General features: G+C 70.8%; 52 protein-coding genes, 5 tRNA genes and 1 pseudogene (2 of these 58 cut by a window edge). 39 read left to right on the forward strand and 19 right to left on the reverse strand.

Annotation, left to right across the window (positions count from 1 at the left end; all coding sequences use genetic code 11):
• Positions 1-39: the start of a YceI family protein gene (locus ACFYM0_RS29480; protein ID WP_388506619.1), read on the reverse strand. It extends 579 nt beyond the left edge of the window; 39 of the gene's 618 nt are visible here — the first part of the coding sequence; its start codon is at positions 37-39; its stop codon lies beyond the left edge, outside the window.
• A 294-nt stretch (positions 40-333) separates the two neighbouring features.
• Here ACFYM0_RS29480 and ACFYM0_RS29485 point away from each other — a divergent pair, with 294 nt between their 5' ends.
• Both ACFYM0_RS29485 and ACFYM0_RS29490 read left to right on the forward strand, forming a co-directional pair.
• Positions 334-1,917 (forward strand): acyl-CoA carboxylase subunit beta, encoded by a 1,584-nt coding sequence (locus tag ACFYM0_RS29485; protein WP_388506621.1) that lies wholly within the window; start codon positions 334-336, stop codon positions 1,915-1,917.
• Between the two features lie 23 nt (positions 1,918-1,940).
• Positions 1,941-2,144 carry an acyl-CoA carboxylase subunit epsilon gene (locus ACFYM0_RS29490; protein ID WP_388497675.1) on the forward strand — a complete coding sequence of 68 codons (204 nt, stop codon included), beginning with the start codon at positions 1,941-1,943 and terminating at the stop codon, positions 2,142-2,144.
• Between the two features lie 72 nt (positions 2,145-2,216).
• Here the strand turns inward: ACFYM0_RS29490 and ACFYM0_RS29495 are convergent, their stop codons facing one another.
• The 8 genes from ACFYM0_RS29495 to ACFYM0_RS29530 all read right to left on the reverse strand — a co-directional run bounded on the left by ACFYM0_RS29495 (position 2,217) and on the right by ACFYM0_RS29530 (position 12,745).
• Positions 2,217-2,801, reverse strand: a complete 585-nt coding sequence (locus tag ACFYM0_RS29495; RefSeq protein ID WP_007266770.1) for an ATP/GTP-binding protein — start codon at positions 2,799-2,801, stop codon at positions 2,217-2,219.
• Positions 2,782-3,378 carry a DUF742 domain-containing protein gene (locus ACFYM0_RS29500; protein WP_388506623.1) on the reverse strand — a complete coding sequence of 199 codons (597 nt, stop codon included), beginning with the start codon at positions 3,376-3,378 and terminating at the stop codon, positions 2,782-2,784. The genes ACFYM0_RS29495 and ACFYM0_RS29500 overlap by 20 nt, the downstream gene beginning before the upstream one ends.
• 93 nt (positions 3,379-3,471) lie before the next feature.
• Positions 3,472-3,885, reverse strand: a complete 414-nt coding sequence (locus ACFYM0_RS29505; protein ID WP_243337850.1) for a roadblock/LC7 domain-containing protein — start codon at positions 3,883-3,885, stop codon at positions 3,472-3,474.
• A gap of 10 nt (positions 3,886-3,895) precedes the next feature.
• Positions 3,896-7,099, reverse strand: coding sequence for a nitrate- and nitrite sensing domain-containing protein (locus ACFYM0_RS29510; protein WP_388506625.1), 3,204 nt, complete (start codon positions 7,097-7,099; stop codon positions 3,896-3,898).
• A gap of 307 nt (positions 7,100-7,406) precedes the next feature.
• Positions 7,407-7,991 (reverse strand): ATP/GTP-binding protein, encoded by a 585-nt coding sequence (locus ACFYM0_RS29515; protein WP_243337754.1) that lies wholly within the window; start codon positions 7,989-7,991, stop codon positions 7,407-7,409.
• Positions 7,972-8,364, reverse strand: a complete 393-nt coding sequence (locus tag ACFYM0_RS29520; RefSeq protein WP_243337752.1) for a DUF742 domain-containing protein — start codon at positions 8,362-8,364, stop codon at positions 7,972-7,974. Before ACFYM0_RS29520 ends, ACFYM0_RS29515 begins: the two co-directional genes overlap by 20 nt.
• A gap of 151 nt (positions 8,365-8,515) precedes the next feature.
• Positions 8,516-8,929, reverse strand: a complete 414-nt coding sequence (locus ACFYM0_RS29525) for a roadblock/LC7 domain-containing protein (RefSeq protein ID WP_008739864.1) — start codon at positions 8,927-8,929, stop codon at positions 8,516-8,518.
• A gap of 9 nt (positions 8,930-8,938) precedes the next feature.
• Entirely contained in the window at positions 8,939-12,745 is a 3,807-nt protein-coding gene (locus ACFYM0_RS29530; protein ID WP_388506628.1) for a nitrate- and nitrite sensing domain-containing protein, read from the reverse strand.
• A gap of 603 nt (positions 12,746-13,348) precedes the next feature.
• On the opposite strand from ACFYM0_RS29530, the gene ACFYM0_RS29535 reads away from it, so the two are divergent.
• The 9 genes from ACFYM0_RS29535 (at position 13,349) to ACFYM0_RS29575 (ending at position 17,376) form a co-directional block, all read left to right on the forward strand.
• Positions 13,349-13,534 carry a hypothetical protein gene (locus ACFYM0_RS29535; RefSeq protein WP_388506630.1) on the forward strand — a complete coding sequence of 62 codons (186 nt, stop codon included), beginning with the start codon at positions 13,349-13,351 and terminating at the stop codon, positions 13,532-13,534.
• Positions 13,535-13,632: 98 nt separating this feature from the next.
• Positions 13,633-14,439 carry a fumarylacetoacetate hydrolase family protein gene (locus ACFYM0_RS29540; RefSeq protein WP_388506631.1) on the forward strand — a complete coding sequence of 269 codons (807 nt, stop codon included), beginning with the start codon at positions 13,633-13,635 and terminating at the stop codon, positions 14,437-14,439.
• Complete coding sequence (gltX, locus tag ACFYM0_RS29545) at positions 14,432-15,907, forward strand: glutamate--tRNA ligase (protein WP_388506633.1); 1,476 nt, start codon at positions 14,432-14,434, stop codon at positions 15,905-15,907. The genes ACFYM0_RS29540 and gltX overlap by 8 nt, the downstream gene beginning before the upstream one ends.
• Positions 15,908-16,065: 158 nt before the next feature.
• The gene (locus ACFYM0_RS29550) at positions 16,066-16,794 is read left to right on the forward strand and encodes an HAD family hydrolase (protein ID WP_388506635.1); all 729 of its coding nucleotides are present in this window, start codon (positions 16,066-16,068) and stop codon (positions 16,792-16,794) included.
• Positions 16,795-16,880: 86 nt separating this feature from the next.
• Positions 16,881-16,952, forward strand: a tRNA-Gln gene (locus ACFYM0_RS29555).
• Positions 16,953-16,978: 26 nt separating this feature from the next.
• A tRNA-Glu gene (locus ACFYM0_RS29560) sits at positions 16,979-17,051 on the forward strand.
• Positions 17,052-17,112: 61 nt separating this feature from the next.
• Positions 17,113-17,185: transfer RNA gene (locus ACFYM0_RS29565), tRNA-Glu, on the forward strand.
• Between the two features lie 24 nt (positions 17,186-17,209).
• Positions 17,210-17,281, forward strand: a tRNA-Gln gene (locus ACFYM0_RS29570).
• 22 nt (positions 17,282-17,303) lie between these two features.
• Positions 17,304-17,376, forward strand: a tRNA-Glu gene (locus ACFYM0_RS29575).
• 173 nt (positions 17,377-17,549) lie between these two features.
• On the opposite strand, the gene ndgR is transcribed toward ACFYM0_RS29575, so the two are convergent.
• Complete coding sequence (ndgR, locus tag ACFYM0_RS29580; protein ID WP_112450208.1) at positions 17,550-18,266, reverse strand: IclR family transcriptional regulator NdgR; 717 nt, start codon at positions 18,264-18,266, stop codon at positions 17,550-17,552.
• A gap of 184 nt (positions 18,267-18,450) precedes the next feature.
• On the opposite strand from ndgR, the gene leuC reads away from it, so the two are divergent.
• The 4 genes from leuC (at position 18,451) to ACFYM0_RS29600 (ending at position 21,674) form a co-directional block, all read left to right on the forward strand.
• On the forward strand, positions 18,451-19,884 hold the full coding sequence (leuC, locus tag ACFYM0_RS29585) for a 3-isopropylmalate dehydratase large subunit (RefSeq protein ID WP_388506637.1): 1,434 nt from the start codon (positions 18,451-18,453) through the stop codon (positions 19,882-19,884).
• A gap of 5 nt (positions 19,885-19,889) precedes the next feature.
• A complete protein-coding gene (leuD, locus tag ACFYM0_RS29590; RefSeq protein ID WP_388506639.1) occupies positions 19,890-20,483 on the forward strand; it encodes a 3-isopropylmalate dehydratase small subunit in 594 nt (197 codons plus the stop codon).
• A gap of 137 nt (positions 20,484-20,620) precedes the next feature.
• Positions 20,621-20,848, forward strand: a complete 228-nt coding sequence (locus ACFYM0_RS29595; RefSeq protein WP_243337737.1) for a hypothetical protein — start codon at positions 20,621-20,623, stop codon at positions 20,846-20,848.
• A gap of 145 nt (positions 20,849-20,993) precedes the next feature.
• On the forward strand, positions 20,994-21,674 hold the full coding sequence (locus ACFYM0_RS29600; RefSeq protein WP_266881319.1) for an HU family DNA-binding protein: 681 nt from the start codon (positions 20,994-20,996) through the stop codon (positions 21,672-21,674).
• A 284-nt stretch (positions 21,675-21,958) separates the two neighbouring features.
• Here ACFYM0_RS29600 and cofC read toward each other — a convergent pair.
• Positions 21,959-22,558: pseudogene (gene cofC, locus ACFYM0_RS29605) on the reverse strand (2-phospho-L-lactate guanylyltransferase); the annotation flags it as partial.
• 239 nt (positions 22,559-22,797) lie between these two features.
• Between cofC and ACFYM0_RS29610 the strand changes: the two are divergent.
• Genes ACFYM0_RS29610 through ACFYM0_RS29620 form a run of 3 tightly spaced genes read left to right on the forward strand, consistent with a single transcriptional unit; the run spans position 22,798 to position 25,754 of the window.
• Positions 22,798-23,550 carry a lysophospholipid acyltransferase family protein gene (locus tag ACFYM0_RS29610; protein ID WP_388506642.1) on the forward strand — a complete coding sequence of 251 codons (753 nt, stop codon included), beginning with the start codon at positions 22,798-22,800 and terminating at the stop codon, positions 23,548-23,550.
• Positions 23,547-24,557, forward strand: a complete 1,011-nt coding sequence (locus ACFYM0_RS29615) for an NAD(P)H-dependent glycerol-3-phosphate dehydrogenase (RefSeq protein WP_388506644.1) — start codon at positions 23,547-23,549, stop codon at positions 24,555-24,557. Before ACFYM0_RS29610 ends, ACFYM0_RS29615 begins: the two co-directional genes overlap by 4 nt.
• Positions 24,558-24,596: 39 nt before the next feature.
• Positions 24,597-25,754: a D-alanine--D-alanine ligase family protein gene (locus tag ACFYM0_RS29620; RefSeq protein ID WP_327255131.1), complete on the forward strand. Its 1,158-nt coding sequence runs from the start codon at positions 24,597-24,599 to the stop codon at positions 25,752-25,754.
• 121 nt (positions 25,755-25,875) lie between these two features.
• Here ACFYM0_RS29620 and ACFYM0_RS29625 read toward each other — a convergent pair whose 3' ends face one another.
• Together ACFYM0_RS29625 and ACFYM0_RS29630 are read right to left on the reverse strand one after the other, a co-directional pair.
• Entirely contained in the window at positions 25,876-26,373 is a 498-nt protein-coding gene (locus tag ACFYM0_RS29625; RefSeq protein ID WP_388506824.1) for a DUF3515 domain-containing protein, read from the reverse strand.
• A 23-nt stretch (positions 26,374-26,396) separates the two neighbouring features.
• Positions 26,397-26,630 (reverse strand): Lrp/AsnC ligand binding domain-containing protein, encoded by a 234-nt coding sequence (locus ACFYM0_RS29630; RefSeq protein WP_112450218.1) that lies wholly within the window; start codon positions 26,628-26,630, stop codon positions 26,397-26,399.
• A 245-nt stretch (positions 26,631-26,875) separates the two neighbouring features.
• On the opposite strand from ACFYM0_RS29630, the gene ACFYM0_RS29635 reads away from it, so the two are divergent.
• Positions 26,876-27,859 (forward strand): thiamine-phosphate kinase, encoded by a 984-nt coding sequence (locus tag ACFYM0_RS29635; protein WP_243337724.1) that lies wholly within the window; start codon positions 26,876-26,878, stop codon positions 27,857-27,859.
• The gene (gene thiD, locus ACFYM0_RS29640) at positions 27,856-28,674 is read left to right on the forward strand and encodes a bifunctional hydroxymethylpyrimidine kinase/phosphomethylpyrimidine kinase (protein ID WP_388506647.1); all 819 of its coding nucleotides are present in this window, start codon (positions 27,856-27,858) and stop codon (positions 28,672-28,674) included. Before ACFYM0_RS29635 ends, thiD begins: the two co-directional genes overlap by 4 nt.
• A 221-nt stretch (positions 28,675-28,895) precedes the next feature.
• On the opposite strand, the gene rpmB is transcribed toward thiD, so the two are convergent.
• Entirely contained in the window at positions 28,896-29,081 is a 186-nt protein-coding gene (gene rpmB, locus ACFYM0_RS29645) for a 50S ribosomal protein L28 (RefSeq protein ID WP_073911113.1), read from the reverse strand.
• 243 nt (positions 29,082-29,324) lie between these two features.
• Here rpmB and ACFYM0_RS29650 point away from each other — a divergent pair, with 243 nt between their 5' ends.
• The 9 genes from ACFYM0_RS29650 (at position 29,325) to mutM (ending at position 38,430) form a co-directional block, all read left to right on the forward strand.
• A complete protein-coding gene (locus tag ACFYM0_RS29650; protein WP_388506649.1) occupies positions 29,325-30,968 on the forward strand; it encodes a DAK2 domain-containing protein in 1,644 nt (547 codons plus the stop codon).
• Positions 30,969-30,994: 26 nt separating this feature from the next.
• Complete coding sequence (gene recG / locus ACFYM0_RS29655; protein ID WP_388506651.1) at positions 30,995-33,223, forward strand: ATP-dependent DNA helicase RecG; 2,229 nt, start codon at positions 30,995-30,997, stop codon at positions 33,221-33,223.
• A gap of 62 nt (positions 33,224-33,285) precedes the next feature.
• Positions 33,286-33,864: a 16S rRNA (guanine(966)-N(2))-methyltransferase RsmD gene (rsmD, locus tag ACFYM0_RS29660; RefSeq protein ID WP_388506653.1), complete on the forward strand. Its 579-nt coding sequence runs from the start codon at positions 33,286-33,288 to the stop codon at positions 33,862-33,864.
• Between the two features lie 29 nt (positions 33,865-33,893).
• Entirely contained in the window at positions 33,894-34,373 is a 480-nt protein-coding gene (coaD, locus tag ACFYM0_RS29665; RefSeq protein WP_243337845.1) for a pantetheine-phosphate adenylyltransferase, read from the forward strand.
• A gap of 117 nt (positions 34,374-34,490) precedes the next feature.
• Positions 34,491-35,525 (forward strand): cell division initiation protein, encoded by a 1,035-nt coding sequence (locus tag ACFYM0_RS29670; RefSeq protein ID WP_388506655.1) that lies wholly within the window; start codon positions 34,491-34,493, stop codon positions 35,523-35,525.
• A gap of 134 nt (positions 35,526-35,659) precedes the next feature.
• Positions 35,660-36,325 carry a DUF177 domain-containing protein gene (locus tag ACFYM0_RS29675; RefSeq protein WP_266904102.1) on the forward strand — a complete coding sequence of 222 codons (666 nt, stop codon included), beginning with the start codon at positions 35,660-35,662 and terminating at the stop codon, positions 36,323-36,325.
• Positions 36,326-36,327: 2 nt separating this feature from the next.
• Complete coding sequence (rpmF, locus tag ACFYM0_RS29680; RefSeq protein ID WP_003965982.1) at positions 36,328-36,501, forward strand: 50S ribosomal protein L32; 174 nt, start codon at positions 36,328-36,330, stop codon at positions 36,499-36,501.
• A gap of 19 nt (positions 36,502-36,520) precedes the next feature.
• Positions 36,521-37,360: a ribonuclease III gene (rnc, locus tag ACFYM0_RS29685; RefSeq protein ID WP_388506658.1), complete on the forward strand. Its 840-nt coding sequence runs from the start codon at positions 36,521-36,523 to the stop codon at positions 37,358-37,360.
• Positions 37,361-37,560: 200 nt separating this feature from the next.
• A complete protein-coding gene (gene mutM / locus ACFYM0_RS29690; RefSeq protein WP_327255138.1) occupies positions 37,561-38,430 on the forward strand; it encodes a bifunctional DNA-formamidopyrimidine glycosylase/DNA-(apurinic or apyrimidinic site) lyase in 870 nt (289 codons plus the stop codon).
• On the opposite strand, the gene ACFYM0_RS29695 is transcribed toward mutM, so the two are convergent.
• The gene (locus tag ACFYM0_RS29695; protein ID WP_388506660.1) at positions 38,385-38,825 is read right to left on the reverse strand and encodes a winged helix-turn-helix transcriptional regulator; all 441 of its coding nucleotides are present in this window, start codon (positions 38,823-38,825) and stop codon (positions 38,385-38,387) included. The two genes, mutM and ACFYM0_RS29695, sit on opposite strands and share 46 nt — an antisense overlap.
• 131 nt (positions 38,826-38,956) lie before the next feature.
• Between ACFYM0_RS29695 and ACFYM0_RS29700 the strand changes: the two genes are divergently transcribed.
• Positions 38,957-39,562, forward strand: a complete 606-nt coding sequence (locus ACFYM0_RS29700) for a flavodoxin family protein (RefSeq protein WP_388506662.1) — start codon at positions 38,957-38,959, stop codon at positions 39,560-39,562.
• A 150-nt stretch (positions 39,563-39,712) separates the two neighbouring features.
• Here ACFYM0_RS29700 and ACFYM0_RS29705 read toward each other — a convergent pair whose 3' ends face one another.
• Positions 39,713-40,570, reverse strand: coding sequence for a CAP domain-containing protein (locus ACFYM0_RS29705; RefSeq protein WP_388506664.1), 858 nt, complete (start codon positions 40,568-40,570; stop codon positions 39,713-39,715).
• A gap of 147 nt (positions 40,571-40,717) precedes the next feature.
• On the opposite strand from ACFYM0_RS29705, the gene ACFYM0_RS29710 reads away from it, so the two are divergent.
• The 4 genes from ACFYM0_RS29710 (at position 40,718) to ACFYM0_RS29725 (ending at position 47,566) form a co-directional block, all read left to right on the forward strand.
• Positions 40,718-40,999 (forward strand): acylphosphatase, encoded by a 282-nt coding sequence (locus ACFYM0_RS29710; RefSeq protein ID WP_388506666.1) that lies wholly within the window; start codon positions 40,718-40,720, stop codon positions 40,997-40,999.
• A 367-nt stretch (positions 41,000-41,366) separates the two neighbouring features.
• Positions 41,367-41,582 carry a hypothetical protein gene (locus tag ACFYM0_RS29715; RefSeq protein ID WP_214947849.1) on the forward strand — a complete coding sequence of 72 codons (216 nt, stop codon included), beginning with the start codon at positions 41,367-41,369 and terminating at the stop codon, positions 41,580-41,582.
• Between the two features lie 227 nt (positions 41,583-41,809).
• Entirely contained in the window at positions 41,810-45,772 is a 3,963-nt protein-coding gene (locus tag ACFYM0_RS29720) for an AAA family ATPase (RefSeq protein WP_388506668.1), read from the forward strand.
• A gap of 360 nt (positions 45,773-46,132) precedes the next feature.
• Positions 46,133-47,566 (forward strand): sugar porter family MFS transporter, encoded by a 1,434-nt coding sequence (locus tag ACFYM0_RS29725; RefSeq protein WP_388506670.1) that lies wholly within the window; start codon positions 46,133-46,135, stop codon positions 47,564-47,566.
• A gap of 46 nt (positions 47,567-47,612) precedes the next feature.
• Here the strand turns inward: ACFYM0_RS29725 and ACFYM0_RS29730 are convergent, their stop codons facing one another.
• A complete protein-coding gene (locus ACFYM0_RS29730) occupies positions 47,613-48,599 on the reverse strand; it encodes an LLM class flavin-dependent oxidoreductase (protein WP_388506672.1) in 987 nt (328 codons plus the stop codon).
• A gap of 63 nt (positions 48,600-48,662) precedes the next feature.
• Positions 48,663-50,096 (reverse strand): cytosine permease, encoded by a 1,434-nt coding sequence (locus ACFYM0_RS29735; protein WP_388506674.1) that lies wholly within the window; start codon positions 50,094-50,096, stop codon positions 48,663-48,665.
• 148 nt (positions 50,097-50,244) lie between these two features.
• Here ACFYM0_RS29735 and ftsY point away from each other — a divergent pair, with 148 nt between their 5' ends.
• Positions 50,245-51,468, forward strand: coding sequence for a signal recognition particle-docking protein FtsY (gene ftsY / locus ACFYM0_RS29740; RefSeq protein ID WP_388506676.1), 1,224 nt, complete (start codon positions 50,245-50,247; stop codon positions 51,466-51,468).
• A gap of 108 nt (positions 51,469-51,576) precedes the next feature.
• Here ftsY and ACFYM0_RS29745 read toward each other — a convergent pair whose 3' ends face one another.
• Positions 51,577-52,248, reverse strand: coding sequence for a bifunctional DNA primase/polymerase (locus ACFYM0_RS29745; protein ID WP_388506678.1), 672 nt, complete (start codon positions 52,246-52,248; stop codon positions 51,577-51,579).
• A 485-nt stretch (positions 52,249-52,733) separates the two neighbouring features.
• Here ACFYM0_RS29745 and ACFYM0_RS29750 point away from each other — a divergent pair, with 485 nt between their 5' ends.
• From ACFYM0_RS29750 to ACFYM0_RS29765, 4 genes are all read left to right on the forward strand, one after another.
• The gene (locus ACFYM0_RS29750) at positions 52,734-54,167 is read left to right on the forward strand and encodes a hypothetical protein (RefSeq protein ID WP_388506826.1); all 1,434 of its coding nucleotides are present in this window, start codon (positions 52,734-52,736) and stop codon (positions 54,165-54,167) included.
• Between the two features lie 336 nt (positions 54,168-54,503).
• Complete coding sequence (locus ACFYM0_RS29755; RefSeq protein ID WP_388506680.1) at positions 54,504-55,850, forward strand: ammonium transporter; 1,347 nt, start codon at positions 54,504-54,506, stop codon at positions 55,848-55,850.
• A complete protein-coding gene (locus ACFYM0_RS29760; RefSeq protein ID WP_112451060.1) occupies positions 55,847-56,185 on the forward strand; it encodes a P-II family nitrogen regulator in 339 nt (112 codons plus the stop codon). Before ACFYM0_RS29755 ends, ACFYM0_RS29760 begins: the two co-directional genes overlap by 4 nt.
• A gap of 17 nt (positions 56,186-56,202) precedes the next feature.
• On the forward strand, positions 56,203-56,276 hold the 5' portion of the coding sequence (locus tag ACFYM0_RS29765) for a [protein-PII] uridylyltransferase (RefSeq protein ID WP_388506683.1). Its footprint extends 2,356 nt past the window's final position; the window shows 74 of its 2,430 coding nt (coding positions 1-74); the start codon lies at positions 56,203-56,205; the stop codon falls past the right edge of the window.

Genomic DNA, 56,276 nt, shown 5'->3' on the forward strand with positions numbered 1-56,276 from the left:
GGTGGCGGTGTCCTGCGTGCGGCGGTTGAAGAGACCCATGACTGCTCCTTGGTGAGGGGTGCCGCTCGATGTCGGCACTCGTTGAACTTTCAACAAGAATGACGCTAGACCCATTCCGTTCAAATTTCAACCTCTGGGCTCCCGTGCGCGGCGCGGCGGCGCCCGCGGGTGACTTGGCGGGAGTTTTGTGAGAAACCAACAAAGGACCAAGGTCCTGCCTGGTGGGCTCGGCTGCACCCCCGGTGGTTCTGTCCGGGACGGACAGCGGAAGACACCCGACACTGTGTGGATTCGACGGAGGGTTTTTCCGGTCCGGCTTCGTAAGGTCATTACATGACCGTTGTGGACCAGATTCCGAGCGAGCCGACGGACGCTCGCGGCCGCGTGGCCGAGCTGCATGACTTGCGTGAGCAGGCGCGGCGTGGCCCGAGTGACCGGGCGACCGAGGCGCAGCATGCGAAGGGCAAGCTGACCGCTCGTGAGCGGATCGCGTTGCTGCTCGATGAGGGTTCCTTCAAGGAGGTCGAGCAGCTGCGTCGCCATCGTGCGACGGGGTTCGGTCTGGAGTCGAAGAAGCCTTACACCGATGGTGTGATCACGGGGTGGGGCACGGTCGAGGGCCGTACGGTCTTCGTGTACGCGCATGATTTCCGGATTTTCGGCGGGGCGCTGGGCGAGGCCCACGCGACGAAGATCCACAAGATCATGGACATGGCCATCGCGGCCGGTGCTCCGCTGGTCTCCCTCAACGACGGTGCGGGTGCCCGTATCCAGGAGGGTGTTTCGGCGCTGGCCGGCTACGGCGGGATCTTCCAGCGCAACACCAGGGCCTCGGGTGTGATCCCGCAGATCTCGGTGATGCTGGGCCCGTGTGCGGGCGGCGCCGCCTACTCCCCGGCTCTGACGGACTTCGTGTTCATGGTCCGGGAGACCTCGCAGATGTTCATCACCGGCCCGGACGTGGTCCGTGCGGTGACGGGTGAGGAGATCACCCAGAACGGCCTGGGCGGCGCGGACGTGCACGCCGAGACCTCGGGGGTGGCGCACTTCGCGTACGACGACGAGGAGACCTGCATCTCCGAGGTCCGTTACCTCATCTCGATGCTTCCCTCCAACAACCGGGAGAACCCGCCGGTCCACGAGACCGCCGACCCGGCCGACCGCCGCTCGGAGGTCCTGCTGGACCTGGTCCCCGCGGACGGGAACCGCCCGTACGACATGCTCAAGGTGATCGAGGAGCTCGTCGACGAGGGCGACGTCCTGGAGATCCACGAGCGCTGGGCCCGCAACATCATCTGCGCGCTCGCGCGGATGGACGGGCAGGTCGTGGGCATCGTCGCGAACCAGCCCGGTCACCTGGCCGGTGTCCTGGACATCCACGCCTCGGAGAAGGCGGCGCGGTTCGTCCAGCTCTGTGACGCCTTCAACATTCCGATCATCACCCTGCTGGACGTCCCCGGCTTCCTGCCGGGTGTCGACCAGGAGCACGGCGGGATCATCCGCCACGGCGCCAAGCTGCTGTACGCGTACTGCAATGCCACGGTGCCGAGGATCTCGCTGATCCTGCGCAAGGCCTACGGCGGTGCGTACATCGTCATGGATTCCCAGTCCATCGGCGCGGACCTCACTTATGCGTGGCCCACCAACGAGATCGCGGTGATGGGCGCCGAGGGCGCGGCCAACGTCATCTTCCGCAAGCAGATCGCGGACGCCGAAGACCCCGAGGCGATGCGTGCGCGCATGGTCAAGGAGTACAAGGCCGAGCTGATGCACCCGTACTACGCGGCCGAGCGGGGTCTGGTCGACGACGTCATCGATCCCGCCGAAACCCGCGAGGTCCTCGTCGCGGCCCTCGCGATGCTCCGCAACAAGCACGCGGACCTGCCCTCGCGCAAGCACGGCAACCCGCCCCAGTAGACCCCGAAGGAGAACCGCCACCGATGAGCAACGTCACCGCCACCCTGCTGAAGGTCGAGAAGGGCAACGCCGAGCCCGAGGAACTGGCCGCGATCACCGCGATCCTCCTCGCCCGCGCCGCGGCCACCCCCGACGACACCACCACCGCGACCGCCCGCTCCCAGGCCGGCTGGCGCCGCCTGGAACGCACCCCCGGCTTCCGCGGCCCCCGCAGCTGGCAGGGCTAGTACCCGGACCGCATGAGAAAGCCCCCCGCACTCCTCGGAGTGCGGGGGGCTTTCTCATGCGGTCCGGCACGGCTACCGCAGGCGGGCCATGAGGGCGTGCTCGACCAGGGTGATGAGCGCGCTCTTGGCGTCCGCGCGGTGGCGGGCGTCGGTGGTGATGATGGGGGCGTCCGGGCCGATCTGCAGGGCCTCGCGGACTTCCTCCGGGGTGTAGGGCTGGTGCCCGTCGAAGCCGTTGAGGGCGATGACGAAGGGCAGGCCGCTGTTCTCGAAGTAGTCGACGGCGGGGAAGCAGTCGGCGAGACGGCGGGTATCGACGAGCACCACGGCGCCGATGGCGCCGCGCACGAGGTCGTCCCACATGAACCAGAAGCGGTCCTGACCGGGGGTACCGAAGAGGTACAGGATCAGGTCCTGGTCCAGGGTGATGCGGCCGAAGTCCATGGCGACCGTGGTGGTCGTCTTGTCCCCGGTGTGGGTCAGGTCGTCGATGCCGGCGGAGGCGCTCGTCATGACGGCCTCGGTGCGCAGGGGGTTGATCTCGGAGACGGCGCCCACGAACGTGGTCTTGCCCACGCCGAAGCCACCCGCCACCACGATCTTCGCGGAGGTGGTGGAGCGAGGAGCCGCTCCGCCGTTAGAGCTTGCGAAGTCCACTGAGCACCCTTTCGAGCAGTGTCACATCTGGCTGGCCGCCGGCGGACTCGTCGCCGCCGGGCTGGTGGATGGCTACGAGGCCGGCCTCTGCCAGGTCGGCGACGAGGATCCGGGCTACGCCAAGAGGAATGGAGAGAAGTGCCGAGATCTCCGCGACGGATTTGATCTCCTGGCACAGGATGCAGATGCGCTGGTGCTCGGGCAACTGCCCTTGCAGACGCGCGGGATCGGCCGTGGTGCTGACCAGTGCCTCGATGGCGAGCTGGTAGCGCGGCCGGGTCCGGCCACCGGTCATCGCGTACGGGCGCACCAGCGGGTTGTGCGCCTGCGGAGCCTGCGGGCGCCCGCCGCGCGGAGGCTGCTGCGGGGACCGGTAGGGCTGGCCGGGCTGCTGCGGCCTGCCGTACTGCGGCGGCTGCTGCTGGTAGGGCTGCCGCTGGTACGGCTGCCCGGAGGCCGGGTTGTGCTCCGGCCCGGGCTGGTTGCTGGGAGCGGAGGGGAAGTTGAAGCGGTTCTGGTCGTGCCCACCCTGCGGCTGCTGCGCGCCGCCATAGGGATGTCCTCCGGGTGTTGTCACGTTTCCTCCTCCGACTCCAAGTACGCAGTACTCCCTGTGGAACCGCGCCACCGCACCCTATGGTGCAGTGGCGCGAAACGCACTGCCTGTCTGCTAGTTGAGAAGTCCGCCCTGCAGTTCCGCGCGCAGGTCCGGGGTGAGGACACTGCCGGCGCGGTCCACGAGGAGGGCCATCTCGTAACCCACCAGGCCGATGTCGCACTCGGGGTGTGCGAGCACCGCGAGCGAGGATCCGTCGGAGACGGACATGAGGAAGAGGAATCCCCGGTCCATCTCCACAACGGTCTGGTTGACGGCGCCGCCCTCGAAGATGCGCGAGGCACCCGCGGTGAGGGAGGTCAGCCCGGAGGCCACCGCGGCGAGCTGGTCGGCCCGGTCGCGGGGGAAGCCTTCGGACATAGCCAGAAGGAGGCCGTCGGCGGATACCACCACCGTGTGAGACACCCCTGGGGTGTTGTCCACGAAGTTGGTGATCAACCAGTTCAGGTTCTGCGCCGCCTGGCTCATCGCGCTCACACTAACGCTCCTGGTCATAGCTGTTACTTGACTGCTCGGATCCCGCGTTGCGGCCCTGCTCGACACCGCGTCGCAGGTTGCTCAACCTGCCACGGACGTCCTCCGGGGCCCGGGAGACCTGGGGGCCGCCCTGCGGAGTCGTCTCTGCGGCACCCTCGACCAGGTTGGCCTTGGGCACCCGCCGAGGGAGACCGGACGGAGTGACCCCGCCCGCCTTCGGCTCACGGAGTTTGGAGGCCTGCTGCCAGCGCTCGTCGTTGTTCGAGCGCCAGTCGGCGGGGCCTTCCGTTTCCCCGGTGGCCCGCTCCGGTGCCGCGGGCTGCTGCTGACGCTGCGGCCGCTGCTCGAAGAGGGATCCGGAGGACTCCGTTTCCTGCTGTCCCGGCCGCTGCTGCGGCTGGCTGCCGCGTCGCGGCAGGCCCGCCCCGGTCACCTGGTGGCCGGCGTCGGCAGTGGTGCCCGGACGGTCGAAGCCTACGCGCTCCTGGGCCGGTTCGGGAGCGGCCGGTGATTCCGATTCGGTCCCGTAATCCTGCTGGTAGGAGCCCGTGTAGGTGTTCTGCTGGGGCCACTCCGCCGCTGTGGAAGGGGAATCGTACCCGCCGTCATAGGCCGGGACTTCCTGTCGCTGATCCGTGTACTCCGGTTCCGGATACGCGTACTCCTGCTGGGTGTACGCGTCGTATCCCTGCCCGGCCTGAGCGGATTCGTAACCGAGGTCGTAGCCCTGCGCGGGCTGCTGCTCGTAGCCCTGGTACGGCTGGTACGCGTGCTCCGGCTGGGGTTCCGGATAGTCCGCCGCGGGCTCGTCGTACTGGGGCTGCGCCTGCGGGTAGCCGACCTGCGCCTCCAGCGCGGCCCGGCGGTCCTCACGGCCCAGGGAGCGGCCGACCGGGTCGGCGGCGGGCTCTTCGTAACCCGGCTGGTCGGCCCGGTGGACCTCGTAGCGGGAGTCGTCGAAGCCGAGCTCGGCGGCCGTGCGCAGCGCGGCCGGCTGCTGGGACTGCTGGCGCGGGATGATCTGGGAGACCGTGAAGTCGTCCGCCGGGATCTCCTCGCCACCGCCACCGTGGGTGATGGCGTCGGGGAGCATGACCAGCGAGGTGGTGCCGGCCGCTTCGCCCGAGGGGCGCAGCTGGACGCGGATGCCGTGCCGGTCGGCCAGCCGGCCGACCACGAACAGGCCCATGCGCTGCGAGATCGCGGCGTCCACGGTCGGCGGGTTGGCCAGCTTGTGGTTGATGTCCGCGAAGTCCTCGGCCGTCAGGCCGATTCCCTTGTCGTGGATCTCGACCATCACCCGGCCGTCGGGCAGACGCGTCGCGTTGACCCGGACCTTGGTCTGCGGGGAGGAGAAGGTGGTGGCGTTCTCCAGCAGCTCGGCGAGCAGGTGCACGAGGTCGGTCACGGCCTGGCCGTGGATCTCGGCCTCCGAGACGCCCGAGAGCTCCACGCGCTCGTACTGCTCGACCTCGGAGGAGGCGGCGCGCAGGACGTCGACGAGGGGGACCGGCTGGTCCCAGCGGCGGCCCGGCTCCTCGCCCGCGAGGATGAGGAGGTTCTCGCCGTTGCGGCGCATGCGGGTGGCCAGGTGGTCCAGGCGGAAGAGGTTCTCCAGCTGGTCCGGGTCGGCCTCGTTGTTCTCCAGCTCGGTGATCAGCGTCAGCTGGCCCTCGATCAGGGACTGGTTGCGCATGGAGAGGTTCGTGAAGATCGCGTTGACGTTGCCCCGCAGGAGGGCCTGCTCGGCGGCGAGCCGGACGGCCTCGCGGTGGATCTGGTCGAAGGCGCGGGCGACCTCGCCGATCTCGTCCTGGGAGTCGATCGGGATCGGCACCACGCGGGTGTCGACCTTGCCCGGGTCGGTGCGGGAGAGCTGGTCGACGAGCATCGGCAGGCGCTGCTCGGCGACGTCGAAGGCGCCGTTGCGCAGCCGGCGCATCGCGCGGCCCATCTGGCGGGCCATCATGCCGGCCAGGATGAAGGCGGCGAGCAGGGCCACGACCACGATGGCGCCGGTCAGGATGGCGTCGTTGCGGGCCTCGTCGGAGACGGCCACCGCGTCCTTGAGGGCCTTGTCGAGGAGTTCCTTCTCGAGCTGGTTGTAGCCGTCGAACTTGGCGGTCGCGGCGGCCTGCCAGGCTGCCGGGGTGGTGCCGCCGAGGGCGAGGGCGGACGGCTTCGCGCCGCTGGCTATCGCCTCGGTCATGCCGGTGAGCGCCGAGTTGTTGACCACCGGCGGGGCACGGAAGACGGTGCCCGCCTCCTCGGCCGCCTGCTTGGCGTCGACGAGCTTCCGGGCGCCCTCCGCGGACTTCGCGCCCATGATGTCCTTGAGGCGCGCGACGTCCTCGTCGGTACCGGCGGCGACGTACTCGCCGATGGCGATCTCTTCGAGGTAGGCGTACGAGGAGAAGGCGACGAGCTGGGCCTTGCGGACGTCGTCGTTCTCGCTGGGCCGTACCAGCAGGTGCGTGCCCACCGAGCGCTGGAGCGAGTTCGCGGCCTTGGACAGTTCGAGCGCGTAGACCATGCGGCCGTACGAGGTCACGTTGCCGGTGCCGAGGCCCAGCTCGTTGGAGAACTGCATGAGGTAGTGCTGGACCAGCACGTACCCCTCTTCGGTCGGGATCGGGCCCATCGCCCTGGGCAGGGCCTTCTTCGGCGTCTCCAGCTGCGACAGGTAGGCCGTCTTGCGGACCTGCTCCAGCTTCGGCTCCTCCTGCCGGAAGAGCTCCAGGCGGCGTTCCAGGCCCTGGCCCTCGGGCAGGCTCTTCGCGACCTGGGCGAACTTCGCCTTGGCCGCGTCGGTGGCGGAGTACGCCTTCAGGACGGGCTCGGAATCGCGCTGGCCCTTGAGCAGGGCCTCGGCCGTCAGGTCGCGCTCGTTCAGGAGCGCCTGGCCGTACTCGGCGGCGGCCTGGACGATGACGGCGGTCTTCTCGGCGTCCTTGGCCTCGTCCCAGGTGTCGATGGATCCCTTCACCTGGAAGCCGCCCATGACCAGTCCGACGAGGACCGGGACGAGCAGGATGGCGTTCAGACGGGTCGGCACACGCCAGTTGCGGGGCGAGAACCTGCTGGTGCTGCCGCTGCTCACGGATGGTTCCACGGGTACGTCAAAGGATGACGCGGCCGCGCGCGGCGGCGGGGTGAAGTTGCCGCGCGCGGGTTCATCCGCGGGGCTCGAGTTGCTTCGCCTCACTCGACCAACAACCTCTCGGCGGTGCTACTAGCTAGTTCGTTGAATTCCAGCACGGTTAACGGCCGTGTTCCAAACAGTTGAAATCGGCCATTCCTAGAGCCCTATGTCCCACATAAATCGGACATAAAGAGCGTCCTGCGGCAAAAATGGGGCCGGTTGTGAGCGCAGTGACACCGGTCGAACGCACCGTGTCGCCAACTACCGGCAATTCTCTCTCGAAACGTTATGAACGAAGGGGGCGGGCCGTGTCGCATGACACAGCCCGCCCCCCAAAACCAGCCGGTGAAGACCTCGTTGCGTGGAACTCCTACTTGAGCCGCGCCATGAGGGCGTGCTCGACGAGCGTGATGAGCGCGCTCTTGGCGTCCGCGCGGTGGCGGGCGTCGGTGGTGATGATGGGGGCGTCCGGGCCGATCTGCAGGGCCTCGCGGACTTCCTCCGGGGTGTAGGGCTGGTGCCCCTCGAAGCCGTTGAGCGCCACGACGAACGGCAGGCCGCTGTTCTCGAAGTAGTCGACGGCCGGGAAGCAGTCGGCCAGGCGCCGCGTGTCGACCAGGACGATCGCCCCGATCGCGCCGCGGACCAGGTCGTCCCACATGAACCAGAAGCGGTCCTGACCGGGGGTACCGAAGAGGTACAGGATCAGGTCCTGGTCCAGGGTGATGCGGCCGAAGTCCATGGCGACCGTGGTGGTCGTCTTGTCCCCGGTGTGGGTCAGGTCGTCGATGCCGGCGGAGGCGCTCGTCATGACGGCCTCGGTGCGCAGGGGGTTGATCTCGGAGACGGCGCCCACGAACGTGGTCTTGCCCACGCCGAAGCCACCCGCCACCACGATCTTCGCGGAGGTGGTGGAGCGAGGAGCCGCTCCGCCGTTAGAGCTTGCGAAGTCCACTGAGAACCCTCTCGAGCAGCGTTACATCCGGCGTTCCGCCGGCCTCTCCATTGCCCGGCTGGTGGATGGCCACCATGCCGGCCTCCGCCAGGTCGGCGACGAGGATCCGGGCTACGCCGAGCGGCATGTTCAGCAGCGCGGAGACCTCCGCGACCGACTTGACCTCACGGCACAGGGTGCAGATGCGCTGGTGCTCCGGGAGCAGCCCGGACAGGTGCATCGGATCGGCGGTGGTGCTGACCAGTGCCTCGATGGCGAGCTGGTAGCGCGGTCGGGTCCGGCCACCGGTCATCGCGTACGGACGAACCAGCGGCTGGTCGCCTTCCGAGTACGAGTCTCCGTACTGATCGGAATAGGCGGGGGGCGGGGTCATTGATCCTCCGGGCTGGACAGCAAAGGTCAGCGTGCCGTCTGACGGGGCGGCCGGTGGGGGGACGGTATGACGGCCTGGCGGTGGTACTGGGTTCCGGGGCCGCGGCCCCGGTCCCCCGGCCGGCAGTACCGTCCGGCCGGGAGAGCGGCAGTCAGATGAGCAGGCTTCCCTGCAGTTCCGCGCGCAGGTCCGGGGTGAGGACACTGCCGGCGCGGTCCACGAGGAGGGCCATCTCGTAACCCACCAGGCCGATGTCGCACTCGGGGTGCGCGAGTACGGCCAGCGAGGATCCGTCGGAGACGGACATGAGGAAGAGGAATCCGCGGTCCATTTCCACCACCGTCTGGTTGACGGCGCCGCCCTCGAAGATGCGGGACGCGCCCGCGGTGAGGGAGGTCAGCCCGGAGGCCACCGCGGCGAGCTGGTCGGCCCGGTCGCGGGGGAAGCCTTCGGACATAGCCAGAAGGAGGCCGTCGGCGGAGACCACCACGGTGTGGGACACCCCGGGGGTGTTGTCCACGAAGTTCGTGATCAACCAGTTCAGGTTCTGTGCCGCCTGGCTCATCGAACTCAACTATCGCTCCTGCTGGTAAGTGGGGTCGATGTGGTAGCTGCCGGTGGCCGGGCCGGTTGTGCCGGCCTGCCGACCCTGCTGGATACCGCGTCGGAGGTTGGTGAGACGCCCGCGGACGTCGTCCGGGGATCGCGAAACCTGGGGGCCGGCCTGTGCTTCGGCCTGCTGCTGCGCGGTGCCGGCCACGAGGTTCGCCCGCGGGACCCGGCGGGGCAGACCCGACGTGGTGATGCCGCCGGCGGCGGGCTGGCGCACGCGCTCGGCCTGCCGCATCAGCTCGTCGTTCGGCGAGGAGCGCCAGCTCACGGTCGGCACGGCGCCGGTGGCCGTCTGCGCGGACTCGGCCGGAGCCTGCTCCTGGCCGCGCTGCGGCAGCTGGGGCGGCTGCGGACGCTGCGGGGCGGCCGGAGCCGGAGCCGGAGCCGCCGGAGCCGCCGGAGCGGACTGCTGCGCCGGCTGCTGGGGTACGGCCGCCGGGGCCTGAGCGCCCTCTTGGCGGAACCAGTTCGACTCCAGCGTGTCGAAGATCGGGCTGCGGCCCTCGCCGGTGCCGGGACCGGCCGGGGGCAGAGCCTCCGGACGGGGCGCCTGCGGCAGCCGGGGAGCCTCGGCGCGCGCAGTCGGTACGGGTGCGTAGTTGCCCTGGGGCTGCGGGGCCTGGCCGGGCTGGGCGTAGCCGCCGACACCGGGGCCGCCGGGCCGCTGGGCCTGGAAGTCCTGGCGGGCGAACTGACCCGTGGAGGCCGGGTCCGCGAAGTCCGGACGGGCGAACTGGCCGGTGGAGGCCGGGTCACCCAGGTCGGGACGGGCGAACTGGCCCGTGGCGCTGTTGTCGTGGCCGGCCTGGCCGCCGTTGCCGCCGGCCTGCGGGGCCGGGGCGTTGAAGTCGGGGCGGGGGAACTCGGACGTGGAACCGGGGCCGGACAGCTCGTCGTGGCCGCGCGGTACGTCGTGCCCGCGCTGGCCGGCGCCCCAACTGGTGGTCTGGGGCATCGCGGCGGGTCCGCCGCCGGCGCCCGGGAGCTCCGGACGGGGTGCGCCACCGCGCGGCGGAAGCTGCGGCCGGGGGCCGCGGGCGGCCGGGCCACCGGTCTGCTGCTGACCCTGACCCTGCTGCTGCGGGGCCTGCGGCTGGGACTGGTACGGAGCCTGCTGCTGGGGCTGCTGGGGCTGCTGCGGGCGCTCGAAGCCGTTGCCCTGCGGGAAGCCGCCGGGACCGGACGCCGTGGGGGCGCCGACCGGACGGGCCTGCGGGCCGCCGAAGCCGCCAGGGCCTCCGGGACCGGAGACGGGACCGCGGCCGGGCAGCGGAGCACCCGAACCGAAGGCGCTCTGGGTCTGGCCGCCGGGGCCCTGCTGCTGCGGGGACCGTCCGCCCTGAGGGCCGGGGCCCTGGGGCTGACCGCCGGGGGCGCCGTCGCGGCCCGGCAGGGCCGCGCGCTGGCTGCCGGCGGAAACCTGGCCGCGCTGCGGGGCGGCGCCCACGGGGGGACGCGCGCCGGGAGCGGGTATGGAGCCCTGGGCCTGGCCGCCGGGACCGCCCTGACCGGGGGCGCCGGGGGAACCCTGACCACCCTGTCCGGGCATCGGGGCCGGCTTCTTGCCGCCCTGGGCGACATCCACCGGCAGCATGACGAGGGCCGTCGTACCGCCCGAGTCGGAGGGGCGGAGCTGGATGCGGATGCCGTGTCGCAGGGACAGGCGGCCGACCACGAACAGGCCCATGCGGCGGGAGACGGAGACGTCCACGGTCGGCGGCGAGGCGAGCCGCTCGTTGATCGCGGCGAGGTCCTCGGGGGAGAGGCCGATACCGGTGTCGTGGATCTCGACGAGCACGCGGCCGTCGGGCAGCGCGTGCCCGGTGACCTTGACCTTGGTCTGCGGGGAGGAGAACGAGGTGGCGTTCTCCAGCAGCTCGGCGAGCAGGTGCACGAGGTCGTTGACGACGCGGCCGGCCACGTCGGTGCCGGGCACCGACGAGAGTTCGATGCGCTCGTACTGCTCCACCTCGGACGCCGCGGCGCGGAGCACGTCGACGAGCGGCACGGGGCGGGTCCACCGGCGGCCCGGCTCCTCGCCCGCGAGGACGAGGAGGTTTTCGCCGTTACGGCGCATGCGGGTCGCGAGGTGGTCGAGCTTGAAGAGCGAGGAGAGCTGGTCCGGGTCGGCCTCGCGCGACTCCAGCTCGGAGATGAGCGAGAGCTGGCGCTGGATGAGGCCCTGCGAACGGCGCGAGAGGTTGGTGAACATCGCGTTGACGTTGCCTCGCAGGAGGGCCTGCTCGGCGGCGAGGCGGACGGCCTCGCGGTGCACGTCGTCGAAGGCCGCGGCCACCTGGCCGATCTCGTCGCGGGTGTGCAGACCGACGGACTCCACCGTCGTGTCCACGTCCTGCGGGTCGGACTCGGACAGCTGCTTGACGAGCTCGGGCAGCCGGTCCTGGGCGACGCGGGTCGCGGTGTCCTGGAGGCGGCGCAGGGAGCGGATCATCGAGCGGGCCATGACGAAGGCGCCGACGAGGGAGACACCGAGGACGAGGAGGATCAGCGCACCGTTGATGAGTGCGTCGCGCTGCGACTCGTTCTTGAGCTCGCGGGCCTTCTGTTCCATGTCTTCGAGCAGGGTGAGCTCGATGATCTTCATGGCCTGGAGCTTGACGTCGTCGCCGTCGTACCAGTCCATCCAGGACCGGTTCCGCTCCTTGGCGAACTGGTCCTTGTTTCCGAGGACGCGGCGCGCGTAGCCGTCGTTGTTGGTGATTTCCTGGTTGCCGTCGCCGAGCGAGGCGAGGAGTTCCTCGGGCTTGCCCTGGTAGGCGAGTTCGAAGGTCTTCTGCGCCTGCTCTTCGCTGTTCTGGGCGGAGCGGGCGTAGAGCCGGTCGTTCTCGCTGAGGCTGCCCTGCTTCGAGATGTCGGCGGGGAGCGCGGCGGCGATGATCGCGCGCTGGATGGAGGCGTACTCCTTGGCGGAGGAGAACGCGGCCAGGGCGCGGGTGCGCTTGATCATCTCGGGGTTCGAGGTGGCCTGCGCCATCTCCTGCGAGAGCGAGAGCAGCGAGACGACGAGCGAGTTGTACTCGGTGACGGTCTGCTGGGCGCCGTTCTGGTAGGCGTTCTTGCGAACCTCTTCGAGGTTGTTCAGTCCGTGTGCGATCTGCAGGATGCTGTTGCGGATCGACTTGAGCGTCTCGTCGTTGCCCTCGGCGACATCGACCTTGTCGGTCGCGGCGACGAAGGCGTCGATGGCGGTGTTGGTCTGCTCGCGGACGTTCTTGACGAGGGTGCTGTCCTTGCTCGACTTGTCGACGGACAGCGGACCGGCGGAGTTGTCACGCTCGGCCTGGAGCATGGCGGCCAGGTTGGTGGCCTGCCGGGTCATCGTCGTCAGCAGCTGCATGTGCTCCAGCTGCGCGATGTCGTTGAGCGAGTCGTTGATGCGGAAGCCACCGAGGGCGGTGGCGGCGACGACCGGCAGGGTCAGCAGCGACACCAGTCGCGTACTGATGCGCCAGTTCTGCATGGCGAGGCGGGAACCGGACCCACGGAGGGTCTGGGGTATCGCGACGTCGCGGCTGCCCGACTCCTCTTCGGCCTTGGCACCGCCCTTGGACTTGGCGCGGCCCTTGGGCTTCGCCGCGGCGGAGCCGTCGGGGCCTGCACTCTCGACAGCCGGCCCGCGGTTCTGGGCGTGCTGGGGCGAGGAGCCACGGTCGGTCCCGCCGCGCGGGTCCTGCTCCGGCGCGGCTTCCCCACGGCCCTGACGGGCCTGGGGAGACCCCTTGTCATCCCTCTTGAATCGTCCCTGCACTAGCGTCGCAACCTCTGGACCAGGCGTCCCGCCGGGCGACCGGTGGGACGGTGTCGAGTCGTGGGGCAATGCGCCCCATGGTGGTCGTCGGTGACCGGCGCGTCTCCCTCTCCGTTGCCGCCGCGCTCGGCGCTGTCTCGCGCCACCTGCGCGCCGGCTGATTCCCGCGGCGGTCCCGCGAATTCCAGCACAGAGGCGGATCTCCAACAAGGTGCGAGTCCCGGCCTGGGCGGTCGGTCACGTCTGGTGACGCGGGCACTACCCGTCGTGCGTGCCAATTCATACGCAATCGGACTTACGCCGCCCAAACCCAGCACCTGGCAAGCTGTCCCAGTCGCGATGATCGGGAGCGGAATGACGCATTCAGTGGCGCAATGTCCCGTTTTGCGGGACGGAGTTCGCTGACCGTTATGCCCGTAATGCCTGGCCACTGGTGAGCAAACTCACATAGCCGTGGCCATTACTTCCCGGTTCGGCGGGGGATTCAGATGTTTAGCCTTGAGCTTTACAGGGCTGCCGCGAGCGACAAGCGGCACTCCGAAGGCATCCCGGCGGCACCTGCCGCCCCCATCCGACCTAGTGAGCCGAGGGCTTCGCACTCCGATGAAGACGACGATGATGTTCCGCAACATAGCCAACCCGCGCCGCACCACCCTCGCGCACCTCAAGGACGCCGAGGAGCTGCAGGCCGTGCCGGTCCCGGAGCACACCGTCGAGCTGCCGGGCCAGACCGCGAACCCGCGCCGCACCATCCTCATGGAAGCACCGGTCGCCGCCGCCGCGCAGTAGTCCCCGGCAGAAAGCCGCGCGAAGCGTCGGCCCCCACCGCGTTAGCCTGGAGTCCGCAGACTCCAGCCAGCGGAAATACAGAGGGGCAGACGCAACACGTGCGCATCGCCAGGTTCTCGATCGACGGCAATGTCGCGTTCGGCGCGGTCGAGGGCAGCACTGCCCCCGGCGCCGAAGGTGAGCTCGTCCTCGACATCATCAAGGGCATCCCGTTCGCGGACTTCGAGCTCTCGGGCACGAAGGTCCCGCTGAACAAGGTCCGGCTGCTGCCGCCCGTGCTCCCGAACAAGGTCGTGGCCATCGGCCGCAACTACGCGGAGCACGCGGCCGAGCTGGGCAACGCCATCTTCGACAGCGAAGGCCGTCCGGAAGCCCCGATCACCTTCTTCAAGCCCTCCACCTCGGTGGTCGGCCCGGGCGACCCGATCGCGTACCCGTCCTTCTCCCAGGACCTCCACCACGAGGCGGAGCTCGCCGTGGTCATCGGCCGCATGTGCCGCGAGGTCCCGCGCGAGCGCGTCAAGGACGTCATCCTCGGGTACACCTGCGCCAACGACGTCACCGCGCGCGACGTCCAGCAGCGCGAGAAGCAGTGGGCCCGCGCCAAGGGCTTCGACAGCTCATGCCCCCTCGGCCCGTGGATCGAGACCGATCTGGACCCGAGCGACCTGACCATCCAGTGCACCGTCAACGGCGAACAGCGCCAGCTCGGCCGCACCAGCCAGATGGTCCGCTCCATCGAGGACCTGATCGTGCACATCACCGAGGCCATGACGCTGCTCCCGGGCGACGTCATCCTCACGGGGACCCCGGCCGGAGTCGGCCCCCTGAACGTCGGCGACGAGGTCGCCGTCACCATCGAAGGCATCGGCACTCTCACCAACAAGGTGATCAAGCGTGGCTAACGCGACCCCCCGCGTACGTTTCTGTCCGTCCCCGACCGGCAACCCCCACGTGGGTCTGGTCCGCACGGCCCTCTTCAACTGGGCGTTCGCCCGCCACCACGGCGGCACGTTCGTCTTCCGCATCGAGGACACCGACGCGGCCCGCGACTCCGAGGAGTCCTACGGCCAGCTGCTCGACTCGCTGCGCTGGCTCGGCTTCACCTGGGACGAGGGCCCCGAGGTCGGCGGCCCGCACGCCCCGTACCGCCAGTCCGAGCGCATGGACATCTACAAGGACGTCGCGCAGAAGCTCCAGGACGGCGGCTACGCCTACCACTGCTACTGCACCACCGAGGAGCTGGACGCCCGCCGCGACGCCGCCCGCGCCGCCGGCAAGCCCTCCGGGTACGACGGCCAGTGCCGCGACCTCTCCACGGAGCAGAAGGCCGCGTACGAGGCCGAGGGCCGCACCTCGATCGTCCGCTTCCGGATGCCCGACGGGCCGATCACCTTCACGGACCTGGTCCGCGGCGAGCTGACCTTCACCCCCGACAACGTGCCGGACTTCGGCATCGTCCGGGCCAACGGCGCACCCCTCTACACGCTCGTCAACCCGGTCGACGACGCGCTGATGGAGATCACCCACGTCCTGCGCGGCGAGGACCTGCTGTCCTCCACCCCGCGCCAGATCGCCCTCTACGGGGCCCTGATCGAGCTCGGCATCGCCAAGGCCGTGCCGGCCTTCGGCCACCTGCCGTACGTGATGGGCGAGGGCAACAAGAAGCTCTCCAAGCGCGACCCCGAGGCCTCGCTCAACCTGTACCGCGAGCGCGGCTTCCTCCCCGAGGGCCTGCTGAACTACCTCTCGCTGCTCGGCTGGTCCTTCTCCAAGGACCAGGACATCTTCTCGATCGAGGAGATGGTGGAGAAGTTCGACATCCCGGACGTCAACGCCAACCCGGCGCGCTTCGACCTCAAGAAGGCCGAGTCCATCAACGCGGACCACATCCGCCTGCTGGACCCGAAGGCCTTCGCGGACGCCTGCGCCCCGTGGCTGCAGGCCCCGCACGCCAACTGGGCGCCCGAGGACTTCGACGCCGCCGCCTGGGAGCGCATCGCGCCCCACGCCCAGACCCGCGTCACGGTCCTGTCCGACATCACGGCCAACGTCGACTTCCTGTTCCTCAAGGAGCCGGTCGAGGACCAGGCCTCGTGGGACAAGGCGATGAAGGGCGACCCGGCGGCCCTGCTCACCACGGCCCGCGAGAACCTCGCCGGAGCCGACTGGGCGGACCCCGAGTCGCTCAAGCAGGCGGTCCTCACCGCCGGCGAGGCCCACGGCCTCAAGCTCGGCAAGGCCCAGGCCCCGGTCCGCGTCGCCGTCACCGGCCGCACGATCGGTCTCCCGCTCTTCGAGTCCCTGGAGATCCTGGGCAAGGACCGCTCCCTGTCCCGCATCGACGCGACCCTGGCGAAGCTCGCCGGCTAGCGCGCCCCCGTACGAAGACCGGGCCCGGCCCCACGGCAGTCGCCGGGGGTCCGGGCCCGAGGTCTGTCCGCAGGTCACCGGACCCTGCCCCGGGACGGTTCAATTCCGTTTTCCGGTTGTCCGGGACACGGCTGCCGGTGTCTCCTCATAATCGGGGCATGGCCATCCGCGCGATCCTGTGGGACATCGACGACACGCTCTTCGACTACACCGGGGCCGACCGGGCCGGGCTCGCGGCGCACCTGGCCGCCGAGGGGCTCGCGGAGCGGTACGGGGCTCCGCGCGAGGCGCTCGCGCTGTGGCGGCGGATCACCGACCGGTACTGGGAGCGGTTCGCGGCGGGGGAGGGCACCTTCCAGGGGCAGCGCCGGGACCGGGTGCGGGAGTTCCTCGGGGAGTCCGCGATGAGCGACGCGCAGGCCGACGACTGGTTCGGGCGGTACGTGGAGCACTACACGGCCGCCTGGGAGCTCTTCCCCGACGTGGTGCCCGTACTGGACGCCCTGGCCGGCGGCTACCGGCACGGGGTGCTCTCCAACTCCTCCGTGGTCAACCAGGACCCCAAGCTGCGCCACCTCGGCCTGCGCGACCGCTTCGAGGTCCTGGTGTGCGCCGTGGAGCTGGGTGTCAGCAAGCCCGAGGCCGGAGCCTTCCTCGCCGCGTGCTCCGAGATGGGGCTGGAGCCGGGGGAAGTGGCCTACGTGGGGGACCAGCCGGAGATCGACGCGCGCGGCGCCCGTGACGCCGGGCTGACGGCCGTGTGGCTCGACCGCGACGGATCGCGCGGCCCCGGGCCCGAGGGCGTGCACCGGATCGCCGGACTCGACCGGCTCCCGCAGGTGCTGGCCGGGGATACCCGTTTTGGAGCACGGTCAGGCATCCGGTAATGTTCTTTCTGCGCCGCCCGAGCGGGCCGAAAGGCCGGGCCGGAGGCGCTAACCGAACGAAAGTCCCTCAGGGTCTTGAGTTTTGGTGGGCTATAGTGTAATTGGCAACACGAGGGTTTCTGGTTCCCTTATTCTAGGTTCGAGTCCTGGTAGCCCAGCGCAGTTCAGTAGTGACGCAGTGCTTGCCCCCGTTGTGTAGCGGCCTAGCACGCCGCCCTCTCAAGGCGGTAGCGCCGGTTCGAATCCGGTCGGGGGTACAGATCCTTCCCGCGAGATCTCCAGGGTCGCACCCGGATGTTTTGATGCAGGATCGCTAGGGCCCCCGTTGTGTAGCGGCCTAGCACGCCGCCCTCTCAAGGCGGTAGCGCCGGTTCGAATCCGGTCGGGGGTACGGTGTCTAGCTGGTCTAGACCTTTGGGCTATAGTGTAATTGGCAACACGAGAGTTTCTGGTTCTCTTATTCTAGGTTCGAGTCCTGGTAGCCCAGCGCAGTACCGCAGTAACAGCTAGCCCCCGTTGTGTAGCGGCCTAGCACGCCGCCCTCTCAAGGCGGTAGCGCCGGTTCGAATCCGGTCGGGGGTACGCACAGAAGAGGCCCTCCGCGTTCATCGCGGAGGGCCTCTTCGTCGTTTCCGGACCGGGCCGAGAAGGAAGAAGTACGGGCCCGGCGGCGCGTGTGCGGACGTGTGCGGCGTCTCACGCGCCCCCGGGCCCGGGGGTGGGTTGGTGGTGGGAGGTCTGCGAGCGGGAGGTGCTCAGCTGGAGCGGCGCAGGGCCTCGGTCAGGCGGGCGGCCGCGTCGATGACGGCCTGGGCGTGCATGCGCCCCGGGTGGCGGGTCAGGCGCTCGATCGGCCCGGAGACCGATACGGAGGCCACCACGCGGTTCGAGGGGCCGCGCACCGGCGCCGAGACGGAGGCCACGCCGGGCTCCCGCTCGCCGATCGACTGCGCCCAGCCGCGACGCCGTACGCCCGAGAGCGCCGTCGCCGTGAAGCGCGCGCCCTGCAGGCCGCGGTGGAGCCGCTCGGGCTCTTCCCAGGCCATCAGGATCTGCGCGGCCGAGCCGGCCTTCATGGGGAGCGTGGAGCCCACCGGGACGGTGTCCCGCAGGCCCGACAGCCGCTCGGCGGCCGCCACGCAGATGCGCATGTCGCCCTGACGCCGGTAGAGCTGCGCGCTCTCGCCCGTAACGTCCCGGAGGTGGGTGAGCACCGGTCCGGCCGTGGCCAGCAGGCGGTCCTCGCCGGCCGCGGCGGCGAGCTCCGCCAGCCGCGGTCCGAGGATGAACCGGCCCTGCATGTCCCTCGCCACCATCCGGTGGTGTTCCAAAGCCACGGCAAGGCGATGTGCCGTGGGTCGTGCGAGCCCTGTCGCCGCGACCAGCCCGGCGAGGGTGGCCGGACCGGACTCCAGTGCGCTCAATACCAGAGCTGCCTTGTCGAGAACGCCGACGCCGCTAGAGTTGTCCATGAAACGATATTCGCGTCTCACACTGTGAAACGCAAGTTCAATTTTTCCAAGAACCAGCGAGTCTGTATGTGCGGGTCCACGAACCACTGGGTCCGAGCCGTCGTCCGGGACGTGGGGTACGGACGATCAGGCGCACGAGATCTCTATCAAGCGCCGGCACAACCGGCCGGCCGGAGGGAAAGCGATGGGTAGGACACTCGCGGAGAAGGTCTGGGACGACCATGTCGTCCGGCGCGCCGAGGGCGAGCCCGATCTCCTCTTCATCGATCTGCACCTGCTGCACGAGGTGACCAGCCCCCAGGCCTTCGAGGGCCTGCGGCAGGCCGGCCGCAAGGTCCGGCGCCTGGACCTCACCATCGCGACCGAGGACCACAACACCCCCACCATCGACATCGACAAGCCGATCGCGGACCCGGTCTCCCGGGCCCAGCTGGAGACGCTGCGGTCGAACTGCGCCGAGTTCGGCGTGCGCCTGCACTCGCTGGGCGACGTCGAGCAGGGTGTCGTCCACGTCGTGGGACCGCAGCTGGGCCTGACCCAGCCGGGCACCACCGTGGTCTGTGGCGACTCGCACACCTCCACGCACGGCGCCTTCGGCGCGCTGGCGTTCGGCATCGGCACCAGCCAGGTCGAGCACGTGCTGGCGACCCAGACGCTGCCGCTGGCCCGCCCCAAGACGATGGCGATCACCGTCACCGGCGCGCTGGCCGAGGGTGTCACCGCCAAGGACCTGATCCTGGCGATCATCGCCAAGATCGGCACCGGCGGCGGCCAGGGCTACATCCTGGAGTACCGCGGCGAGGCCGTCGAGAAGCTGTCGATGGAAGCCCGCATGACCATCTGCAACATGTCGATCGAGGCCGGCGCCCGCGCGGGCATGATCGCCCCCGACCAGACCACCTTCGACTACCTCCAGGGCCGCGACCACGCCCCCGCGGGCGAGGACTGGGACGCGGCGGTCGCGTACTGGAAGACCCTGCGCACCGACGACGACGCCGTCTTCGACGCCGAGGTCGTCATCGACGGCACCACGCTGTCGCCGTTCGTCACCTGGGGCACCAACCCGGGCCAGGGCGCGCCCCTGTCGGCCAACGTCCCCGACCCTGCTTCGTACGAGGACGCTTCGGAGCGCAACGCCGCCGAAAAGGCCCTGGAGTACATGGGGTTGACCGCCGGGCAGCCGCTGCGCGACATCAAGGTCGACACCGTCTTCGTAGGTTCCTGCACCAACGGCCGCATCGAGGACCTGCGCGCCGTCGCCGGGATCATCGAGGGCCGCAAAGTCGCCGAGGGCGTACGGATGCTGGTCGTCCCGGGCTCGGTCCGCGTCGCCCTGCAGGCCGTGTCGGAGGGCCTGGACAAGGTCTTCAAGGAGGCCGGCGCCGAATGGCGGCACGCGGGCTGCTCGATGTGTCTGGGCATGAACCCCGACCAACTGGCCCCCGGTGAGCGCTCCGCGTCCACCTCCAACCGCAACTTCGAAGGCCGTCAGGGCAAGGGTGGGCGCACCCACCTGGTGTCCCCGCAGGTGGCCGCCGCCACCGCGGTGCTGGGCCACCTGGCCTCGCCCGCCGACCTGGCCGGGTCGTCCGCCGCTACCGCGCCCGCAGGAGTCTGAGAACGATGGAAGCCTTCACCACCCACACCGGCCGGGCCGTCCCGCTGCGCCGCAGCAACGTCGACACCGACCAGATCATCCCGGCCCACTGGCTGAAGAAGATCACCCGCGACGGTTTCGAGGACGGGCTCTTCGAGGCCTGGCGCAAGGACCCGGAGTTCATCACCAACCGCCCCGAGCGCGCCGGTGCGACCGTCCTGGTCGCCGGTCCCGACTTCGGCACCGGTTCCTCGCGCGAGCACGCCGTCTGGGCCCTGCAGAACTTCGGCTTCAAGACGGTCATCTCCTCCCGCTTCGCCGACATCTTCCGCGGCAACTCGCTGAAGAACGGTCTGCTGACCGTGGTCCTGCCGCAGGAGACCGTCGAGCAGCTGTGGAAGCTGACCGAGGCCGACCCCACCGCCGAGATCACGGTCGACCTGGTCGACCGCCAGGTCCGAGCCGAGGGCGTCGTCGCGGAGTTCGAACTCGACGACAACGCTCGCTGGCGGCTCCTGGAGGGGCTGGACGACATCTCGCTCACCCTTCAGAACGAAGCGGACATCGCCACGTACGAAAGCACTCGGCCGGCCTTCAAGCCGAGCACGATTCAGGCGTGATTCCGGCCTGAGCAGCGCTTATTCGCCTTTGGGTGATCACATAGGCAACACTGTGCCCCCTGCCATCCGGCAGGGGGCACAGTCGTGTGTTGAGGCCCCGTGAGGCGACAACTCGCCCCAGATGGCACAATCTGTGCATGGAACGCGACAGTCAACTTGAGCTCTACGGACTTGTCGCCGACCGATTGAAAGAAGCACACACAAGGGTGCGCACACTGCAAGTCCCGGAGGGCGTAAGGATGGCGCTGTCCCGGAAGCTGTTGGTCGTCACCGCCGTGGCGAAGCACGATCTCGCCGACGCGGCAAGGCGCCTGGACAGGTTGATGAAGGACCTCGACGAGGGTCGATTCCCTGAAGGCGACTGATGCGAAGGAACTCCGTAACGGCCTACAACGTTGCGGCACTAGGGTGATAAGCCCGTTTCGTGTTTGATTTGCGGTATATATCCGCCTAACGTGCGAAATAAGCTTGAACACATTCGTTCTGGCGAAGTCTCCGAAGGGGAAGACGTTGAACAAGGCGCAGCTCGTAGAAGCGATTGCCGACAAGCTGGGCGGCCGTCAGCAGGCCGCGGACGCCGTCGACGCGGTACTGGACGCCATCGTCCGCGCGACCGTCGGGGGCGACCGGGTCTCGGTCACGGGCTTCGGCTCGTTCGAGAAGGTCGACCGCCCGGCCCGCTACGCCCGCAACCCCCAGACGGGTGAGCGCGTCCGGGTCAAGAAGACCTCTGTTCCCCGCTTCCGTGCGGGTCAGGGCTTCAAGGACCTGGTCAGCGGCACCAAGAAGCTGCCCAAGGGCGGCGAGGTATCGGTGAAGAAGGCGCCCAAGGGCAGCCTCACCGGTGGCGCTTCGGCGACGGTCAAGAAGGCCGCCGCGAAGAAGGCCGCACCCGCCAAGAAGGCCGCTGCCGCAGCCAAGACCACGGTCGCGAAGAAGACCACGGCCAAGAAGGTCACCGCCACCGCCAAGAAGACGGTCGCGAAGACCGCCGTGGCGAAGAAGGCCGCCCCCGCGGCCAAGAAGGCCACGGTCAAGAAGGCCGCGGCGACGGCGAAGAAGACCACCGCCACCGCGAAGAAGACCGCCCCGGCGGCCAAGAAGGCCACCGCCGCGACGAAGGCGCCCGCCAAGAAGACGGCGACGCGCAAGGCCACCGCGAAGAAGACCACCGCCCGCAAGACCAAGTAGGGCAACGAGTCACACACGCCGGGCCGGTTTCCCCACGGCGGGGAAGCCGGCCCGCGGTGCGTGCGGGAGGTCCGGCGTCAGAAGGTCTGCAGGGTGACCAGGGTGATCCGCAGGCCCGTGCCCTCGCCGTCCGTCTCGATCCGGACCCGCTGTCCGGGACGCAGCAGCCGCAGGCCGCCCGCGTCGAACGCCGGGGCCTCGAAGGGCACCGGGGTGCCGTCGTCCAGCAGCACACTGCCGCTGCGGGTCTGGGAGTCGTACGTGTACGCGGTCGCCTGCATACGGGCACTGTATCGGGCCGTATGACGCCCCACGCCGAGGGTCAGCGCGCTGCGCAGATCCGCCCCCGTGTCCACGTCCCGGCGGATGCTCTCGACGCCGCAGAGGGCCATTTCCACCGCGCCCGAGGCCGAATGCCGGGCCCTCGAGGGGCCGCCGAACGAGGGCGCCAATTCCACGTCCGGAGCAGCGGAAAGCAAGGTCGTCCCGATTCCCGCCGCATCCGCCAGAAATGCCCGGGGAAATGCCGAAGCGGTTTCGAGCACGCGTAGCAATTCGGGTGGCCGCAGCGCCGGCAGATCCGCGTTCATGGCGGCCACCGCCGCCCCCGGCCTGCCCGCCCGTATCTCCCGCGCCCCGTGGGCCAGTGCCGCGTTGAGGCCGGCCGCCGGGGAGTCCGGCACGATCCGGGCCCCCAGCCGCGCCAGTTCCGCCCCGGCCGCCGGATCGTCCGTGACGACCACCACATCCGCGACCGCCGGGCAGGCCAGCGCCCCCGCGACGGTGTCCAGCGCGAACGCCAGGGCGAGCCCCGGCCGGGACGCTCCCACGGCCGCCGCGAGGCGGCTCTTGGCCACCGCGAGCGGCTTCAGCGGGACCACCAGACTCCAGACGGCGTTCGTGACGGACCCCTTCCCTCCGGCACGCTCGCGCGCCGCTCAGACCATGTGCGGGTCATGGCCGGGTCATGCGGAGCCCCATTGTCACCTCATGCCGGGCGACCCGGGGTCTGGTCCGGGTGTCCGGGGCGTACGGTGTTCTCGACAGAGACCGGACCCGGGGCCACACTTGTCCGTCCCCGGGGTGCCCAAGCCGCGCACCGGTCCTAGAGGAAGGTGTCCGAGTGTCCCGCCGCAGAATCGGCTTCTGGTACCGCCTTGCGGCGGCCATCGCGAAACCGCCGCTGGTAGTGCTCTTCAGGCGGGACTGGCGGGGAATGGAACACATTCCGACCGAGGGCGGATTTATCACCGCCGTCAATCACAACTCGTATCTGGACCCGCTGTCCTACGCGCACTTCCAGTACAACACCGGCCGGGTGCCCCGATTGCTCGGCAAGGCGGCCCTCTTCGAGGTCCCGATTGTCGGAGCGATCCTGCGCGGCTCCGGCCAGATCCCCGTCTACCGGGAGTCCACCAACGCCCTGGACGCATTCCGGGCCGCCGTGGACGCGATCGAGCGCGGCGAATGCGTGGCCTTTTACCCGGAGGGCACCCTCACCCGGGACCCGGACGTGTGGCCGATGGCCGGCAAGACCGGCGCCGCCCGCGTGGCGCTGATGACCAGGGCCCCCGTCATTCCGGTGGCCCAGTGGGGCGCGAACCTCGCGATGCCGCCCTACGCCAAGGAGAACAAGCTCAGCTTGTTCCCGCGCAAAACCCTCCAGGTCCTCGCCGGGCCGCCCGTGGACCTGTCCGCCTACTACGACCGGGATCCCACCCCGGACGTGCTCAGGGAGGTCACCGAGGTCATCATGGCGGCCATCACCGGGCTGCTGGAGGAACTGCGGGGCGAGAGCGCGCCCCCGAAGCCGTACGACCATCGCAACGCCAGGGCGGAACAGCGGCGCAAGGCCGCAGGGGAGGGCAACAAGTGACACGTCCCGTGAAGGCAGCCGTATTCGGAACCGGCTCCTGGGGCACGGCCTTCGCCATGGTCCTCGCCGACGCCGGCTGCGAGGTGGTCCTGTGGGGCCGCCGCCGCGAGCTCGTCGACGCCATCAACAGCGGCCGCACCAACCCGGACTATTTCCCCGACATCGAGCTCCCCGCGAACATCCGCGCCACCGACGACCCGGCCGAGGCCGCGGCCGGCGCCGACTTCACGGTCCTCGCGGTCCCCTCGCAGACCCTGCGCGGCAACCTCGCCTCCTGGGCCCCGCTGCTGGCCCCCGAGACCGTGCTCGTCTCCCTGATGAAGGGCGTCGAACTCGGCACCGCCAAGCGGATGAGCGAGGTCATCGAAGAGGTGGCCAAGGTCCCCGCCGAGCGCGTCGCGGTCGTCACCGGCCCCAACCTGGCCCGTGAGATCGCCGCCCGGCAGCCCGCCGCCTCCGTGGTCGCCTGCATCGACGAGGCCGTCGCCCAGCGCCTCCAGGCCGCCTGCCACACCCCGTACTTCCGCCCGTACACGAGCACCGACGTCATCGGCTGCGAGCTCGGCGGCGCCGTCAAGAACGTCATCGGCCTCGCCGTCGGCATCGCGGACGGCATGGGCCTCGGCGACAACACCAAGGGCTCGCTCATCACCCGCGGCCTCGCCGAAGCCACCCGCCTGGGCCTGGCGATGGGCGCCGACCCGCTCACCTTCTCCGGCCTCGCCGGCCTCGGCGACCTCGTCGCCACCTGCTCCTCGCCGCTCTCCAGGAACCACACCTTCGGCACCAACCTCGGCCGCGGGATGACCCTGGAGGAGACCATCGCGGTCACCAAGCAGACCGCCGAGGGCGTCAAGTCCTGCCAGTCCGTGGCCGATCTGGCGCGCCGCCACGGAGTGGACATGCCGATCACCGACACGGTCGTCGACATCGTCCACCACGGCAAGCCCACCCTGGTCGCACTCAAGGAACTGATGGGACGCAGCGCCAAACCGGAACGGCGCTGACTGCTTTCCGGACGCATGAGCGGGTACCCTCGTGGCGATATGAGCAGCGAGAACCTCCCCCAGACCCCTGAGCAGCAGGGCCGCAAGCCCCGTGTGGCCGTCGTGTTCGGCGGCCGCAGCTCGGAACACGCCATTTCGGTCGTCACCGCCGGCGCCGTCCTGCGCTCCATCGACCGCTCCAAGTACGAGGTGCTGCCCATCGGCATCACCACGGACGGCCGGTGGGCGCTGACCGCCGACGAGCCCGCCCGGATGGCCATCTCCGGCGGCGAGCTCCCCAACGTGGGGCAGCTCGCCGAATCCGAGGACGGCGCCGTCGTGCTCTCCGTGGACCCGGCCAGCCGCGAGGTCGTCTACACCGAGCCGGGCGCCGTCCCCAAGGCGCTGGGCGAGGTCGACGTGGTCTTCCCCGTCCTGCACGGCCCGTACGGCGAGGACGGCACCCTCCAGGGCCTCCTGGAGCTCTCCGGCATCCCGTACGTCGGCTCGGGCGTCCTCGCCTCGGCCGTCGGCCAGGACAAGGACTACATGAAGCGGGTCTTCACGTCCTTCGGACTGCGCGTCGGCCCGTACGTGACCATCCGCCCCCGCGAGTGGGAGAACGACCGCGAGGGCGCCCTCGCCCGCATCGCGGACTTCGCCGGCGAGCACGGCTGGCCGCTGTTCATCAAGCCCGCCCGCGCGGGATCCTCGATCGGCATCACCAAGGTCGACGAGCCCTCCGGGCTGGACGCCGCGATCCGCGAGGCCCGCCGCCACGACCCGAAGATCATCGTGGAGGCGCTGCTGCGCGGCCGCGAGATCGAGTGCGGGGTCCTGGAGTTCGAGGACGGTCCGCGCGCGAGCGTGCCCGCCGAGATCCCGCCGGTCTCCAGCCACGACTTCTACGACTTCGAGGCCAAGTACATCGACTCCGCCTCCGGACTCGTGCCCGCCCCGCTCACCCCGGAGCAGACCGCCGAAGTCCAGAAGCTCGCGATCGAGGCCTTCGACGCCGCCTCCTGCGAAGGTCTGGTGCGCGCCGACTTCTTCCTCACGGAAGACGGCACCTTCGTCATCAACGAGATCAACACCATGCCGGGCTTCACGCCGATCTCCATGTACCCGCGCATGTGGCAGGAGTCGGGCATCGAGTACCCGGAGCTGGTGGACCGCCTGATCCAGGCCGCCCTGCGCCGCTCCACCGGACTGCGCTAACCCCCGTACCGGGCCCGCACGAAGCTCCGCACGCGGACGAGGACCGCCCGCCGCCCCTCGCACGAGGATGGCGGCGGGCGGTCCTCGTCCGCGCGGGCCGGTCCGGAAGGGGCCGGGAACGTCAGGAAGACGCGATGCCCACCGGAACGGTCTTCGCGATCGCGGCGGACAGGCCCACCAGCATCCCCGCATCCGTGGCATGCTCCTTGTCGACCAAGACCTCCGTGTACGCCAGCCGCAGCCCGGTGGTGAACCGGACCCCACCGTCGTCCAGCCGCTCCACGAGCCAGCCGACACCGTTCACCTCGATGCCGTCCTGCTTCGGATCCAGCATCTTCACGGGCTTGCCGACACCGCACCGCAGTACGATCGCCGAGCCGCCCCACGCGGCGGTGAGGTCGGACTTCGGCACGGTCGAGGCCCGGCCCAGTTTCGCCACCGTCCCGGGGAGCTCTTTGTGCAGCGCCGCACAGAGGCCCGCGACATCGGCGGGCGGAGCGGACGGCGGCTCCACCCGGGCCTCGGACCCGCCCGGGGAACAGCCCGCGAGGGCCGCCGAGGCGGCGGCCAGCGCGGTCAGTGCGGCGAGCGGAGAGAAGGGCCGGCGGTGTCGTGACATCACCGGCCAAGAGTAGACGGGGGCTACAGATGGACGACCGGGCAGGTCAAGGTGCGGGTGATCCCCTCCACCTGCTGGACCTTGGCCACGACCATGCGGCCGAGATCGTCCACGGTGTCGGCCTGGGCGCGCACGATCACGTCGTACGGGCCGGTCACGTCCTCGGCCTGGATCACCCCCGCGATCTGCGCGATGGACTCGGCGACGAACGACGCCTTGCCCACCTCGGTCTGGATGAGGATGTACGCCTGTACCACGGAACCTCCAGGGCGGCCACGAGGATCATTTCCCCTACCCTTCGGGTGGGCCCGGGGATGACGGGTGGGCCCGGGGAAGAAGGGACGCCACGGTACCGCGTCGCCGAGCGCCGCGGGGAGACCCGCGGGTCCGGCTCCACGCACAGCGGGGCGTACGGAGAGCAGAAGTTGACGTATCTGTTGACGGTACCCAGAGCTGTGACGGCTCGCGACCGCAAGCGGACTGGGCAAGAAGGGGCACAGCGATGAAGGGCACTGTGGGCGAGCTGGGGGAGTTCGGGCTCATTCGGGAGCTCACCTCACGGCTCACCACCACCCCGGCGGTCCGGGTCGGCCCGGGCGACGACGCCGCGGTGGTGTCGGCCCCCGACCGGCGGGTCGTGGCGAGCACGGACATCCTGCTCGAGGGCAGGCACTTCCGGCGCGACTGGTCCACGGCCTACGACGTCGGCCGCAAGGCCGCCGCGCAGAACCTCGCCGACATCGCCGCCATGGGCGCGGTGCCGACGGCCCTGCTCCTCGGCCTCGTCGTCCCGGCCGAGCTGCCGGCCACCTGGCCCACCGAGCTGATGGACGGCATCCGCGACGAATGCCAGGTCGCCGGCGCGGCCGTGGTCGGCGGCGACGTGGTGCGCGGCGACGTCATCACGGTGGCCATCACCGCGCTGGGCGACCTGCGCAACCACGAACCCGTGCTGCGCTCCGGCGCCCAGCCCGGCGACGTCGTGGCCGTGACAGGCTGGCTCGGCTGGTCCGCGGCAGGCTTCGCGGTGCTCTCGCGCGGTTTCCGTTCGCCGCGCGCCTTCGTCGAGGCCCACCGGCGCCCCGAGCCGCCGTACCACGCGGGCCCCGCGGCCGCCGGACTCGGCGCCACGGCCATGACCGACGTCAGCGACGGACTGATCGCGGACCTCGGGCACATCGCCGAGGCCAGCAAGGTGCGGATCGACCTGCGCTCGGCGGCCGTCGACATCCCGACGCAGATGCACGACATCGGGCAGGCCGTCGGTGTGGACCCCCTCCAGTGGGTCCTCACCGGGGGAGAGGACCACGCGATCGTCGCCACCTTCCCGCCGGACGTGAAGCTCCCGGCCCGCTGGAAGGTCATCGGCGAGGTCCAGAACCGCTCCGCGCTGCCCCAGGTGACCGTCGACGGGGCCCCCTGGGCCTCCACCGGCGGCTGGGACCACTTCGGCGGCGACACGGCCGCGGAGGACACCCCGCGATGAGCGGGACCCGCCCGTCCCGCCCGCACCCGCCGCTGTGCCTGACCGTCGCCGGATCCGACTCCGGCGGCGGCGCGGGCGTCCAGGCCGACCTCAAGACGATGCTGGCGCTCGGGGTCCACGGCATGAGCGTGGTGACCGCTGTGACCGCGCAGAACTCGCTGGGCGTCAAAGGCGTCTGGGAGCTGCCCGCGGAGGCCGTGAAGGGCCAGTACAGGGCCGTGGTGGACGATATCGGCGTCCAGGCCGTGAAGACGGGCATGCTGTCCTCCGCCGCCCTCGTGGAGACCGTGGCCGAGCTGCTCGCCGCGACCGCCGCCCCGGCCGTCGTGGACCCGGTCGGCGTCTCCAAGCACGGGGACGCGCTCCTCGCCGCCACCGCGCTGGACGCCGTGCGGGGAGAACTGCTGCCCCGGGCCACCGTGGCCACGCCGAACCTGGACGAGGTGACCCAGCTCACCGGAGTCGTCGTGGAGACCGAGGACGACATGCGCCGGGCCGCCGACGCCGTCCTCGCGTACGGGCCCGCATGGGCGCTGATCAAGGGCGGCCACCTCGCCGCCCACGGGAACGAGGCCGTGGACCTCCTCACCGACGGCTCCGACGAACGCTGGCTGCGGGCCCCCCGTCACGACAACCGGCACACCCACGGCACGGGCTGCACGCTCGCCAGCGCGATCGCGGCGGGCCTGGCCAAGGGCCGTACCGTCCCGGAGGCCGTCACCGAGGCCAAGGAGTACGTCACCGGCGCCATCGCCGCGGGGTTCGCCCTGGGCGCGGGCATCGGACCGGTGGACCACGCGTGGCGGTGGCGCTGAGGCGCCGTGCCGGAACGCTCTGCCGCAGGGCCCGTGCCGCAGCACCTGTGCCGCAGCGCCGGTGCCGAAACGCCTGTAGGGCCTGCTCCACCCCGTGGGTTCACGGAGCGGAGCAGGCCCTACAGGTTTGATCATGTTCGATCAGGCAAAGCAAGAGGCCGGTCCACCAGGTGGACCGGCCTTCTCAGCAACCGGAAAGGGCTGCGCTACGACGGAAGGCGTCAGCGCGAGACCTTGCCGGCCTTGATGCACGAGGTGCAGGCGTTGAGGCGCTTCGGCGTCCCATTGACCACGGCACGGACACGCTGGATGTTCGGGTTCCAGCGACGCGAGGTGCGGCGGTGCGAGTGGGAAATGCTGTTGCCGAAGCTCGGCCCCTTGGCGCAAACGTCGCAGTTGGCAGCCACAGGTCACTCCAAAGACTTCAGATGCACTTACAGTGAATCCCGGCGCACCGGTATCAGGGATCTGAAGTGGTTTGCCGGGGGGAATGGCCCGACTCTCATCGGGCAACCGGAGCAGCATACAACGACTGCCTCGGTCCAAGAAAACTACCATGTCCACGGACGCCCCCGCCCCGGGGTCCCGCCCGCCCGGCAGTCCTTCGTTACCCTGCGGTGAACCCTGGCCCGCACAAGGAGGAACGCCCGGTGGCGCACCAGCCTCAGCCGTACCCCCTGAGCGTCGAAGCGGTACGCACCTGGAGCTCGCTGTCCCTGGCCGCACTGGGCCGGGCCCGCGAGGACATCGACGCGATCAACGTCTATCCCGTCGCCGACGCGGACACCGGCACCAACCTCTACCTGACCGCCGAATCGGCCGACCGCGAGCTCGCGGACCTCCTCGCCGGAGTGACGGACGGCACAGCCGCGGCCTCCCTCCCCGAGGCCGTACGGGCCTTCGCGCACGGCGCCCTGATAGGCGCCCGGGGCAACTCCGGGACGATCCTCGCGCAGCTGCTGCGCGGAGTGGCCGACGTACTCGGCGACGAGCCCGCCGGACGCGATCCCGCGCGGCTCCTCGCGCAGGCGCTGACCCGGGCCGCCGAGGAGGCCTACCGGGCCGTCGCGCACCCGGTGGAGGGCACCATGCTCACCGTCGCCACCGCCGCCGCCCGGGCCGCCGAGACCGCCGCCCGGGCCGCCGAGACCGCCGCCGACGTGGCCGAGGCCGCCTACGACGGAGCCCGCGCGGCCCTCGCCGAAACCCCGGGGCAACTCGCCGTGCTCGGGCGGGCCGGGGTGGTCGACGCCGGGGGCTGCGGGCTGGTCGCGGTACTCGGGGCCCTGTGGCAGGCGCTGTCCGGGCGGGAGCCGGCCCCCGAACCGGTACGCGGCCGGGCCGTGCCCGTACCGAGGCCGCAGGCGCCCTGCGCGGAGGAGCACGGCGGGCCCGCCTACGAGGTGATCTACCTGCTGGAGGCCGCCGAGACCGAGGTCGACCGGCTGCGCACCCGGCTCGACGCCCTCGGAGACTCCCTCGTGGTGGTCGGCGGAGACGGGCTGTGGAACGTCCACGTCCACGTCGACGACCCCGGCGCGGCCGTGGAGGCCGCGGTGGTCGCCGGGCGGCCGTACCGGATCCGCATCACGCACTTCGGCGACGAACGCCGCCGGGCCCGCGGCGAACGCTCCCAGCGCGCGGTCGTCGCCGTGGTCCAGGGCGAAGGACTGGCCGGGCTGTGCGGGGAGGCGGGCGCCACCACGGTGCTCGCCCGGCCCGGGGAACCGCCGGCCGCCGCCGAACTGGCCGACGCCATCCGCGAGGCGCACGCCCGCGAGGTCGTCCTGCTCCCGAACGGCGCCGAACTGCGGGCGGTCGCGGCAGCCGCCGCCCAGCAGGCGCGCGCCGAAGGCGTACGGGTCGCCGTGATCCCCACCCGCTCCGAGGTCCAGGGCCTGGCCGCGCTCGCCGTGCACGACCCGGACGGCACCTTCGACGAGGACGTGGTCGCCATGACGGCGGCCGCCGGAGCCACCCGCTACGGCGAACTCGCCGTCGCCGAACGGCAGTCCTTCACCTCGGCCGGCATCTGCCAGGCCGGCGACGTGCTCGGGCTCATCGACGGCGACGTGGCCGTCATCGGCACGGGCCTGGCCGAAACCGCCGAGGCCGTCCTGGCCCGCATGCTCGGATCCGGCGGCGAACTCGTCACCCTGGTCCTGGGCCCCGGCGCGCCCGGGGAACTCGCCGGACGGCTGGAGGCGTACGTCCAGCACGGCCACCTCGCCGTCGACACCGTCACCTACCAGGGCGGCCGCTGGTCCGCGCCGCTGCTCATCGGGGTGGAATAGCCGGGTTGTCGGCCCCATGGTGTGCAATGGAACACGTGCCCGCGCTCGACGAAGACCTCAAGAAGACCCTCGGCCCCGCCACCGCGAAGGTGCTGGCCGAGCAGCTCGGCCTGCACACGGCCCTTGACCTGCTCCACCACTACCCCCGGCGGTACGCGGAGCGCGGCGAGCTGACGTCGCTGGCCGAACTCGCCGACCAGATCGACGAACACGTCACGGTGGTCGCACAGGTCGCCGACGCCCGCCTGCTGACGTACCAGGGCAGCCGGGGCGGCGGAAAGCGCCTCGAAGTCACCATCACCGACGGCAGCGGACGGCTCCAGCTCGTCTTCTTCGGGTCGGGCGTCCACAAACCGCACAAGGAACTGCTGCCCGGCAGCCGCGCGATGTTCGCGGGCAAGGTCGGGATGTTCAACCACAAGCTCCAGCTCGCCCACCCCGCCTACGAGCCGCTCGGCGAGGACGCCTCCGACCGGGACGCGGCCGCCGCCTTCGCGAGCCAGCTCATCCCGATCTACCCGGCCTGCGCCAAGCTGGAGTCCTGGAAGATCGCCAAATGCGTGGACGCGGTGCTCCCCACGGCCCAGGAGGTCGTCGACCCGCTGCCGCCCGCCCTGCGCGAGGACCGCGGACTGGTCCCGCTCACCGAGGCCCTGCTGAAGATCCACCGCCCGGTCACCAAGGCCGACATCGAGGACGCCCGCGGGCGCCTGAAGTGGGACGAGGCCTTCGTCCTCCAGGTCGCCCTGGCCCGCCGCAGGCACGCCGACTCCCAGCTCCCGGCCGTACCCCGCCGCCCCACCCCCGGCGGCCTCCTCGAATCCTTCGACGCCAAGCTCCCCTTCACCCTCACCGAAGGCCAGCGGACCGTCTCGAAGGAGATCTTCGACGACCTCGCCACCAGCCACCCCATGCACCGCCTCCTCCAGGGCGAAGTCGGTTCGGGGAAGACAATGGTCGCCCTGCGGGCGATGCTCGCCGTCGTCGACTCCGGCGGACAGGCCGCCATGCTCGCCCCCACCGAGGTGCTCGCGCAGCAGCACCACCGGTCCATCACCGAGATGATGGGCGAGCTCGCCGAGGGGGGCATGCTCGGCGGCTCCGACCGGGGGACCAAGGTGGTCCTGCTCACCGGCTCGATGGGGGTGCCCGCCCGCCGCCGGGCACTGCTGGACCTGGTCACCGGCGAGGCCGGGCTCGTGATCGGCACGCACGCACTGATCGAGGACAAGGTGCAGTTCCACGACCTCGGCCTGGTCGTCGTCGACGAACAGCACCGCTTCGGCGTGGAACAGCGCGACGCCCTGCGCTCCAAGGGGAAGCAGCCCCCGCACCTGCTCGTCATGACCGCCACCCCGATCCCGCGCACGGTCGCCATGACCGTCTTCGGCGATCTGGAGACCTCCGTACTGGACCAGCTCCCCGCCGGCCGCTCCCCGATCGCCACCCACGTGGTGCCCGCCAAGGACAAGCCGCACTTCCTGGCCCGGGCCTGGGAGCGGGTCCGCGAGGAAGTGGAGAACGGCCACCAGGCGTACGTGGTCTGTCCGCGCATCGGCGACGGGGAGGACGAGAACGGCAAGGGAGCCAAGTCGGCATCGGCCAAGAAGAAGACGGCGGCCGAGGAGGACGGCGACAAGAGGCCCCCGCTCGCGGTGCTGGAGATCGCCGAGCAGCTCACCCGCGGCCCCCTCGCCGGACTGTCCGTCGAGGTGCTGCACGGGCGGATGGACCCCGCCGACAAGGACGACGTCATGCGCCGCTTCACCGCGGGCGAGGTCAAGGTGCTGGTCGCCACCACCGTCATCGAGGTCGGTGTGAACGTCCCGAACTCCACCGTCATGGTGATCATGGACGCGGACCGCTTCGGCGTCTCCCAGCTCCACCAGCTCCGCGGCCGCGTCGGCCGCGGCTCCGCCCCCGGACTGTGCCTGCTGGTCAGCGAGATGCACGAGGCCAGCCCCGCCCGCGCCCGGCTCGCGGCCGTCGCCGCCACCCTGGACGGCTTCGAGCTCTCCCGCATCGACCTGGAGCAGCGCCGCGAGGGCGACGTGCTCGGGCAGGCCCAGTCCGGCGTGCGCTCCTCACTGCGGATGCTCGCGGTCATCGAGGACGAGGAGGTCATCACCCAGGCCCGGGAGGAGGCCACCCGCGTGGTCGCCGAGGACCCCGAGCTCACGCGGCTGCCGGGCCTTCGGACCGCCCTGGACGCACTCCTGGACACCGAGCGGGAGCAGTACCTGGAGAAGGGGTGACGGGCACGACCTATCGTTGAAGGCCTGCACCACCCTCCGCCCCGCTCACCGAAGGACCCCAGATGACCCGCGTGATCGCCGGAACCGCCGGCGGGCGACGCCTCGCCGTACCGCCCGGCACCGGCACCCGCCCCACCTCGGACCGGATGCGCGAAGGCCTCTTCTCCACCTGGGAGTCGCTGCACGGAGTCGAGGGGGCCCGCGTCCTCGACCTCTACGCCGGTTCCGGCGCCGTCGGCCTGGAGGCGCTCTCCCGCGGCGCCGACCACGCGCTGCTGGTCGAGCCCGACGCCAAGGCCGCCAAGGCGATCAAGGACAACATCGCCTCCGTGGGCCTGCCCGGCGCCGAATTCCGGTCCGGCAAGGCCGAGCAGATCGCTGCCGGCGCCGCGCACGGGGACCCGTACGACGTGGTCTTCCTGGACCCGCCGTACGAGGTGGAGCACGCCGACCTGTGCGAGATCCTCCTCACACTCCGGTCCAATGGCTGGCTCACCGACGACGCGCTCGTCACCGTGGAGCGCAGGACCCGCAGCGGAGCCTTCCCGTGGCCGGACGGCTTCGAGCCGCTGCGCTCCAGGAAGTACGGCGAGGGCACCCTTTGGTACGGTCGCGCCGCCTCCATCAGCGAAGAGTCATGAAGCCCGCACCCGGGAACGAGGGAATGCAGTTGCGCCGCGCCGTCTGTCCGGGGTCGTTCGACCCCATCACCAACGGACACCTCGACATCATCGGCAGGGCCTCGCGGCTCTACGACGTGGTCCACGTCGCCGTGATGATCAACCAGTCCAAGCAGGGCCTCTTCACCGTGGAAGAGCGGATCGAGCTGATCCGCGAGGCGACCGCGGGCTACGGCAACATCGTGGTCGAGTCCTTCCACGGGCTCCTCGTCGACTTCTGCAAGCAGCGCGAGATCCCGGCCATCGTCAAGGGTCTGCGCGCGGTCAGCGACTTCGACTACGAGCTGCAGATGGCCCAGATGAACATGGGCCTGTCGGGCGTCGAGACGCTCTTCGTCCCGACCAACCCCACCTACAGCTTCCTGTCCTCCTCCCTGGTCAAGGAAGTGGCGGCCTGGGGCGGGGACGTGGCCCACCTGCTGCCCGCACACGTGCACGCGGCGCTGCTGGAGCGCCTGCCCCGGCGCTGACCGCGGCCGCCGGCGCCCCTGACCCGGAGTCAGCCGGTGTCGGCTCCCGGGCCGGTGGCCTTACAGTCGTCCCGTCCGTCTCGGGAACCGCCCGGGGCCGAGAGAGTGCGAGCACCCATGGACGTGCAGAAGAAGCTCGACGAGATCGTCGCGGCCGTCGGCAGCGCCCGGTCCATGCCCATGTCGGCCTCGTGCGTGATCAACCGCGCCGAGCTGCTCGCCCTGCTCGAAGAGGTGCGGGGCGCCCTGCCGGGCTCGCTCGCACAGGCCCAGGAGCTCATCGGCGGCCGGGAGCAGATGGTCGAGGAGGCCCGCCGCGAGGCCGACCGGATCATCGAGTCGGCGCACGCCCAGCGCGGTTCGCTGATCTCCGACACCGAAGTCGCCCGGCGCTCCCAGGACGAGGCGGACCGGATCCTGGCGGAGGCCCGCCGGGAGGCCGACGAGGTCAAGGCCGAGGCCGACGACTACGTCGACAGCAAGCTCGCGAACTTCGAGGTCGTGCTCACCAAGACCATCGGCTCGGTGGACCGGGGCCGCGAGAAGCTGCTCGGCCGGGGTGCCGGGCTCGACGAGCAGGGCTACCCCGACGCCGAAGCGCCCGAGCGCAGCCACGACCCCGAGACGCAGCGGCAGCAGGCGGACGCGTACGTGGACACCAAGCTGGCCACCTTCGAAGCGGTGCTCTCCAAGACCCTCGAGGCCGTCGGCCGGGGCCGGCAGAAGCTGCTGGGCCGCGTGGCCACCGACGACCTCGGCGCCCACATGGCCGCCCAGGACGCGGTGGGGCACCAGCAGTCGCGCTCCTCGAGCGACGCGGACTTCCTTGCCGGGCTGGCCGAGCCGCAGGCGCCGCTGATCCCCGCGCAGGCCCAGCCGGAGCCGCAGCCCTCGTACGACGCCTATGCCTACCAGCAGCCGGTCCAGCAGGACGCCTACGCCTACCAGGACCCGTACGCGGGCTACCAGCAGCAGGGGCAGCAGCCGGACCCGTACGCGGTCTCCTACGAGCAGCAGCCCGACCCCTACGGCGGCTACCAGCAGCCGCAGCAGGGGACGCAGGACCAGCAGGCGGCGCTCGACGAGACCAGCTTCTTCGACACGAGCATGATCAACCTGGACCAGCTGCGCCAGTACGAACAGGGCCGCTGAGCTCGCTTCCGAACCTGGATTGGGCTCAGGGCGAAGCGGCGGGTATCCTGGCTCTTCGGTCGCGCGTATGCACCGCGATCCATGCTGCCCTTGAGTGGCGGAAATCTTGATCTTCAGCAGTCTCCAGTGATTTTGTGAAAGCGGGAACAGCCCTGAACACCCACCTCGACCACCGCAACCCCCTCGTGTTCGACACGCACGAGCTGGGTCGGCGTCCTGGTGCCATGCTGCGGCTGTCCCGCGAGATCGCGGCGCCGGCGGACCTCGGTCTCGCCGGGGTCATCGGAGTGCCGGAAGGCAGCCGGCTGAACCTCAAGCTCCGCCTGGAGTCGGTCATGGAAGGGGTGCTTGTCACAGGCACCGCCCGTGGCTCGGCGACCGGGGAATGCGTAAGGTGTCTGGAGGCCGTCGAGTGTGAGCTCAAGGCGGACTTCCAGGAGATGTTCTCGTACCCTGACGCCGACGACCGGATCCGCTCCAAGGCGGAGCCGGCCGACGACGCCGAGGACGACGAGGACACGCTCTTTCTCGAGGACGGTTTGTTCGACCTCGAATCCGTGCTGCGCGATGTGGTGGTGCTCGCACTGCCGCTGCAGCCGGTGTGCCGGGAGGACTGTCTCGGACTGTGCCCCGATTGCGGGCTCAGCCTGAACGACGACCCGGACCACCACCATGACGCCGTCGACATCCGTTGGGCGGCACTGCAGGGACTCGTCACCGATCAGGGCGTCGAGAAGGACAATATGAGCGGCACTGCCTCCGACGGAGTTCAGAGCGCCGCCGAGAAGCAGGAGAAGTAGCCGTGGCTGTTCCGAAGCGGAAGATGTCGCGCAGCAACACGCGCCACCGCCGGTCGCAGTGGAAGGCTGCGGTCCCCACCCTGGTTTCGTGTGAGCGTTGCCAGGAGCCGAAGCTCCAGCACATTGCGTGCCCGAGCTGCGGCACCTACAACAAGCGCCAGGTCCTCGAGGTCTGAGCGGCTGGTGAGAGGCGCAATGTCTGAGCTGTCCAACGCTGAGAAGCAGGCAGTCAGTAACAACGCGGCCTCGTCCCACGTGCTTCTGGAAGGGCGGCTCGGGTATCGACTCGAGTCCGCCCTTCTGGTGCGTGCGCTGACCCACCGCTCGTACGCGTACGAGAACGGCGGTCTGCCCACCAACGAACGCCTGGAGTTCCTCGGGGACTCCGTGCTCGGCCTGGTGGTCACGGACACGCTGTACACGACCCACCCCGACCTGCCGGAAGGCCAACTGGCCAAACTGCGGGCCGCGGTAGTCAACTCGCGTGCACTGGCGGAGGTCAGCCGCGGCCTCCAACTCGGCTCCTTCATCCGGCTCGGCCGGGGCGAAGAGGGCACGGGTGGCCGGGACAAGGCCTCCATCCTCGCCGACACCCTTGAAGCGGTGATCGGCGCGGTCTACCTCGACCAGGGCCTCGACGCGGCCTCGGAGCTGGTTCACCGGCTCTTCGACCCGCTCATCGAGAAGTCCTCGAACCTCGGTGCCGGCCTGGACTGGAAGACCAGTCTCCAGGAGCTCACGGCGGCCGAGGGTCTGGGCGTTCCCGAATACCTGGTCACCGAGACCGGCCCGGACCATGAGAAGACCTTCACCGCCGCCGCGCGCGTCGGTGGAATCTCCTACGGCTCCGGTGTCGGACGCAGCAAGAAGGAAGCGGAACAGCAGGCGGCCGAGTCCGCGTGGCGCGGTATCAGTACCGCGGCGGGCTCCGAGTCCGGCGCCGCTCCGGCCGAGGTCCAGGCTCCGGCCGCGACCGAGGCTCCGGCCGAGGCCGACGGGGCGACGACCCCCGCCGACCCGGCGCCCGAAGCCTGACCCGTTCTTCCGGGAACTCCCCGCCCCGCCACCTGCTCCGGCAGGAGGCGGGGCGGACCCGTTTCCGGGCGCGTGCCCCGCAGGCGCGGGCCCGGGCAGGGCGCGGGGGAGGGCGGAAAGTCGGGGAGGGGGACGAGCCCCGCGGGGCAAGTCGGTACGCTCGCGGGAGAAAGCCCGACCGAACCCTCCGGAGGAACACCGTGCCCGAGCTGCCCGAGGTCGAAGTGGTGCGGCGCGGGCTGGAACGCTGGGTGGCCGGGCGGACCGTCACGGCCGTCGAGGTGCTGCATCCGCGCGCCGTACGCCGGCACGAGGGCGGCGGCGCCGATTTCGCGGCGCGGCTCACGGGGGAGACCTTCGGGGTGCCGCAGCGGCGCGGCAAGTACCTGTGGCTGCCGCTGGAGGAGCGCGAGCACTCCGTGCTCGGGCACCTCGGGATGAGCGGGCAGCTCCTCGTGCAGCCCGAGGGGGCCCCCGACGAGAAGCACCTGCGCATCCGGGTGCGGTTCGGGGACGACGCCGGGACCGAGCTGCGCTTCGTCGACCAGCGGACCTTCGGCGGACTCTCGCTGCACCCCTGCGTTCCCGACAGCCGGGACGGGCTGCCCGACGTCATCGCGCACATCGCGCGCGACCCCCTGGACCCGCTGTTCGACGAGGCGGCCTACCATCTGGCGCTGCGCGCCAAGCGCACCACGGTGAAGCGGGCGCTGCTCGACCAGTCGCTGATCAGCGGGGTCGGCAACATCTACGCGGACGAGTCGCTCTGGCGCGCCAAGCTGCACTACGAGCGCCCCACGGCCACGCTCACGCGCCCCCGGAGCACGGAACTCCTCGGCCACGTCCGTGACGTCATGAACGAGGCCCTCGCCGTCGGCGGCACCAGCTTCGACAGCCTCTACGTCAACGTCAACGGCGAGTCCGGCTACTTCGACCGTTCCCTCGACGCCTACGGGCGGGAGGACGAGCCCTGCCGGCGCTGCGGCACTCCGATGCGGCGCCGGCCCTGGATGAACCGGTCGAGCTACTTCTGCCCGCGCTGCCAGCGGCCCTCGCGCGTGGCGTCGTAGGCGGACCTGGAAGAGAGCACCGCGGGCATGCTGCCCTCCAGCAGCCCGATGAGCGCGTCCACGCGCTGTGCGACCTCGGCGCCGAACGGGGTCAGCTCGTAGTCGACGCGGGGCGGGTTGGTGGGCTGGGCCTCCCGGTTGACGATGCCGTCGCGCTCCAGCGCGTGCAGGGTCTGGGAGAGCATTTTCTCGCTTATGCCGTCCACCCGGCGGCGCAGCTCGTTGAACCGGCACGGCCCCTTGGACAGGGCACCGACCGTGAGGCTGCCCCAGCGACCCGTGACGTGCTCCAGCGTCTCGCGGGACGGGCACGCGCGAGCGAACACATCGAAGGCCTCGGAGGCCTGTTCGGGCGCGCCGTCGTCCCCGGCCTCGCCACACCCTGGAGTCTGCATGATTTCAGCCTACTACTGTGCAGCGCCAGCCATCCAGCTTGCGCTTTCGAAAAGTTAGTGCTTTCCTCGGGGTAGTTACCAAGCCGCGCAACGCCGTGACCCACCACGGTGTTTTCCGAGGGAGACCCGCCTTGTCTGCAGCCACTTACACCCCTGTCGTCTCGATCGCCTACCACTCCGGCTACGGCCACACCGCTGTGATCGCCGAGGCCGTCAAGGCCGGCGCCCTCGACGCCGGTGCGACCGTGCACCTGATCAAGGTCGACGAGATCGACGACGCGCAGTGGGAGCTCCTGACCGCGTCCGACGCGATCGTCTTCGGCGCTCCGACCTACATGGGCACCGCCTCCGGCGCCTTCCACGTCTTCGCCGAGGCCACCTCGAAGATCTGGTTCGCGGGCGGCTGGCAGGACAAGGTCGCCGCGGGCTTCACCAACTCCGGCTCCAAGTCCGGCGACAAGGGCAACACCCTCGACTACTTCCAGACCCTGGCCTCGCAGCACGGCATGAGCTGGGTCAACCTGGGCCTGAAGCCGGGCTGGAACTCCAGCACCGGCTCCGAGAACGACATCAACCGCCTGGGCTTCTTCGACGGCGCCGCCGCCCAGTCCAACGGTGACCAGGGTCCCGAGTTCGTCCACAAGGCCGACATCGCCACCGCCGAGCACCTCGGCGGCCGCGTCACCCAGCAGACCCGTGTCCTGCTCGCCGGCCGCGCCGCCCTGGCGTCCGTCTGACGGGTCCGACGGGCCCGACGGGTCCGGCGTACGGCCCGGGCACCGGGCGCCGCCCGCCCGGCGGGGGCACGGTACGGAGAAACGGGCGGGGGCACGGTCGGGCGCGGCGATATCCGCCGCGCGCGACCGTGCCCCCGCCCGTTTCCGCTGTCAGAAACCGAAGTCCTGGGTCCACCAGGGGCCGCCGGCGGCGTCGTACATACCGACGCCCAGGGTGCGGAACTCGCAGTTGAGGATGTTGGCCTTGTGGCCCGGGCTGTTCATCCAGCCCTCCATCACGGCCGCCGCGTCGCCCTGGCCCCGGGCGATGTTCTCGCCGCCCATCCCCGATATGCCGGCCTTGGTGGCACGGTCCCACGGGGTGTTGCCGTCGGGGTCCGTGTGGTCGAAGAAGCCCCGGACGGCCATGTCCTTGCTGAACGCTCCGGCCAGCGCCGCCAGCGGCGGGTTCGCCCGGACCGGACCGCAGCCGGCCTGTGCGCGCTCCTGGTTCACCAGGGTGAGTACGGCCGCCTCCTCGGCGGAGTGACCGGCCGAGGTGGGCGGGGCCTTCGGAGCCGCAGGGGCGGAGGTCTTCGGCGCGGAGGGCTTCGGCTTCACCGGGGTCGGGGTGGGGCTCGCCTGCGGGGTCTTCGCCGGCTCCGTGGAGGGGGACGGGGACGGGCTGGCCGACGGGGACGGCGAGGCGGAGGGGGTGGGGGAGGCGGAGGAGGGGCGGGCGCTCGCTCCCGCGGAGGCCCGGCCGGAGAGGTTGGCGAGGCCGCCCTGCTGCTCCAGCGCGCTCTCGGGGCTCGGCGAGGCCTGGGCCTTGGCCTCCGCGGTCTTCGCGTCGGAGCTCGCGGCCGTGACCCCTACGTAGGGGAAGGAGGAACCGACCGGGACGACGCCCGTGGTGACGGCCGCCGTGCCGAGGACGACGGCCACGGACGCGCCGAGCAGGCCGCCTCGCAGGGCGGCGCGGCGCTTGCCGCCGGGGCGCGGCGCGGCGTGGAGTCGGTGGCGTCCCATCGCGGCTCACCTTCCTGTGGTTCGGGTTCAGCAGTTCAAGATCAACCTTTACTCACCCAAATGGGTGAGCTCATTGCTGCGCGACTGTACGCCATGGCGACAGGGGGCGAGGTGACCCGGAATTGTTTGCCCGGTTAGCGTTCAGGCATGAATGAAGATGTGCGGATGACCGCCTGGGTGCGCGGCCGTGTACAGGGAGTGGGCTTCCGCTGGTTCACCAGGGCCAACGCCATGGAGATCGGCGGACTGGCCGGCTTCGCGCTCAACCTGGACGACGGGCGAGTGCAGGTGGTGGCCGAAGGTCAACGTGAGAATTGCCACCGGCTCCTGGCGTGGCTGCACGGCGCCGACACGCCCGGGAGTGTGGACGGGGTGACAGAGATCTGGGGCACACCGCGCGGTGGCTACGACGGGTTCGCGATCCGGTGAGCGATCGACTGATCATGTACTGAACACATCGCCGGATGGTCCGCATGCGGTCGGAACTGCGCATTCGTCGCCGACGCGTTGCCGACGCGCTGGATCCGTGGAAGGCTCGGAGACGAGGATGATCTCCATGTCCCTTGCGGGGGCCGGGATGCCCGCCGATACGGGGCGTGATCGTGTTGACCGTCAAACTTTTTGGTGAGACGCTGGAAGCCCCGCGCATCCTGAGCTGTTTGGCAGTGCTGGCAGTACACAGTGTCAGCGAAAGATCGATGCAGTGACTGACAGTCGCTGCCGGACATCCGCGGGTGCGATTCCCTCACGACCCACACCGCTTCGGTCGGTCACTCAGTGTGGAGGACCATCCATCATGGCAAAGGCGCTTCTCGGTTACGTCGGCGGTTCCGACCCGCGACTCCTCGCCGAGATGCGACGGCTTCAGCAGCGCGTCCAGGACCTCGAGTCCGAGCTCGGACGAATCCAGTCCGAAAACGACGCTCTGAACGCGGCCGCCGCACAGCACGGAGACTCGTTGCTTGACGGCATCGACCTCGACGTACCCCAGGCGGAGCCTGCGCTCACCTGATCCGCGCTCCCTCGTCGCTCGATCAACAGAACCGCATGATCTGCAAGGGACGCTTCGGCGTCCCTTCTTTCTTTCCGCTCGTCCCTTTCCCGCTTTCCTTCGGCCTTTCCCGCCTCGGGCAAGGCCGCCGGGCGCGTTGCGCCAGGTGGGGGGCCCATTCCTTTAGCGTCTGATCTGCCCTGCACCTTCATGGGCGAAACCGAACGTGAAAGGTAGAGTCCGGCGGCGTGCACCTCAAGTCCCTGACCCTGCGTGGCTTCAAATCATTCGCCTCCGCAACCACCCTGCGCTTCGAGCCGGGCATCACCTGTGTCGTGGGCCCCAACGGCTCCGGCAAGTCCAATGTGGTGGACGCGCTCTCCTGGGTCATGGGCGAACAAGGGGCCAAGTCCCTGCGCGGCGGGAAGATGGAAGACGTCATCTTCGCCGGCACGACCGGCCGCCCGCCGCTCGGCCGCGCCGAGGTCTCGCTCACCATCGACAATTCCGACGGCGCGCTGCCCATCGAGTACGCCGAGGTCACCATCACGCGGATCATGTTCCGCGGCGGCAGCAGCGAGTACCAGATCAACGGCGACACCTGCCGCCTCCTCGACATCCAGGAACTGCTCTCCGACTCCGGCATCGGCCGCGAGATGCACGTCATCGTCGGACAGGGCCAGCTGGACTCCGTACTGCACGCCGACCCGATGGGCCGCCGCGCCTTCATCGAGGAGGCGGCCGGGGTGCTCAAGCACCGCAAGCGCAAGGAGAAGGCGCTGCGGAAGCTGGACGCGATGCAGGCCAACCTCGCGCGCGTGCAGGACTTGGGCAACGAGTTGCAGCGGCAGCTGAAGCCCCTGGGCAGGCAGGCGGCGGTGGCCCGGCGGGCGGCCGTGATCCAGGCGGACCTGCGGGACGCGCGGCTGCGGCTGCTCGCCGACGACCTCGTGACGCTCAAGGGCGCGCTCGACGCGGAGATCGCGGACGAGGCGGCCCTGAAGGAGCGCAAGGAGGCGGCCGAGGCACAGCTCGCGGCGGCGGTGCGGCGGGAATCCGAACTGGAGGAGGCCGTACGCGAACTCGCGCCGCGGCTCCAGCGGGCACAGCAGACCTGGTACGAGCTGTCGCAGCTCGCCGAACGCGTGCGCGGGACGGTGTCGCTGGCGGACGCCCGGGTCACCTCCTCCTCGGCTCCGGCCGAGGAGGAGCGGCGGGGCCGGGACCCGGAGGAGATGGAGAGGGAGGCCGCGCGGATCCGCGAGCAGGAGGCGGAGCTGACGGCAGCACTCGAGGCGGCCGCGCGGGCACTGGAGGACACGGTCGCCCACCGGGCCGAACTGGAGCGTTCGCTGGCCGATGAGGAACGGCGGCTGCGGGACGTGGCGCGGGCCATCGCCGACCGGCGCGAGGCGCTGGCACGGCTGACGGGCAGGCTCGGCGCGGCCCGCTCCCGCGCGGGCGCGGCCCAGGCGGAGATCGACCGGCTGGTGCTGGCGCGGGACGGAGCGCGGGCACGGGCGGAGGAGGCGCGCGAGGAGTACGAGGCACTGGCGGAGGAGGTCGGGGAGGAGCCGCCGGGGGCGGGTGAGGATGCTGCGTCCGGCTCCGGGCAGGGGGAGTACGAGACGGCGCGGGCCGAGCTGGCGGCGGCGGAAGCCGGACTCGGGGAGACCCGGGACGCGTTGGCGGCGGCGGAGCGTTCGAAGGCGGCGGTGTCGGCGCGACGGGATGCCCTGGCGATGGGGCTGCGCCGCAAGGACGGTACGGCGGAGCTGCTCGCCGCGCGGCTGGAGGGACTGCTGGGGCCGGCGGCGCAGCGGCTGTCCGTGACCCCGGGGTACGAGGTCGCGGTGGCGGCGGCGCTGGGCGCGGCGGCGGACGCGGTGGCCGTCACGTCGACGGCGGCGGCGGCCGGGGCGATCCGGTACCTGCGGGACGGGGAGGCGGGGAGGGCCGCGTTTCTGATCGCTCCGAGCGTGGTGGCCTCCGGCGGCTCGGCGATGGGGACCGGGGTCCCGGGCCAGGCGGCGGCAATGGCCTCCGGCGGTGCGGTGGTCTCCGGCGGTGCGGTGGCAGGGTCCGGCGTCCCGGGGCAGGCCCCGGCGCCGGGTGCGGTCCCCGCCCCGGGTGCGGTCCCCGCCCCGGATTCGGGGCGGGCCCGAGGACCGGTTCGGGCCCCCGATGCGGGCTCGGCTCAGGAGCAGGACTCGGCCCGGACCGTGGCATCGACCCCGGGTTCGGAACCGGGAACCGGTGTCGGCCCCGGGGGCGGGCAGCAGGTTTCCGGGGCCGGTCCGGGGACGGTCTTCCCCCACCCCGCCCCTTCCCGCGACGCGGGCTCCGTCCCGGACCCCGCGCCTCGAACGCCGGCGAGGCCGGATGCGGCCGGAGCTGCGGTGCGGGTTGCCGGGTCAGCGGTCGCGGCAGCGGGGCTCGTGCAGGGGGACGCGGAAGTGGTGCGGGCCGTGGCGTGGGTGTTGCGGGACTTCGTGGTGGTCGGGGGGCTCGACGAGGCCGAGGCGCTGGTGGCCGCGCGGCCCGAGCTGGTGGCCGTGACCGCCGAGGGGGACGTGCTCGGTGCGCACCTCGCGCACGGCGGGTCCGCCGGGGTGCCGAGCCTGATCGAGGTGCAGGCCGCCGTCGACGAGGCGGCCGCGGAGCTGGCCCGGCTGGACGGCCGGTGTCTGGTGCTGGAGGGCGAGAAGGCGGCGGCCGATGCGCGACGGGTGGCGGCCGGGGCCCGGGTCGAGGAGCTCGGCGAGCTCCGGCGGGCCGCCGAGCGGGCCCGGGCCGGGGTCGCGCAGCAGCTCGGGCGGCTCGCAGGGCAGGCGAAGGGGGCGCTGGGCGAAGCCGAGCGCGCCGCGGCGGCCGCGGCCTCGGCGCAGGACGCGCTGGAGCAGGCGCTGGCCGACGTGGAGGAGTGCGCGGAACGGCTCGCGGTCGCCGAGGAGATGCCTGCGGAGGAGGAGCCGGACACCTCGCGCAGGGACCGGCTCGCGGCCGACGGGGCGAACGCGCGGCAGACCGAGATGGAGGCCCGGCTTCAGCTCAGGACCCACGAGGAGCGGGTGAAGGGGCTCGCGGGCCGGGCCGATTCCCTCGACCGCGGGGCCAGGGCCGAGCGGGAGGCCCGTGCCAGGGCCGAGCGCCGCCGGGAACGGCTGCGGTACGAGGCGCAGGTGGCCGCGGCCGTCGCCGCCGGAGCCCGCCAGCTGCTCGCGCACATCGAGGTGTCGCTGACCCGCGCCGTGGGCGAGCGCACGTCGGCCGAGTACGCGAAGGGCGTGCGGGAGCGCGAGCTCGACGAGGCCCGGGGGCTGGGCCGCGGCCTGAAGGGCGAGCTCGACAAACTGACGGACTCCGTGCACCGGGGCGAGGTGCTCGGCGCCGAGAAGCGCATGCGGATCGAGCAGGTGGAGAGCCGCGCGCTGGAGGAGTTCGGGATGGCGGCCCCGGGGCTCGTCGCCGAGTACGGGCCTGACCAGCCGGTTCCGCCGAGCCCGTCCGCGGACGGGGAGGACCGGGACGCCGAGGACGGGGAGGCCGGGCCGGAGCCCTTCGTACGCGCCCGGCAGGAGAAGCGGCTGAAGGCGGCCGAGCGGGCCTACCAGCAGCTCGGCAAGGTCAACCCGCTGGCGCTCGAGGAGTTCGCGGCGCTGGAGGAACGGCACAAGTTCCTCAGCGAGCAGCTGGAGGACCTGCGTAAGACCAGAGCCGACCTCCTCCAGGTCGTGAAGGAGGTCGACGAGCGGGTGGAGCAGGTCTTCACGGAGGCCTACCGGGATACGGCCCGCCAGTTCGAGGGGGTGTTCTCGCGGCTGTTCCCCGGCGGTGAGGGCCGGCTGATCCTGACGGATCCGGACAACATGCTCACCACGGGCGTGGACGTCGAGGCCCGGCCGCCGGGCAAGAAGGTCAAGCGGCTGTCGCTGCTCTCGGGCGGCGAACGCTCGCTGACCGCCGTGGCGCTGCTGGTCTCCATCTTCAAGGCGCGGCCCAGCCCGTTCTACGTGATGGACGAGGTCGAGGCCGCACTCGACGACACCAACCTCCAGCGGCTGATCCGGATCATGGAGGAGCTGCAGGAGAGCTCGCAGCTGATCGTGATCACGCACCAGAAGCGGACCATGGAGGTCGCCGACGCGCTCTACGGGGTCTCGATGCAGGGCGACGGGGTGTCGAAGGTGATCAGCCAGCGCCTGCGGTGACGGGAGGGCCGGGTGCGGCGGGGCGGCCCGGTGTGCCGGGTGGGCCGGGGCCGCCGGGTGGGCCGGAGCGGCTGGGTGGGCCGGGGGCCGCTGGGTAGGGCGGAGCGGCCGGGTGGGCCGGAGCGGCCGGGTGTGACGGAGCGGGCGGATGCGGCCGGGCGGGCGGCCACGGCCGGATGAAGCCGGGCGGGCAGATGAGGTCGTCGGGGCCGGATGAAGCCGGGTGGGGTGTGGCCGGGTCCGTCCGGGGCAGGTGCGCCACCGATGGCCCTTCCGAATGGTGCGCGATCTTGACCTGTGCGCCACTGGGAGGGATCACACCCTCAGCCCGTCACCGCAGCCGGCACGCAGGAGCGCACCTTGAGCAGCAGCACGACGCGGCCCCAGGATCCTGGCGGCGGCCACGTATCGCAGCCCGACCACCTCGGGCACGTCATCTTCATCACCGCGGCCGCCGCGATGGGCGGGTTCCTCTTCGGCTACGACAGCTCCGTCATCAACGGTGCGGTCGAGGCCATCCGCGACCGCTTCGACGTCGGCTCGGCGACCCTCGCCCAGGTGATCGCCGCCGCCCTGATCGGCTGCGCGCTGGGCGCGGCCACCGCCGGCCGCATCGCCGACCGGATCGGCCGGATCCGCTGCATGCAGATCGCCGCGGTGCTCTTCACCGCGAGCGCCATCGGCTCGGCCCTGCCCTTCGCCCTCTGGGACCTGGCCGTCTGGCGCGTCATCGGCGGCTTCGGCATCGGCATGGCCTCGGTGATCGGCCCCGCCTACATCGCGGAGGTCTCCCCGCCCGCCTACCGGGGCAGGCTCGCCTCCTTCCAGCAGGCCGCCATCGTCATCGGCATCGCCATCTCGCAGCTGGTCAACTGGGGCATCCTGAACCTCGCCGACGGCGACCAGCGCGGCAAGATCGGCGGCCTCGAGGCCTGGCAGTGGATGCTGGGCGTGATGGTGGTCCCGGCCGTGCTCTACGGCCTGCTCTCCTTCGCCATCCCCGAGTCCCCGCGCTTCCTCGTATCGGCCGGCCGCATGGAGAAGGCCAAGACGGTCCTGCGGGAGGTCGAAGGCGAGGGCATCGACGCCGACGCCCGCGTCCGCGAGATCGACAACGCCATCCACTCGGAGCAGAAGTCCACCTTCAAGGACCTCCTCGGCGGCCGTTTCGGCTTCCTGCCGATCGTCTGGATCGGCATCGGCCTCTCCGTCTTCCAGCAGCTCGTCGGCATCAACGTGATCTTCTACTACAGCTCCTCGCTGTGGCAGTCGGTCGGCATCGACCCGAGCTCCTCGTTCCTGTACTCCTTCGAGACCTCGGTCGTGAACATCATCGGTACGGTGATCGCGATGGTCTTCGTGGACCGCATCGGCCGCAAACCCCTCGCGCTCATCGGGTCCGTGGGCATGGCGATCTCCCTCGCGCTCGCCGCCTGGGCCTTCTCGTACAAGGACACCAGCGGCGGCGACATCGCCCTGCCGCACGCCCAGGGTCTCGTGGCCCTCATCGCGGCCAACTGCTTCGTCCTCTTCTTCGCCCTGTCCTGGGGCGTGGTGGTCTGGGTCCTGCTCGGCGAGATGTTCCCCGGCCGCATCCGCGCCGCGGCCCTCGGCGTGGCGGCCGCCGCCCAGTGGATCGCCAACTGGGTCATCACCGTCTCGTTCCCGACGCTCTCGGACTGGAACCTGTCCGGCGCCTACGTCATCTACGCGGTCTTCGCCGTGCTCTCGATCCCGTTCATCCTGAAATGGGTGCCGGAGACCAAGGGCAAGGCGTTGGAGGAGATGGGCTGACCGCCCCGCCGACAGCCCCCTCTCCTCCCGGATCCGCTGCCCCGTCTCAGTCCTTGAGGCGGGGCAGTACCTGTTCGCACAGGAGCTGCAGGCTCCGCCAGCCCTCGTCCACGGGCATCCCGCCGCACAGCGGGTGCAGCACCAGGTTCCCCGCCTCGCCGGCGCCGCGGGCGTACGCGACCGCCTCGTCCGGGGTCAGGATGCGGTACACCCCCTCGGTGCGCAGCTCCGCCACGGTGGTCGCGCCCGACCGCACCGCGCTGCGGATGTCCTTGGACTGCCAGGAGGCGTACATCCCGGCCTCGTGGAGGAACCGCTCGCCGTACTGGTCCCAGGCCCGGTCCGGGTCCTCCGCGATGTGCAGCAGCGGGGTCTCGGCCGCCGGCATCATGCAGAAGCCCTCCGTGCCGTACTCCGCGAGCTTCGCGTTGTAGTACGCCTCAAGCTCGGGCAGGTGCGCGCTCGGGAAGAACGGCAGCCCCAGGCGGGCCGCCCGGCGGGCCGCCGCCTCCGAGCTGCCGCCGACCAGGAGCAGCGGGTGCGGCTGGGTGAAGGGCCGCGGGGTGACCCGTACGGTACGGCCGCGGAACTCGAACGGCTCGCCCGTCCACGCCTTCAGCAGGGTCTCCAGCAGCTCGTCCTGGAGCTTGCCGCGCCGGCCCCACTCCACGCCGTGCTGCTCGTACTCCTCGGGCCGGTAGCCGATGCCGGCCACGGTGACGAGGCGGCCGCCGCTGAGCAGGTCCAGTACGGCGATGTCCTCGGCCACCTTCAGGGGGTCGTACAGCGGGCCGATGATCGCCGAGACGGTGACCGCGATCCGGCGGGTGGCGCCGAAGACGGCGCCCGCGAAGGCGAAGGGGGAGGGCAGCCAGTTGTTGTCGGTGCCGTGGTGCTCCTCGGTCTGGATGGTGTCGATCCCGCGGTCGTCCGCGTACTTCGCCATCTCCAGCGCGGCCTTGTAGCGGGCGGAGAGGGTTTCCGGGGTGCCGTTCGGGTCGATGAGGTTGAACCGGGCCACGGTGATGGGCATGGAGAAGTCCCCCTTCGCCGGAGGTGGGTGGGCGGGCGAAGGGGGACGTTAGCTGACGTGGCGTCAGTTGGACAGGGATCCGGCGGGGACCCGCTCCTGCGCCGCGGCCTCGGGAGCCGCCGGGGTGCGCGGCAGCGCCGCGTACAGGACGGCCGAGGTGACGATGCCCGCCACCCAGCCCAGGCCGTTCTGCCCGATCCAGGTGGTGGCCAGCGGGCCGCTGAACCAGTCGACCTTCGTGAACAGCAGGCCCACCACCAGGGCCAGGCCCCAGGCGGTCATGGCCTGCCAGGCGAAACCGCCCCGGTACCAGTACGCGCTGCCGCGCGTGGTGTCCAGCAGCGCGGCCCCGTCGTAGGAGGTGCGGCGCAGCATGTCCACGCCGAAGACGCCGATCCACGCGGAGAAGGCCACGGCCAGCAGGGTCAGGAAGGAGATGAACGAACCGAAGAAGCTGGTCGCGACCACCATCAGCAGGAAGCCGAAGACCAGGCTGATGACGGCGTTGACGCTGACCGCCGCCGCGCGCGGGACCTTGATGCCGAGGGTCTGGGCGGTGAAGCCGGCCGAGTACATGGACATCGAGTTGATGAGCAGCATGCCGACGAGTGCGATCAGCAGGTACGGGACCGCGATCCAGGTGGGCAGCAGTTCGCCGATGAAGGACACCGGGTCCTGTGCGGTGGCCAGGTCGGGAGTGGCGACGGCCATCACCGCGCCCATGAGCACCATCGGGATCACGACGACGGCCGCGCCGCCGATGGTCGCGCCGACCATGCCCCTGGCGGAGGCGGTACGGGGCAGGTAGCGGGTGAAGTCCGGGCCGGACGGGACCCAGCTGATGCCGCCGGCCGCGATGGTGCCGATGCCCGCGATCATCATCGCGGTGGAGCCGGCGGGCTTGGCGAAGACGGCGGACCAGTCGGTCTCGGCGATCAGGTAGCCCAGCACCAGCACGCTGAAGGCGCCGAAGAGGTACGTGGACCACTTGGAGCAGACGCGCAGCGCGTTGATGCCGAGCCCGGAGACCAGGAAGGTGCAGCCGACGAAGAAGAGCAGGGTGACGACGATCAGTGCGGTGTTCTTCTTGACGCCGAAGACCAGGTCGAGGACGGTCAGGACGGCGTAGGCGCCGCTGACCGCGTTGATGGTCTCCCAGCCCCAGCGGGCGACCCAGATCAGCGCGCCGGGGAAGAGGTTGCCGCGCTGGCCGAAGACGGCCCGGGAGAGCGCCATGCCGGGGGCGCCGCCGCGCTTGCCCGCGATGGATATGAGTCCGACGATCCCGTAGGAGACGACGGGCGCGGCGATCGCGACGACGAGCACCTGCCAGATGTTCAGCTTGTTGAAGATGACGAGACCGGCGCCCATGGTCAGCAGCAGCACGCTGATGTTGGCGGCGACCCAGGTCGGGACGAGCTCGCGGACCCGGCCGCGGCGCTCGGCGTCCGGGACGGGCTCCAGGCCGCGCGACTCGACGGCGGTCTCGGCAGGCATACGTGTACTCCGTGGGGGAGGCGGGGCGTGATGGGGGGCTGCTCATCATCGTAGATTTGCCGCAAAAACCACAAACAGAGGCTTATGGCCTGGTGTGAACCTCCAGGGTCCCCGCCTCGGCGTGCGCGTGGCCGATACTGGACGGGTTATGGAAATCCTCATCCTTGCCGTAGTCATCGCCCTGGTCGCGGTCGGTGCGATCAGCGGGCTCGTGGTCAGCAGCCGCAAGAAGAAGCAGCTGCCCCCCACGGCCCCGCCCAGCACGCCGACCATCACTGCCCCGCCCGCCGAGCCGCAGGTGGGGGAGGACGCCGCACCGACGGCGGAAGAACCGCGCCGCACGATCGAGGAGGTCACCCTCCCCGACGCGGAGGCCGCCCTCGAATCGCCGGTCGCGGTCGAGGACCCGGTCGTCGAGGCCCCGCCCGCCCCCGAGATCGAGGTGCCCGAGCCCACTGCCGGCCGCCTGGTCCGGCTGCGCGCCCGCCTCGCCCGGTCGCAGAACACGCTCGGCAAGGGGCTGCTCACGCTGCTCTCCCGCGAGCACCTCGACGAGGACACCTGGGAGGAGATCGAGGAGACCCTCCTCATCGCCGACGTGGGTGTCGCGCCGACCCAGGAGCTGGTGGACCGGCTCCGCGAGCGGGTCAAGGTGCTCGGCACCCGCACCCCCGCCGATCTGCGCGCCCTGCTGAAGGAGGAGCTGGTCACGCTCCTCGGCACCGACTTCGACCGTGCGGTGAAGACCGAGAGCGGTGTGGACACCCCCGCCGTGATCATGGTCGTCGGCGTGAACGGCACCGGCAAGACCACCACCACCGGCAAGCTCGCCCGGGTGCTCGTCGCCGACGGCCGCAGCGTCGTGCTCGGTGCGGCCGACACCTTCCGCGCCGCCGCCGCCGACCAGCTCCAGACCTGGGGCGACCGGGTCGGGGCGCGCACCGTGCGCGGCCCCGAGGGCGGCGACCCCGCCTCGATCGCCTACGACGCGGTCAAGGAGGGCATCGCCGAGGGCGCCGACGTGGTGCTCATCGACACGGCGGGCCGTCTGCACACCAAGACCGGCCTGATGGACGAGCTCGGCAAGGTCAAGCGCGTCGTGGAGAAGCACGGTCCGCTCGACGAGATCCTGCTGGTCCTGGACGCCACCACCGGGCAGAACGGCCTGACCCAGGCCCGCGTCTTCGCGGAGGTCGTGGACATCACCGGCATCGTGCTGACCAAGCTCGACGGCACCGCCAAGGGCGGCATCGTCATCGCCGTCCAGCGCGAGCTCGGCGTCCCGGTCAAGCTCATCGGCCTCGGTGAGGGCGCGGACGACCTGGCGCCCTTCGAGCCGGAGGCCTTCGTCGACGCCCTGATCGGCGACTGAACGCTCCCGACGCTCCTACGCCGGCCAGTGCCCCCGAGTCCCGAGGACCCGGGGGCACCGCCATGTCCGGTGGCGCGGGTGAAGCCGTGCGGGGAGCCGTGGGAGGGGCTATGAGCGGCGCAGCCGGTGGCAGAGGTAGGCGAGGGTGCCCAGCAGCAGGCGGGCCTGCGGGGGATCCCCGGCCGAGTCCAGGGCCGGCGGGCGCATCCAGCCGACCGGGCCGAGGCCCGCGAAGTCCGAGGGCGGGGCGGTGACGTAGGAGCCCTGCCCCAGCGCGCGCAGATCGAGACCGGCGTCGTCCCAGCCCATTCGGTACAGCAGCTGCGGCAGCCCGGCCGCCGCCCCCGGGGCGACGAAGAACTGGGCCCGGCCGTCCGGGGTCGCGGTCACCGGGCCGAGCGGCAGCCCCATCCGCTCCAGCCGGACCAGTGCGCGCCGCCCGGCCTCCTCGGCGACCTCGATGACGTCGAAGGAGCGGCCGACGGGGAGCAGGACCGCGGCTCCCGGGTACCCGCTCCAGGTCTCGGTGACCTCGTCGAGGGTGGCGCCGGCCGGGACGGTCGGAGCGAGGGCCAGCGGATGCGCCCCCGGCGCACCACAACTCGTATGACCGCAGGAGCAGTCGCGGGCGGGCCCCGCGGCACGGGCGCCGGGGACCACGTCCCAGCCCCAGAGTCCGGTGTACTCCGCCACCGTCGTGCACTCCGACGTCCGGCCGCGGCGCCGAGCGCCGGAACGGAACTCCTTGGTGCCGCGGCTGCCGCCGATCGTGAAGCCCATGCCCATGCCCCCTCCAACGGGTCGGACGTGCCGGTGGTTACGACGTTGGCCGGACCGGATGCCCGGCGCACTCCGCGCCGCGCGCGCCCCGGCGCGCTCCTGTCCAACCGATCGGTTCTGCCTTCGTGTCAAGTGAATCGCGCCTGGCGGGTGGCGAGTTCATTCGAAGGGGTGGCGAATGGTGGCGTTTCCGGGATCGACCTCGCCGAAGGGGTGATCGTAGGATTACTTTCGGTGCACGAAGCGCGAAGAGAGACGTGTTCGCGGGTATGCCGGAGGCATGGCGTGAAGGACCTGTGAAGACCGTTTCCCGACTGGGTTTCGTGTTGAAGAGGCTGACGGATGGGGGCGTTCCAGTGAGCGGCAACGGCGCAAGCGGAACGAGTGCGGAGTCCGGCGTGTCGTCCGCCGGCACGCCGGACCGGGACTCCGCGCGGGAAGCCGCACAGGACTCCCCGCAGGACGCCACCGTCCGCAACGAGCAGCTGACGTCCTGGTTCGTCCGCAGCGGCTGGTCCAAGGGCGAGCTCGCCCGCCAGGTCAACCGCCGCGCCCGCCAGATGGGCGCCCACCACATCAGCACCGACACCTCGCGGGTCCGCCGCTGGCTCGACGGCGAACAGCCCCGCGAGCCCGTCCCGCGGATCCTGTCCGAGCTGTTCTCCGAGCGCTTCGGCTCCGTCGTCGCCATCGAGCACCTCGGCCTGCGCACCGCCCACCAGACCCCCTCCGTCTCCGGCGTGGACCTGCCCTGGGCCGGCCCGCAGACCATCGAGCTGCTCGGCGAGTTCTCCCGCAGCGACCTGATGCTGGCCCGCCGCGGCTTCCTCGGGACCTCGCTCGCCCTGTCCGCCGGCCCCGCCCTCATCGAGCCCATGCAACGCTGGCTCGTACCGGTTCCGGCCGCCGACCCGGGACCCCGGGAGGCGGGGTCGGCGGGCGCCCTCAGCGGCCACCGGCCGCCGCGGCTCTCCGAGCCCGAGGTGGACCTCCTCGAAGCCACCACCGTGATGTTCCGCCAGTGGGACGCCCAGTGCGGCGGCGGACTGCGCCGCAAGGCCGTCGTGGGCCAGCTCCACGAGGTCACCGACCTGCTCCAGGAGAACCACCCGGCCCCGGTCATGAAGCGGCTCTTCAAGGTCGCCGCCGAACTCGCCGAACTCGCCGGCTGGATGAGCTACGACATCGGCCTGCACCCCACCGCGCAGAAGTACTTCGTCCTCGCGCTGCACGCCGCCAAGGAGGGCGGTGACAAGCCCCTGGGCTCCTACATCCTCTCCAGCATGAGCCGCCAGATGATCCACCTGGGCCGCCCCGAGGACGCCCTGGAGCTCATCCACCTGGCCCAGTACGGCAGCCGCGACTGCGCGGGGCCCCGTACCCAGGCCATGCTGTATGCGATGGAGGCCCGCGCCTACGCCAACATGGGCCAGCCCAGCCGCTGCAAGCGGGCCGTGCGGATGGCCGAGGACACCTTCTCCGACCTCGGCTTCGACACCGAGCCCGAGCCCGACTGGATCCGCTTCTTCTCCGAGGCCGAGCTCAACGGCGAGAACTCCCACTCCTACCGGGACCTGGCCTATGTGGCCGGCCGCAGCCCCATGTACGCCTCCCTCGCCGAACCGGTCATGCAGCGCGCCGTCGAGCTCTTCGAGAAGGACGAGGAGCACCAGCGCTCCTACGCGCTCAACCTCATCGGCATGGCCACCGTGCACCTGCTCCAGCGCGAGCCCGAGCAGGCAACCGTCCTCGCCGGGCGCGCACTCGACGTGGCGGGAAAGGTGCGGTCCGAACGGGTCAACACCCGGCTGCGCAAGACCGTCGACACCGCCGCCCGTGAGTACGGCGACGTCGCCGACGTGGTGCGGCTGACCGACCACCTCGCCTCCCGCCTCCCCGAGGCCGCGGAGGCCGTCTGACGGCCACCCGGCCGCCCCAAGGCCCCCGGCCGCGGCAGTCACCCCGTGAAGCCCGATCAGGCTCCCCCAGCCAGGTTCCCCGGGTCATCGCCGCGGCCGGGTTTCCACCCGCCACCCTCATGAACCACTCGTTCATGGAGGCGTAACACGCCAGACCTCTTCGTCATCGACGCGAAACACCCAGCGGCGCCGCCGGAAACCGGCCTGCGCGAATCTCAGGGCCAATAACCGGCCAGCCCCCACGCCGGAACACCCTCAGGCCTGATTCACGAACCAGCGCCGCTCAGGTTTTCACGATCGCCCGCACGCGAACGTACCGACGACGAGGAGACGCCGATGGCATCAGCCATCACGACCCTCGCGGCAGACGCCCCCACGCTGTCTTCCGCGAACACCGGGTTCATGCTCATCTGCTCCGCCCTGGTCATGCTGATGACCCCGGGACTCGCCTTCTTCTACGGAGGCATGGTCCGCGTCAAGAGCAGCCTCAACATGCTGATGATGAGCTTCATCAGCCTCGGGATCGTCACGATCCTCTGGGTCCTCTACGGATTCAGCCTCGCCTTCGGCGCCGACTCCGGCTCGCTCATCGGCTGGACCTCCGACTACGTGGGACTCAGCGGCATCGGCATCACCGAGCTGTGGGACGGCTACACCATCCCGGTGTACGTCTTCGCCGTCTTCCAGCTGATGTTCGCGATCATCACCCCGGCGCTGATAAGCGGCGCGCTGGCCGACCGCGTCAAGTTCAGCGCGTGGGCCCTGTTCATCACCCTCTGGGTCACGATCGTCTACTTCCCCGTCGCCCACTGGGTGTGGGGCGCCGGCGGCTGGCTCTTCGAGCTCGGCGTGATCGACTTCGCCGGCGGCACCGCCGTCCACATCAACGCGGGCGCCGCGGCCCTCGGCGTGATCCTGGTCATCGGCAAGCGCGTCGGGTTCAAGAAGGACCCGATGCGCCCGCACAGCCTCCCGCTCGTGATGCTCGGCGCCGGCCTGCTGTGGTTCGGCTGGTTCGGCTTCAACGCGGGCTCCTGGCTCGGCAACGACGACGGCGTCGGCGCGGTCATGTTCGTCAACACCCAGGTCGCCACCGCCGCCGCCATGCTCGCCTGGCTCGGCTACGAGAAGCTGCGCCACGGCTCCTTCACCACCCTCGGCGCCGCCTCCGGCGCGGTCGCGGGCCTCGTCGCCATCACCCCCTCCGGCGGCTCCTGCTCCCCGCTCGGCGCGATCGCCATCGGCGTCATCGCCGGTGTCGTGTGCGCCATGGCCGTCGGCCTGAAGTACAAGTTCGGCTACGACGACTCCCTCGACGTGGTCGGCGTCCACCTCGTCGGCGGTGTCATCGGCTCCCTGCTCGTCGGTTTCTTCGCCACCGGCGGGGTCCAGTCCGACGCGGCCGGCCTCTTCTACGGCGGCGGCCTGGAGCAGCTCGGCAAGCAGGCGATCGGAGTCTTCTCCGTCCTGGCCTACTCTCTCGTGGCATCCGCGGTACTCGCCTTCCTGCTCGACAAGACGATCGGGATGCGGGTCCCCGAGGACGACGAGGTCTCCGGCATCGACCAGGTCGAACACGCCGAGACCGCCTACGACTTCAGCGGAGCCGGCGGCGGCTCCTCCTCCCGGAGCACCGCCGTCCCCGCCCCTGTTGCCGCCGCGAGCAAGAAGGTTGACGCATGAAGCTCATCACCGCGATCGTGAAGCCGCACCGGCTCGACGAGATCAAGGAAGCCCTGCACCGCTTCGGAGTCCAGGGACTCACCGTCTCCGAGGCCAGCGGCTACGGCCGCCAGCGCGGACACACCGAGGTCTACCGGGGTGCCGAGTACACCGTGGACCTCGTACCGAAGATCCGCATAGAGGTGCTCGTCGAGGACGGCGACGCGGAAGACGTGATGCGGATCGTCGTCGACGCCGCCCAGACGGGCAAGATCGGCGACGGCAAGGTGTGGAGCATCCCCGTGGACTCGGTCATCCGGGTCCGCACCGGTGAACGCGGCGCTGACGCGCTCTAGGCGATTGGAACCCCTGGGTGACGAGTGTCGAAGAGACCACGGACGGCGGTAGCACCGCCGACCAGGGACCCAGCGGGTACGCCGCGGCCCG

This window comes from Streptomyces sp. NPDC006487, from assembly GCF_042870555.1.
Classification (GTDB): Bacteria; Actinomycetota; Actinomycetes; order Streptomycetales; family Streptomycetaceae; genus Streptomyces.

What these genes read in the sequence shown, in the direction of transcription:
- ACFYM0_RS29620 (WP_327255131.1), top strand. Translation starts at nt 24,597, where the DNA reads ATGAGCAGCGAGAACCTCCCCCAGACCCCTGAGCAGCAGGGCCGCAAG.
- recG (WP_388506651.1), top strand. Translation starts at nt 30,995, where the DNA reads ATGGAACACGTGCCCGCGCTCGACGAAGACCTCAAGAAGACCCTCGGC.
- rnc (WP_388506658.1), top strand. Translation starts at nt 36,521, where the DNA reads ATGTCTGAGCTGTCCAACGCTGAGAAGCAGGCAGTCAGTAACAACGCG.
- ACFYM0_RS29730 (WP_388506672.1), bottom strand. Translation starts at nt 48,599, where the DNA reads ATGCCCATCACCGTGGCCCGGTTCAACCTCATCGACCCGAACGGCACC.
- ACFYM0_RS29755 (WP_388506680.1), top strand. Translation starts at nt 54,504, where the DNA reads ATGGCATCAGCCATCACGACCCTCGCGGCAGACGCCCCCACGCTGTCT.
- ACFYM0_RS29670 (WP_388506655.1), top strand. Translation starts at nt 34,491, where the DNA reads ATGGACGTGCAGAAGAAGCTCGACGAGATCGTCGCGGCCGTCGGCAGC.
- ACFYM0_RS29745 (WP_388506678.1), bottom strand. Translation starts at nt 52,248, where the DNA reads ATGGGCTTCACGATCGGCGGCAGCCGCGGCACCAAGGAGTTCCGTTCC.
- ACFYM0_RS29520 (WP_243337752.1), bottom strand. Translation starts at nt 8,364, where the DNA reads ATGACCCCGCCCCCCGCCTATTCCGATCAGTACGGAGACTCGTACTCG.
- ACFYM0_RS29695 (WP_388506660.1), bottom strand. Translation starts at nt 38,825, where the DNA reads ATGCAGACTCCAGGGTGTGGCGAGGCCGGGGACGACGGCGCGCCCGAA.
- ACFYM0_RS29525 (WP_008739864.1), bottom strand. Translation starts at nt 8,929, where the DNA reads ATGAGCCAGGCGGCACAGAACCTGAACTGGTTGATCACGAACTTCGTG.
- ACFYM0_RS29625 (WP_388506824.1), bottom strand. Translation starts at nt 26,373, where the DNA reads ATGTCACGACACCGCCGGCCCTTCTCTCCGCTCGCCGCACTGACCGCG.
- ACFYM0_RS29635 (WP_243337724.1), top strand. Translation starts at nt 26,876, where the DNA reads ATGAAGGGCACTGTGGGCGAGCTGGGGGAGTTCGGGCTCATTCGGGAG.
- thiD (WP_388506647.1), top strand. Translation starts at nt 27,856, where the DNA reads ATGAGCGGGACCCGCCCGTCCCGCCCGCACCCGCCGCTGTGCCTGACC.
- ACFYM0_RS29550 (WP_388506635.1), top strand. Translation starts at nt 16,066, where the DNA reads ATGGCCATCCGCGCGATCCTGTGGGACATCGACGACACGCTCTTCGAC.
- leuD (WP_388506639.1), top strand. Translation starts at nt 19,890, where the DNA reads ATGGAAGCCTTCACCACCCACACCGGCCGGGCCGTCCCGCTGCGCCGC.
- rsmD (WP_388506653.1), top strand. Translation starts at nt 33,286, where the DNA reads ATGACCCGCGTGATCGCCGGAACCGCCGGCGGGCGACGCCTCGCCGTA.
- ACFYM0_RS29505 (WP_243337850.1), bottom strand. Translation starts at nt 3,885, where the DNA reads ATGAGCCAGGCGGCGCAGAACCTGAACTGGTTGATCACCAACTTCGTG.
- ACFYM0_RS29710 (WP_388506666.1), top strand. Translation starts at nt 40,718, where the DNA reads ATGAATGAAGATGTGCGGATGACCGCCTGGGTGCGCGGCCGTGTACAG.
- ACFYM0_RS29595 (WP_243337737.1), top strand. Translation starts at nt 20,621, where the DNA reads ATGGAACGCGACAGTCAACTTGAGCTCTACGGACTTGTCGCCGACCGA.
- ACFYM0_RS29705 (WP_388506664.1), bottom strand. Translation starts at nt 40,570, where the DNA reads ATGGGACGCCACCGACTCCACGCCGCGCCGCGCCCCGGCGGCAAGCGC.
- ndgR (WP_112450208.1), bottom strand. Translation starts at nt 18,266, where the DNA reads ATGGACAACTCTAGCGGCGTCGGCGTTCTCGACAAGGCAGCTCTGGTA.
- ACFYM0_RS29485 (WP_388506621.1), top strand. Translation starts at nt 334, where the DNA reads ATGACCGTTGTGGACCAGATTCCGAGCGAGCCGACGGACGCTCGCGGC.
- ACFYM0_RS29735 (WP_388506674.1), bottom strand. Translation starts at nt 50,096, where the DNA reads ATGCCTGCCGAGACCGCCGTCGAGTCGCGCGGCCTGGAGCCCGTCCCG.
- ACFYM0_RS29715 (WP_214947849.1), top strand. Translation starts at nt 41,367, where the DNA reads ATGGCAAAGGCGCTTCTCGGTTACGTCGGCGGTTCCGACCCGCGACTC.
- ftsY (WP_388506676.1), top strand. Translation starts at nt 50,245, where the DNA reads ATGGAAATCCTCATCCTTGCCGTAGTCATCGCCCTGGTCGCGGTCGGT.
- leuC (WP_388506637.1), top strand. Translation starts at nt 18,451, where the DNA reads ATGGGTAGGACACTCGCGGAGAAGGTCTGGGACGACCATGTCGTCCGG.
- ACFYM0_RS29490 (WP_388497675.1), top strand. Translation starts at nt 1,941, where the DNA reads ATGAGCAACGTCACCGCCACCCTGCTGAAGGTCGAGAAGGGCAACGCC.
- ACFYM0_RS29760 (WP_112451060.1), top strand. Translation starts at nt 55,847, where the DNA reads ATGAAGCTCATCACCGCGATCGTGAAGCCGCACCGGCTCGACGAGATC.
- ACFYM0_RS29535 (WP_388506630.1), top strand. Translation starts at nt 13,349, where the DNA reads ATGAAGACGACGATGATGTTCCGCAACATAGCCAACCCGCGCCGCACC.